Annotated in this window: 46 protein-coding genes (2 of these 46 running past the window's edge); 22 read left to right on the forward strand and 24 right to left on the reverse strand. The window is 70.5% G+C overall.

What is annotated here, in order from left to right; translation table 11 throughout:
- The 6 genes from ACZ7L9_RS05005 to ACZ7L9_RS05030 form a co-directional block, all read right to left on the reverse strand.
- Positions 1 to 551: the start of a type I restriction-modification system subunit M gene (locus ACZ7L9_RS05005; RefSeq protein ID WP_471412553.1), read on the reverse strand. Its footprint begins 1,039 nt before the window's first position; only the first 551 of its 1,590 coding nucleotides appear in the window; its start codon is at positions 549 to 551; its stop codon lies off the left edge, out of view.
- Positions 548 to 1,981 (reverse strand): restriction endonuclease subunit S, encoded by a 1,434-nt coding sequence (locus ACZ7L9_RS05010; RefSeq protein ID WP_471412555.1) that lies wholly within the window; start codon positions 1,979 to 1,981, stop codon positions 548 to 550. Before ACZ7L9_RS05010 ends, ACZ7L9_RS05005 begins: the two co-directional genes overlap by 4 nt.
- A complete protein-coding gene (locus ACZ7L9_RS05015) occupies positions 1,978 to 5,568 on the reverse strand; it encodes a DEAD/DEAH box helicase family protein (RefSeq protein ID WP_471412556.1) in 3,591 nt (1,196 codons plus the stop codon). Before ACZ7L9_RS05015 ends, ACZ7L9_RS05010 begins: the two co-directional genes overlap by 4 nt.
- Positions 5,569 to 5,878: 310 nt before the next feature.
- Positions 5,879 to 6,706, reverse strand: a complete 828-nt coding sequence (locus ACZ7L9_RS05020) for a sugar phosphate isomerase/epimerase family protein (RefSeq protein WP_471412558.1) — start codon at positions 6,704 to 6,706, stop codon at positions 5,879 to 5,881.
- Positions 6,703 to 7,848, reverse strand: coding sequence for a dihydrodipicolinate synthase family protein (locus ACZ7L9_RS05025; protein WP_471412559.1), 1,146 nt, complete (start codon positions 7,846 to 7,848; stop codon positions 6,703 to 6,705). Before ACZ7L9_RS05025 ends, ACZ7L9_RS05020 begins: the two co-directional genes overlap by 4 nt.
- A gap of 38 nt (positions 7,849 to 7,886) precedes the next feature.
- Positions 7,887 to 9,038: a Gfo/Idh/MocA family protein gene (locus tag ACZ7L9_RS05030; RefSeq protein WP_471412561.1), complete on the reverse strand. Its 1,152-nt coding sequence runs from the start codon at positions 9,036 to 9,038 to the stop codon at positions 7,887 to 7,889.
- A gap of 129 nt (positions 9,039 to 9,167) precedes the next feature.
- On the opposite strand from ACZ7L9_RS05030, the gene ACZ7L9_RS05035 reads away from it, so the two are divergent.
- Entirely contained in the window at positions 9,168 to 10,247 is a 1,080-nt protein-coding gene (locus ACZ7L9_RS05035; protein ID WP_471412562.1) for a LacI family DNA-binding transcriptional regulator, read from the forward strand.
- A 121-nt stretch (positions 10,248 to 10,368) separates the two neighbouring features.
- Positions 10,369 to 11,157: a sugar phosphate isomerase/epimerase family protein gene (locus ACZ7L9_RS05040; RefSeq protein ID WP_471412564.1), complete on the forward strand. Its 789-nt coding sequence runs from the start codon at positions 10,369 to 10,371 to the stop codon at positions 11,155 to 11,157.
- 57 nt (positions 11,158 to 11,214) lie between these two features.
- On the opposite strand, the gene ACZ7L9_RS05045 is transcribed toward ACZ7L9_RS05040, so the two are convergent.
- Positions 11,215 to 12,126: an EamA family transporter gene (locus ACZ7L9_RS05045; protein WP_471412565.1), complete on the reverse strand. Its 912-nt coding sequence runs from the start codon at positions 12,124 to 12,126 to the stop codon at positions 11,215 to 11,217.
- A gap of 100 nt (positions 12,127 to 12,226) precedes the next feature.
- Here ACZ7L9_RS05045 and ACZ7L9_RS05050 point away from each other — a divergent pair, with 100 nt between their 5' ends.
- Positions 12,227 to 13,138 (forward strand): LysR family transcriptional regulator, encoded by a 912-nt coding sequence (locus tag ACZ7L9_RS05050; RefSeq protein ID WP_471412566.1) that lies wholly within the window; start codon positions 12,227 to 12,229, stop codon positions 13,136 to 13,138.
- A 159-nt stretch (positions 13,139 to 13,297) separates the two neighbouring features.
- Positions 13,298 to 15,166 carry a glycoside hydrolase family 3 protein gene (locus tag ACZ7L9_RS05055; protein WP_471412568.1) on the forward strand — a complete coding sequence of 623 codons (1,869 nt, stop codon included), beginning with the start codon at positions 13,298 to 13,300 and terminating at the stop codon, positions 15,164 to 15,166.
- Positions 15,167 to 15,230: 64 nt separating this feature from the next.
- Here ACZ7L9_RS05055 and ACZ7L9_RS05060 read toward each other — a convergent pair whose 3' ends face one another.
- Positions 15,231 to 16,700, reverse strand: coding sequence for a S28 family serine protease (locus ACZ7L9_RS05060; RefSeq protein ID WP_471412570.1), 1,470 nt, complete (start codon positions 16,698 to 16,700; stop codon positions 15,231 to 15,233).
- Between the two features lie 99 nt (positions 16,701 to 16,799).
- A complete protein-coding gene (locus ACZ7L9_RS05065) occupies positions 16,800 to 17,225 on the reverse strand; it encodes a hypothetical protein (RefSeq protein ID WP_471412571.1) in 426 nt (141 codons plus the stop codon).
- Positions 17,226 to 17,400: 175 nt separating this feature from the next.
- Here ACZ7L9_RS05065 and ACZ7L9_RS05070 point away from each other — a divergent pair, with 175 nt between their 5' ends.
- Positions 17,401 to 17,907, forward strand: a complete 507-nt coding sequence (locus ACZ7L9_RS05070) for a hypothetical protein (protein WP_471412572.1) — start codon at positions 17,401 to 17,403, stop codon at positions 17,905 to 17,907.
- Positions 17,908 to 17,928: 21 nt separating this feature from the next.
- On the opposite strand, the gene ACZ7L9_RS05075 is transcribed toward ACZ7L9_RS05070, so the two are convergent.
- The 5 genes from ACZ7L9_RS05075 to ACZ7L9_RS05095 all read right to left on the reverse strand — a co-directional run bounded on the left by ACZ7L9_RS05075 (position 17,929) and on the right by ACZ7L9_RS05095 (position 27,534).
- Positions 17,929 to 21,723 (reverse strand): ABC transporter ATP-binding protein, encoded by a 3,795-nt coding sequence (locus tag ACZ7L9_RS05075; RefSeq protein ID WP_471412574.1) that lies wholly within the window; start codon positions 21,721 to 21,723, stop codon positions 17,929 to 17,931.
- Positions 21,724 to 21,877: 154 nt separating this feature from the next.
- Entirely contained in the window at positions 21,878 to 22,840 is a 963-nt protein-coding gene (locus ACZ7L9_RS05080) for a serine hydrolase (protein WP_471412575.1), read from the reverse strand.
- Between the two features lie 442 nt (positions 22,841 to 23,282).
- Positions 23,283 to 24,968 carry a thiamine pyrophosphate-binding protein gene (locus ACZ7L9_RS05085; protein ID WP_471412576.1) on the reverse strand — a complete coding sequence of 562 codons (1,686 nt, stop codon included), beginning with the start codon at positions 24,966 to 24,968 and terminating at the stop codon, positions 23,283 to 23,285.
- Positions 24,965 to 25,933, reverse strand: a complete 969-nt coding sequence (speB, locus tag ACZ7L9_RS05090; RefSeq protein ID WP_406381580.1) for an agmatinase — start codon at positions 25,931 to 25,933, stop codon at positions 24,965 to 24,967. The genes ACZ7L9_RS05085 and speB overlap by 4 nt, the downstream gene beginning before the upstream one ends.
- Positions 25,934 to 26,064: 131 nt before the next feature.
- On the reverse strand, positions 26,065 to 27,534 hold the full coding sequence (locus tag ACZ7L9_RS05095) for a sodium:solute symporter family protein (protein WP_471412577.1): 1,470 nt from the start codon (positions 27,532 to 27,534) through the stop codon (positions 26,065 to 26,067).
- Positions 27,535 to 27,661: 127 nt separating this feature from the next.
- On the opposite strand from ACZ7L9_RS05095, the gene ACZ7L9_RS05100 reads away from it, so the two are divergent.
- The 4 genes from ACZ7L9_RS05100 to ACZ7L9_RS05115 all read left to right on the forward strand — a co-directional run bounded on the left by ACZ7L9_RS05100 (position 27,662) and on the right by ACZ7L9_RS05115 (position 30,579).
- Complete coding sequence (locus tag ACZ7L9_RS05100; protein WP_471412578.1) at positions 27,662 to 29,122, forward strand: PucR family transcriptional regulator ligand-binding domain-containing protein; 1,461 nt, start codon at positions 27,662 to 27,664, stop codon at positions 29,120 to 29,122.
- Between the two features lie 152 nt (positions 29,123 to 29,274).
- Complete coding sequence (locus ACZ7L9_RS05105) at positions 29,275 to 29,940, forward strand: class I SAM-dependent methyltransferase (RefSeq protein ID WP_471412580.1); 666 nt, start codon at positions 29,275 to 29,277, stop codon at positions 29,938 to 29,940.
- A gap of 11 nt (positions 29,941 to 29,951) precedes the next feature.
- Positions 29,952 to 30,233 carry a sulfurtransferase TusA family protein gene (locus ACZ7L9_RS05110; RefSeq protein ID WP_471412793.1) on the forward strand — a complete coding sequence of 94 codons (282 nt, stop codon included), beginning with the start codon at positions 29,952 to 29,954 and terminating at the stop codon, positions 30,231 to 30,233.
- 169 nt (positions 30,234 to 30,402) lie between these two features.
- Positions 30,403 to 30,579 carry a hypothetical protein gene (locus ACZ7L9_RS05115; RefSeq protein ID WP_471412582.1) on the forward strand — a complete coding sequence of 59 codons (177 nt, stop codon included), beginning with the start codon at positions 30,403 to 30,405 and terminating at the stop codon, positions 30,577 to 30,579.
- Positions 30,580 to 30,627: 48 nt separating this feature from the next.
- Here ACZ7L9_RS05115 and ACZ7L9_RS05120 read toward each other — a convergent pair whose 3' ends face one another.
- On the reverse strand, positions 30,628 to 31,179 hold the full coding sequence (locus ACZ7L9_RS05120; protein ID WP_471412583.1) for a GNAT family N-acetyltransferase: 552 nt from the start codon (positions 31,177 to 31,179) through the stop codon (positions 30,628 to 30,630).
- Positions 31,180 to 31,229: 50 nt separating this feature from the next.
- Here ACZ7L9_RS05120 and ACZ7L9_RS05125 point away from each other — a divergent pair, with 50 nt between their 5' ends.
- Positions 31,230 to 31,841 carry a TetR/AcrR family transcriptional regulator gene (locus ACZ7L9_RS05125; protein ID WP_471412585.1) on the forward strand — a complete coding sequence of 204 codons (612 nt, stop codon included), beginning with the start codon at positions 31,230 to 31,232 and terminating at the stop codon, positions 31,839 to 31,841.
- Between the two features lie 206 nt (positions 31,842 to 32,047).
- On the opposite strand, the gene ACZ7L9_RS05130 is transcribed toward ACZ7L9_RS05125, so the two are convergent.
- Together ACZ7L9_RS05130 and ACZ7L9_RS05135 are read right to left on the reverse strand one after the other, a co-directional pair.
- A complete protein-coding gene (locus ACZ7L9_RS05130) occupies positions 32,048 to 33,142 on the reverse strand; it encodes a CU044_5270 family protein (RefSeq protein WP_471412586.1) in 1,095 nt (364 codons plus the stop codon).
- On the reverse strand, positions 33,139 to 33,810 hold the full coding sequence (locus tag ACZ7L9_RS05135) for an RNA polymerase sigma factor (RefSeq protein WP_471412588.1): 672 nt from the start codon (positions 33,808 to 33,810) through the stop codon (positions 33,139 to 33,141). The genes ACZ7L9_RS05130 and ACZ7L9_RS05135 overlap by 4 nt, the downstream gene beginning before the upstream one ends.
- A 144-nt stretch (positions 33,811 to 33,954) precedes the next feature.
- On the opposite strand from ACZ7L9_RS05135, the gene ACZ7L9_RS05140 reads away from it, so the two are divergent.
- From ACZ7L9_RS05140 to tesB, 4 genes are all read left to right on the forward strand, one after another.
- Positions 33,955 to 35,520, forward strand: a complete 1,566-nt coding sequence (locus tag ACZ7L9_RS05140) for a serine protease (protein ID WP_471412590.1) — start codon at positions 33,955 to 33,957, stop codon at positions 35,518 to 35,520.
- Positions 35,521 to 35,728: 208 nt separating this feature from the next.
- On the forward strand, positions 35,729 to 36,133 hold the full coding sequence (locus tag ACZ7L9_RS05145; RefSeq protein ID WP_471412592.1) for a peptidase inhibitor family I36 protein: 405 nt from the start codon (positions 35,729 to 35,731) through the stop codon (positions 36,131 to 36,133).
- A gap of 205 nt (positions 36,134 to 36,338) precedes the next feature.
- Positions 36,339 to 37,496, forward strand: a complete 1,158-nt coding sequence (locus ACZ7L9_RS05150) for an acyl-CoA dehydrogenase family protein (RefSeq protein ID WP_471412593.1) — start codon at positions 36,339 to 36,341, stop codon at positions 37,494 to 37,496.
- A gap of 18 nt (positions 37,497 to 37,514) precedes the next feature.
- Positions 37,515 to 38,390, forward strand: coding sequence for an acyl-CoA thioesterase II (gene tesB / locus ACZ7L9_RS05155; RefSeq protein ID WP_471412594.1), 876 nt, complete (start codon positions 37,515 to 37,517; stop codon positions 38,388 to 38,390).
- Between the two features lie 29 nt (positions 38,391 to 38,419).
- On the opposite strand, the gene ACZ7L9_RS05160 is transcribed toward tesB, so the two are convergent.
- From ACZ7L9_RS05160 to ACZ7L9_RS05180, 5 genes are all read right to left on the reverse strand, one after another.
- The gene (locus ACZ7L9_RS05160; RefSeq protein ID WP_189274199.1) at positions 38,420 to 39,199 is read right to left on the reverse strand and encodes a phosphatase; all 780 of its coding nucleotides are present in this window, start codon (positions 39,197 to 39,199) and stop codon (positions 38,420 to 38,422) included.
- 66 nt (positions 39,200 to 39,265) lie between these two features.
- A complete protein-coding gene (locus ACZ7L9_RS05165) occupies positions 39,266 to 40,819 on the reverse strand; it encodes a DUF6056 family protein (protein ID WP_471412596.1) in 1,554 nt (517 codons plus the stop codon).
- Positions 40,820 to 40,884: 65 nt separating this feature from the next.
- A complete protein-coding gene (locus ACZ7L9_RS05170) occupies positions 40,885 to 42,354 on the reverse strand; it encodes a glycosyltransferase (RefSeq protein WP_471412597.1) in 1,470 nt (489 codons plus the stop codon).
- 209 nt (positions 42,355 to 42,563) lie between these two features.
- Entirely contained in the window at positions 42,564 to 43,223 is a 660-nt protein-coding gene (locus ACZ7L9_RS05175) for a response regulator transcription factor (RefSeq protein ID WP_471412599.1), read from the reverse strand.
- Positions 43,196 to 44,485, reverse strand: a complete 1,290-nt coding sequence (locus ACZ7L9_RS05180) for a sensor histidine kinase (protein ID WP_471412600.1) — start codon at positions 44,483 to 44,485, stop codon at positions 43,196 to 43,198. The genes ACZ7L9_RS05175 and ACZ7L9_RS05180 overlap by 28 nt, the downstream gene beginning before the upstream one ends.
- Before the next feature lie 179 nt (positions 44,486 to 44,664).
- On the opposite strand from ACZ7L9_RS05180, the gene ACZ7L9_RS05185 reads away from it, so the two are divergent.
- Together ACZ7L9_RS05185 and ACZ7L9_RS05190 are read left to right on the forward strand one after the other, a co-directional pair.
- Positions 44,665 to 45,426: an ABC transporter ATP-binding protein gene (locus tag ACZ7L9_RS05185; RefSeq protein WP_471412602.1), complete on the forward strand. Its 762-nt coding sequence runs from the start codon at positions 44,665 to 44,667 to the stop codon at positions 45,424 to 45,426.
- Positions 45,420 to 47,873: an ABC transporter permease gene (locus ACZ7L9_RS05190; protein ID WP_471412603.1), complete on the forward strand. Its 2,454-nt coding sequence runs from the start codon at positions 45,420 to 45,422 to the stop codon at positions 47,871 to 47,873. Before ACZ7L9_RS05185 ends, ACZ7L9_RS05190 begins: the two co-directional genes overlap by 7 nt.
- Before the next feature lie 103 nt (positions 47,874 to 47,976).
- On the opposite strand, the gene ACZ7L9_RS05195 is transcribed toward ACZ7L9_RS05190, so the two are convergent.
- Positions 47,977 to 48,582 (reverse strand): SACE_7040 family transcriptional regulator, encoded by a 606-nt coding sequence (locus ACZ7L9_RS05195; RefSeq protein ID WP_471412604.1) that lies wholly within the window; start codon positions 48,580 to 48,582, stop codon positions 47,977 to 47,979.
- 260 nt (positions 48,583 to 48,842) lie between these two features.
- Between ACZ7L9_RS05195 and ACZ7L9_RS05200 the strand changes: the two genes are divergently transcribed.
- The 4 genes from ACZ7L9_RS05200 to ACZ7L9_RS05215 are packed head-to-tail and all read left to right on the forward strand — an operon-like array spanning position 48,843 to position 54,700.
- Positions 48,843 to 50,465 (forward strand): carboxyl transferase domain-containing protein, encoded by a 1,623-nt coding sequence (locus tag ACZ7L9_RS05200; protein ID WP_471412605.1) that lies wholly within the window; start codon positions 48,843 to 48,845, stop codon positions 50,463 to 50,465.
- Between the two features lie 13 nt (positions 50,466 to 50,478).
- Positions 50,479 to 52,566 carry an acetyl/propionyl/methylcrotonyl-CoA carboxylase subunit alpha gene (locus ACZ7L9_RS05205; RefSeq protein ID WP_471412795.1) on the forward strand — a complete coding sequence of 696 codons (2,088 nt, stop codon included), beginning with the start codon at positions 50,479 to 50,481 and terminating at the stop codon, positions 52,564 to 52,566.
- On the forward strand, positions 52,563 to 53,504 hold the full coding sequence (locus tag ACZ7L9_RS05210; protein WP_471412606.1) for a hydroxymethylglutaryl-CoA lyase: 942 nt from the start codon (positions 52,563 to 52,565) through the stop codon (positions 53,502 to 53,504). The genes ACZ7L9_RS05205 and ACZ7L9_RS05210 overlap by 4 nt, the downstream gene beginning before the upstream one ends.
- A gap of 29 nt (positions 53,505 to 53,533) precedes the next feature.
- Positions 53,534 to 54,700: an acyl-CoA dehydrogenase family protein gene (locus ACZ7L9_RS05215; protein WP_471412607.1), complete on the forward strand. Its 1,167-nt coding sequence runs from the start codon at positions 53,534 to 53,536 to the stop codon at positions 54,698 to 54,700.
- A 29-nt stretch (positions 54,701 to 54,729) separates the two neighbouring features.
- Here ACZ7L9_RS05215 and ACZ7L9_RS05220 read toward each other — a convergent pair whose 3' ends face one another.
- Positions 54,730 to 55,281, reverse strand: a complete 552-nt coding sequence (locus ACZ7L9_RS05220; RefSeq protein ID WP_471412608.1) for a GNAT family N-acetyltransferase — start codon at positions 55,279 to 55,281, stop codon at positions 54,730 to 54,732.
- Between the two features lie 153 nt (positions 55,282 to 55,434).
- Between ACZ7L9_RS05220 and ACZ7L9_RS05225 the strand changes: the two genes are divergently transcribed.
- A complete protein-coding gene (locus tag ACZ7L9_RS05225) occupies positions 55,435 to 56,883 on the forward strand; it encodes a pyridoxal phosphate-dependent decarboxylase family protein (protein WP_471412610.1) in 1,449 nt (482 codons plus the stop codon).
- On the forward strand, positions 56,867 to 57,671 hold the 5' portion of the coding sequence (locus tag ACZ7L9_RS05230; RefSeq protein ID WP_471412612.1) for a lysine N(6)-hydroxylase/L-ornithine N(5)-oxygenase family protein. It continues 491 nt past the right edge of the window; the window shows 805 of its 1,296 coding nt (coding positions 1-805); the start codon lies at positions 56,867 to 56,869; its stop codon lies beyond the right edge, outside the window. The genes ACZ7L9_RS05225 and ACZ7L9_RS05230 overlap by 17 nt, the downstream gene beginning before the upstream one ends.

Raw genomic sequence — 57,671 nt, forward strand, 5'->3', positions numbered from 1 at the left:
GCGTCAATGAGGGGTCGGGGCGTGAAGTACTGGCCGGCGCCCGTCTTGGTGTCCTCGGCGCCCTTGGCCAGAAGACCCTCGTACGCGTCGCCCTTGAGGTCCGCGTCTCCGACGGTCCAGTCCTGCTTGCCGATGAGGTCGACGACGAGCTTTTCGAGGAGGGCGGGCTCGGTGATGCGGTTCTGGGCCTTGGTGAAGATCGTGCCGAGCGTGGTGCCGGGGCGGGTGCCGAGGGCGTCGAGCACGTTGCGGTAGTGGAGTTCGAGCGCCTTGCCCTTCTTGTTGGCGAGGGACTTCCAGTCGTACGCCTTCGGCACGATCTCGGCGGCGTCCTCGTCCGAGAAGGGGTCCTCAGCGATCTCGTCCACCATCTTGAGGAAGAGGAGATACGAGAGCTGCTCGACGTACTCGATGGTGGAGAGGCCGTTGTCGCGGAGGACGTTGCAGTAGTTCCAGAGCTTGGCGACCAGGGTGTTGGTCTGGGCTGCGGCCTGCGGGGCGAGCACGATGTTGTCTTCGACGGGGGCGGTGCCGGGGGTGGTCGCGGTCACAGATCGAACTCCTGCTGTACAGCGTGAGCGGGGGTGGGGGTGGGGGCGGGCGCGGCGGTGGCGGCTGCGAGGGCCGTCGCCTTACGGGGTGCGGGGGCGCGGCGGGCTCGCTGTGCCTTGGGCTGAGCGGCGCGCTCGGCCTGGATGCGAGCGAGGAGGGCTGTGGCCGGTTCGTCGGTGGGGTCCTGGGGGACGAGGGCGCCGGTGAAGGCGTGTCGCAGGAGAGCATTCCGCAGCGAGGCCGCGCGCACGTCCTGCTGACTCAATTGACTACCGATGCGTGCAGTCGCATCGATTTTCGCGGCAACCTCGGCTACCAGGCGCTTCTGCACTTCGATCGGTGGAACTGGCATCTGGAAGTTGGCGATGACAGCCTGGTCGATTTTGGGCATGGAGCCTGCCAGTCCCTTCGCCTTGCTCTTGAAGTAGGTCCGCGCGGACTTGCTCCGCAGCACCATGACCGCGAATTCGGGGTCCAAGCGAGTGTCAGTACGCACTCTGATCAACAAGTCTGGATAAATGGCCCAGTCTTTTGGCCCGTTGAAAATTGCCGCTGTGCCCACCAAGTCGGGTGTATTGGACCGCTGGATCAAGATATCTCCCGGTTCCAGCCAAAGCCCCTTGACTTTAGAGGGGTCCGCTGACGTGATCTTCGTGTTCTCATCCCGGAAATCATTCAACGTAACCGCGGTGAGATTGAGCGTGCGGACCCCGTCAGCATCGGCCGTCACCCGGGCGGAGTGCCCGTTGCGCAAGGGTTCACGCAGAAGGCCTTCGAGTGGCTCGACGGGGAATCCGCTCCCGTCGTTCAGCATGGCGCTGACCACTGAGTCTGCGAGGAGCGATAGGCGGCGGGTGGAGTACTTGAGGAGTCGGACCGCCGCATCCAGACGGGAGAGGTGGTCTTCGAGGGTTTCGACGATGCGGTCCTGCTCTTCGCGAGGCGGTAGAAGGAAGGGGGCATCAAGGAGAACCTGTTGTGAGATATTACGCATCGAATCCTTGGTACCGGTCGCCTTGTCCGAGATCCACTGTCGCATTTCCGGGGACCCCAACAGATGGACAAGCCACTTCTTGCTCACCAGGTCACTGGGCACGAGACGCAGGCTCTTGTCCGACAGAAGCAGCTTCGAACGGGACTGACCAACCAGCACCGGAGCACCGACATATGCCCTAGTGTTGGCGCGACTCACAAGGATGTCGCCAGGGCGAATTTCGTAGGCAGGGTTAATCAGGCGACCATCCGGCACTGCCTTATTCTCACGCTCGTCGAACCGCCCCCAGGTCATGGCACTTACCTTGATGATCCCCCACTCATCCATGCCGGCCCGGCGAGGTTCGCACGTGAAAGATTTTCCAGCCTCGATGGCCAGCAGGACATCCCCAAGCCGGGAAGGCACCCACCCCGCCGGAAGTTCCTTCTCGCTCAAGCCAGTTCCCGATTCAGCTCAGTCAACAGATCCAGCGCAGGCTCTTTCCCGCCGAACGCCATCGTGAAGCCACGTCCCTTGCCGCGCTCCGTGAACGGCTCGTAGGCAAGATCTGCCGACGCTATGCCGACATCGCTGGCGACGACGTCCCGGATCTTCTCCAGCCACCACAGCTGCTCGTCCGTGAATTCGACGCCCGCCTGTCGCTGCCGAAGCAGCCAGCCCTCGAAGCGCTCCTCGACAACCGTACGGTACGGACGGAGCTCACTGTCCGCGCCCAGCTCGTAACGGATCAGACTGATCAAGTCCGGGATACCGGCCTCACGTCCCGGGCGGGCCACCGCCTGGTTCAGGTCCTCGTGGAAGCCCCAGAGAACATGGGGTGTCCAGGCCCTCCTGGAGGCCCGGATCGTCGCCGCGAGTTCCTTGAGGGCGTCCCGGGCCTCGGCCGGGGAGACCGGGTTTCCGCTCCCCAGGGCGACCTGAATCGCCGCGTTGCGGTCGCGCTGGTTCTTCAGAAGGTCGCCCCACTCGTCCAGGTTCTCGCGGGCGCGCTTCTCGCGCGGGACCTCTTCGACCTCCGTCACCGTGACGGCCGTCGTCTCGTCGTACGTCAGGTCCTTGTCCCGGCGGATCTCCAGGATCTGGCGGCGCAGCTCCGGGTTACTGGTGAGGATGGCCACGGCGTCCTCCACCAGCCTGCGGGCCGCTCGCGGGCCGCCCTGCCGCCTCGCCGTGTCCTGCGCGTCGACGTCCACCGCGTCGACGATCCCGCGGGCGATCTCGGAGAGTGTGGTGCCGCCCGCCGTGTTGGCGAGGAGGTCCCGCTCCTCGGGCTTGAGCTGCTGGCTCAGCCGCGCCAGGCGCCGCTGGAGGATCTCCGCCTCCTCCACGCTGATCGCCCTCGTTCCCGTCTTGTCGAGCAGCCTGGCGAGCGAGACCTGCTTGCCCGTCGCCGGAATCATGGGCCGCGCGTCCACCAGCGGGGATGTCGTAACGCCCGCCGCGTCGATCAGAACGAAACGGTCCTTGGTCACGTCGTCGTCGGCGTCCGGGGTGACCTCGCGCAGCTCCGTTGCGTCGATGGTGCGTGCCCCGCGTCCCTTCATCTGCTCGAAGAGAACCGCGCTGCGTACCGACCGCAGGAAGATCACGCACTCCAGGGCCCGTACGTCCGTACCCGTGGCGATCATGTCGACCGTGACGGCGACCCTCATCCGGGGCGAGTTACGGAGATCGTTGATCAGGTCGTCGGGATTGTCGCCATTCTGACGGCTCTTGTACGTGATCTTCTTTGCGAAGTCGTCGCCGCGCCCGAAGACCTCCTTGACCTGCTTGAGCACGTCCTCGGCATGGTCTTCACCGACCGCGAAGACGAGAGTCTTGGGGAGGTCCTTGCGGCCCGGGAACCAGCGCTGCCAGTTGTTCTTGTAAATCGTGAGCACGGCTCGGATCTCATCGATGTTGATCACCGAGCGGCCGATCTGGCCTGTGGTGTAGGTGAGGTCGTCGTCGAGTTCCACGTACCGCTGGGCCCGGGTCTTGCGGTCCTTGATCCGGACCGTCGTCCCGGCCTCGATCCTCGCGCCACCCTGCTCGCGCAGGTCGGTCGCGATGCGGACGACGTCGAAGTCGACGTTGACCCCGTCGGCCACGGCCTGCTCGTAGGTGTACTCGGAGACCGTGTTCTGGTCGAAGAAGCCCCGGGTCTGCGCGGTCGGAGTCGCGGTGAGGCCGACGAGGTGGGCGTCGAAGTACTCCAGGACGCCCCGCCACAGTCCGTAGATGGAACGGTGGCACTCGTCCACGACGATCAGGTCGAAGGACTCCGGCGGTACGTCCGGCTCGTAATCGACCTCGACGGGGCGGTCGATGGCGTAGTTCATCTCGGGGTCGTCCGCCGTGTTGTCGGCGGACACCGCGCCCGCGGGCTGCTGCCCCGCGTCCGTCGCGTCGTCGCGGGCGTCGTCGTCCGTCAGCTGCTCGCCCTTGAGCAGGGCGTACATCTTCTGGATCGTGCAGATGACGACGGACGAGGTGTCCTGGAGCCCGGCCGAGCCCAGACGGTCGACGTTGTAGAGGTCGGCGAACTTCCTGCCGTCGTCGGGAGTGGTGTAGTTGCGGAACTCCGAGAGCGCCTGACGGCCGAGGTTGTTGCGGTCGACCAGGAAGAGGACACGGCGGGCGCCCGTGTGGCGGAGCAGCCGGTAGGTCTCGGTGACGGCCGTGAAGGTCTTGCCCGCGCCGGTCGCCATGTGGATCAGAGCACGGGGCTTGTCCTGGGCGAGGGACTGCTCCAGGCCGCTGATCGCATCGATCTGCGCGAGACGCAGGCCGTACGGCTCCAGCTTCGGCATGCGCCGCAGACCGGCCCGGAAGGTCGGGGCCCGGTGGTCCTCCGCGTGCTCCATCCAAGCGGCAACGGTCTCGGGGCGGTGGAAGGAAAACACCTCGCGGGACCGGGGATCGGGGTCCAGGCGGTTGACGAAGTAGGTCTCGGTTCCGGTAGTGGCGTAGCGGTAGGCAAAGGGCTCGGACTGCCGCCAGACGGCGAGGCTGTGCTCCTTGAGTACACCCTTGGCATAGCGCTCGTTCTGGGCGAGGGCGCTGGAGAGGTGGTCTCCCTCGCGCTTGGCCTCGATGACACCCACGATCTTGCCGTCGACATACAGGACATAGTCTGCGCGTCCGGTCGCGAGGGTGAACTCCCGTACCGCGACGCCCTGTCCGGCGAGCGGGTTCAGGTCGACGCGGTCCTGGACGAGCCAGCCGGCCTCGGCGAGCATGATGTCGATCTTCTGCCGGGCCTGGACCTCGTTGAGCGGGGCCGGGCGCTGGGCGCGGTGCACGATGGCGTCACGGGCGGCGGCATTCACCCGGCGCGGCTGCTTGCGGTCGGCCTCGTACTGCGCCTGCTGTGCGGACCGCAGGCTGACGATCTCGGCTTCCATGTCCGCGAGCCGCGCGGCGAGCGCTGCTTTGGCCTGCTGAGCACTGACCATCAGGGCTTCGGCCTCGGAGCGGGCTCGGCGCTCGGCTTCGAGACGGTCAGTGGACTCGCTCAGCTTGACCCGGGACTGGGCCAGTGCGTCGCGTTGCCCGTCGAGCGCCTGGCGCAGCTCGGCGACCTCGGCCGGGTCCGTGAGCGCGGGCATGGCGGGCGGCACGAACGCGGTGACCGTGCGCTTGCCGGTCAGGGCGCGGTGGTAGAAGACCCCGAGCTCGTAGCAGAGCCGTACGACCTCAAGGGCGCGGGTGGTGTCGAAGAGGTGGGCGTGGGCGGCCTCGTTGCGGTCGCGACGAAGCCGGTCGAAGGCGTCGTGTACAGCCGGGGCCAGCGCGCCGATGCCCGTGAGGGCCCGCAGCCGGTCGATCTGGCGGGTGCCCGCGACACGGATGCCGGTACGTGTGACCAGATCCTCGGCCAGGACCTCGCCGAACTGGCCCGCCTGGACCTGGGCGGCGTTCGGATTGCTGAAGACATTGAGCTCGGCCTGGGCGCCGTACAGAGCAAGGAGCGGCTGATGCTGATAAAGCACCCCGAAGTTCGGTGATGCCTTGGCCAGGTCCCGAAGCCGGTCGTCCACGCTGCTCCCACCCCACAGGTACAGATCGTCAAGATGATCGAGTTTACGAGGCGTGGGGCGATCGGACCTTTGGATTCGCCAGGTTCTTCATCCCTGCAAGGGCCGGTCCGCGCACCGGGAACAGCGGTCCCTGGAAACGAAACGGGGCCCGGTCAGAAGACCGGACCCCCCTCGCTATCCCCCTCCGTCAGGGCTTCACGATCCCCCCGAATCCCTCCCCGGAAGCGCCCGACGCAACATAAGACCCGGCAGGGTGTCGAACGGTTGCACGCCTTGACGATCTCTTTACCCCTGGTGGCAAAGAGCCTTCTCAGCAGGCGTGTTCGGTGTACCGCGACGCGACCTCGGCGAGGACTTCGGCACCGTCGCGGGCCCAGAGGTCCTCGTTGAAGATCTCCACCTCGATGGGGCCGTCGAAGCCGGCGGTCTCGACCTGTGAGCGGAACGCGCGGAAGTCCACGGCTCCGTCGCCGAGTTGGCCACGGCCGAGCAGGACTCCGGCCGGAAGTGGGGTGATCCAGTCCGCCAGTTGGAAGGAGTGGATGCGGCCGGCCGCACCCGCGCGGGCGATCTGGGCGGGCGCCTGGTCGTCCCACCAGATGTGGTAGGTGTCGACGACCACCCCGACCTGGTCGGCCGGGAAGCGTTCCGCGATGTCCAGGGCCTGGGAGAGCGTGGAGACGACGCAGCGGTCCGAGGCGAACATCGGGTGCAGCGGTTCGATCGCGAGGCGTACGCCGCGCTCGGCCGCGTACGGTGCAAGTTGCCCCAGGGCGTCCGCAATCCGTTCCCGCGCGCCGTACAGGTCCTTGCTGCCCGCCGGGAGGCCGCCGGAGACGAGGACCAGGGTGTCGGTGGACAGGGCCGCCGCCTCGTCGATCGCGGCGCGGTTGTCGTCCAGGGCGCGCGCCCGTTCCGCCGGGTCGAGTGCGGTGAAGAAGCCGCCCCGGCAGAGGCTGGTGACGGTCAGTCCGGAGTCGGCGAGCAGTCGGGCGGTGCGCTCGACGCCGTACTCCTGGACGGGGGCCCGCCACAGGCCGACCTTGTCGATGCCCGCCTTGACGCAGCCCTCGGCCAGTTCGGGCAGCGACCACTGCTTGATGGTCTCCTGGTTGATGGAGAGACGGCCGTCGCTCATCGAGTGCCTCCGTTGACCGTGAGCAGGGCGCGCATCCGGGATTCGGCCAGCTCCGGATCGGGGAACAGGCCCAGTCGGTCCGCGAGTTCGTACGCCTTCGCCAGGTGCGGCAGCGAGCGGGCGGACTGCAGGCCGCCGACCATGGTGAAGTGGTCCTGGTGGCCGGCCAGCCAGGCGAGGAACACCACGCCCGTCTTGTAGAAGCGGGTCGGGGCCTGGAAAAGGTGGCGGGACAGTTCGACCGTGGGGTCGAGGAGGTCCCGGAAGCCCTGCGTGTCCCCCGTGTCGAGCACGCGTACCGCGTGCGCGGCCAGCGGGCCGAGCGGGTCGAAGATGCCGAGCAGGGCATGGCTGAAGCCCCGGTCGTCGCCCGCGATCAGCTCGGGGTAGTTGAAGTCGTCGCCGGTGTAGCAGCGGACCCCGCCGGGCAGGCGGCGGCGTACGTCGATCTCGCGCTCCGCGTCCAGGAGCGAGATCTTGATCCCATCGACCTTGTCCGGGTGCTCGGCGATGACCTTCAGGAACGTGTCGGTGGCGGCGTCGAGGTCCGAGGAGCCCCAGTAGCCCTCCAGCGCGGGGTCGAACATCGGGCCGAGCCAGTGCAGGACAACGGGTTCCGAGGCCTGGCGCAGGAGGTGCGCGTACGTCTCCAGGTAGTCCTCGGGGCCGTTCGCCGCGGCGGCCAGCGCGCGGGAGGCCATCAGGATGGCCTGGGCGCCGCTCTCCTCGACGAGACTGAGCTGTTCCTCGTAGGCGGCCTTCACCTCGGCGAGCGAGGCCGGGCCCGCGGGCAGCTGGTCGGTGCCGACGCCGCACGCGATCCGGCCGCCGACGGCCTTCGCCTCGGCGGCGGAGCGGCGGATCAGTTCGGCCGCGCCGGCCCAGTCGAGGCCCATGCCGCGCTGGGCGGTGTCCATGGCCTCGGCGACGCCGAGTCCGTGCGACCAGAGGTGGCGGCGGAAGGCGAGGGTGGCGTCCCAGTCGACGGCCACGGGGTCGTCGGGGCTGATGTCGGCGTACGGGTCGGCGACCACATGGGCGGCGGAGAAGACCGTACGGGAGGCGAGCGGTGCCCCGCCGGGGGCGAGGTCGAGCGGGGTGGTGCGGGGTTCGTACGGGCCCTGCGGGAGCTGGATGGTCACTCAGATCAGCTCCGATGCGCCGTACGCGGGGTGGATCGTCACAGCGTCAGCTCCGGTACGTCGAAGCGGCGGCCCTCGGCGGAGGACTTCAGGCCCAGTTCGGCGAGCTGGACACCGCGGGCACCCGCCATCAGGTCCCAGGTGTACGGCTCGTCGAGCACGATGTGACGCAGGAAGAGCTCCCACTGGGCCTTGAAACCGTTGTCGAAGACGGCATTGTCCGGGACTTCCTGCCACTGGTCGCGGAACGGCTCGGTGACCGGGAGGTCGGGGTTCCAGACCGGCTTGGGGGTGGCCGAGCGGTGCTGGACGCGGCAGTTGCGAAGGCCCGCGACGGCGGAGCCGTGCGTGCCGTCGACCTGGAACTCGACGAGCTCGTCGCGGTTGACGCGGACCGTCCAGGAGGAGTTGATCTGGGCGACGGCGCCGCTCTCCAGCTGGAAGATGCCGTACGCGGCGTCGTCGGCGGTGGCGGCGTACGGCTTGCTCTGCTCGTCCCACCGCTGCGGGATGTGCGTCTGGACGTGCGCCTGGACGGTGGCGACCCGGCCGAACAGCTCGTGGAGCACGTACTCCCAGTGCGGGAACATGTCGACGACGATGCCGCCGCCGTCCTCGGCGCGGTAGTTCCAGGACGGGCGCTGGGCCTCCTGCCAGTCCCCCTCGAAGACCCAGTAGCCGAACTCGCCCCGTACGGAGAGGATCTCGCCGAAGAAGCCGCCGTCGATGAGGCGCTTCAGCTTCAGCAGACCCGGCAGGAAAATCTTGTCCTGGACGACACCGTGCTTGATCCCGGCGTCGCGGGCCAGCCGGGCCAGCTCCAGGGCGCCGTCGACGTCCGTGGCGGTGGGCTTCTCGGTGTAGACGTGCTTGCCCGCGGCGATCGCCTTCTTGATCGCCTCGACGCGGGCCGAGGTGACCTGGGCGTCGAAGTAGATGTCGATGGTCTCGTCCGCGAGGACCGCGTCGAGGTCGGTCGACCATTCGGTCAGGCCGTGCCGCGCGGCGAGCTCCTCCAGGGCGTGGGTGCGGCGGCCGACCAGGACCGGCTCGGGCCACAGCACGTCGCCGTCGCCGAGATCGAGGCCGCCCTGTTCCCGGATCGCGAGGATCGAGCGCACCAGGTGCTGCCGGTACCCCATGCGACCCGTGACGCCGTTCATGGCGATGCGCACTGTCCTGCGTGTCACGAAGTTCCCTCCATACAGCTTTAGCAAGCGCTTTCTATGCCGTATGACGCTAGCCTGCCGACAGCGGCCCGGACAAGAGGGGGCGCGCCGATAACTCCTCTCACTCCTCATCACCCTCGGAGGAAAGCGATGACAGTCACCCTGGCGGACGTGGCGGCTCGCGCCCGGGTGTCCCCGGCCACCGTCTCCCGCGTGCTGAACGGCAACTATCCGGTGGCCGCGTCCACCCGGGAGCGGGTCCTGCGCGCGGTGGACGACCTCGACTACGTGCTCAACGGACCGGCGAGCTCGCTCGCGGCAGCCACGTCCGATCTGGTCGGCATCCTGGTCAACGACATCGCCGACCCGTTCTTCGGGATCATGGCGGGCGCGGCACAGACGGAGATCGGCGGTCCGGGTGACGGCTCCGGGCGGGCCGGCGGCGAGAAGCTCGCCGTCATCTGCAACACCGGCGGCTCCCCCGAGCGCGAACTGACCTATCTCACCCTGCTCCAGCGCCAGCGCGCCGCCGCCGTCGTCCTCACCGGCGGCGCGTTGGAGGACCCTGCGTATCAGGCGGCGATCTCCGCCAAGCTGGCGAAGCTGGCGGACGCGGGCACCCGGGTGGTGCTGTGCGGGCGACCCCCGCTGCCGGACGGCGAGGCCGTCGTGGCCGCGCTCGCCTTCGACGACCGGGGCGGCGGGCGCCGGCTCACCGAGCATCTGCTGTCGCTGGGCCACCGGCGGATCGGCAATGTCGCGGGCCCGTTGGAGCGGACGACGACCCGCCACCGGCTCGAAGGCCACCGCGACGCGATGAGGGCGGCGGGACTCGGCGACGAGGCGGGTGCCGGGGAGCAGGAACGCCTCACCGTGCACGGCCCCTACGACCGGCAGTCCGGCTACGACGCCACCCTCGAACTCCTGCGCCGCGAACCGGAGGTGACGGCGATCGTCGCCGCCAACGACACCGTGGCTCTGGGAGCGGGCGCGGCGATCCGGGACCGCGGTCTCCGCATCCCCCAGGACATCTCGGTGGCGGGCTTCGACGATCTGCCGTTCTCGGTGGACGCGGTCCCGGCGCTGACAACCGTACGGCTGCCGCTGTTCGAGGCGGGCGCGCGGGCGGGCCGGCTGGCCATGGGCAAGGAGACACCGCCGCCGGGAGGCATCGCGACGATCGCGGCGGAGCTGATGGTGCGAGGGTCGACGGCACCGCCGCGGACGTGACACGGCCGGGTTCCGCATCCTGGTCCCGGGTACCCGTACCGCGTGCCAGGGGCCGATGATGTGCGGGCCGCTGTCCGGTCCGTCAGGCGCAGTGGCACGTACCGACGGAAGGAACACCCACGTGAAGCTCGCTTTCTCGACCCTCGGAGTACCGGGGATGCCGATCGCCGACGTCGTCCGGCTCGCCGTCGACCACGGCTACCAGGGGGTGGAACTCCGCGCCCACCCCGAAGAGCCGGTGCACCCGGGGCTCTCCTCGGCCGAACGTGCCGAGATGGTCGAGGAGTTCAAGAGGGGCGGCGTCGAGATCCTGACCGTCGCCGGGTACGTCCGGGTCGCCGCCGAGGGGGACGACCAGCCGGTGCTGGACGAGCTCGCCGGGCTGGTGGAGCTGGCGCGGGACCTGGGCGCCTCCAACGTCCGGGTCTTCCCCGGTGGCGGCGGGCTGGACCCGGAGGTGGCCGATGCGAACGCCGCCCGCCGACTGGGCGCCGCCGCCCCGCACGCGGCCGACCTGGGCGTACGGATCCTGCTGGAGACCCATGACTCGCACCGGGCCGGTGCCGACGTGGCCCGGATCGCCGGGACGGTCGGGCATCAGCAGGTCGGCGCGCTGTGGGACATCATGCACACCTGGCTGGCGGGCGAGGAGCCGGTCGCGAGCCATGCCGTGCTCGCCCCGCACCTGGGATACGTACAGGTGAAGGACATCGCGTCGGCCGAGGACACCACGCCGCTGGCGCTGGGCGCGGGGGTGCTGCCGCTGCGGGAGTGCCTGGACACCCTGGACGCGGACAGCTGGGTCTGCTGGGAGTACGAGAAGCGCTGGCACCCGGGGGCCGCCGAGCTGCCGGGGCTGCTGGCCGCCGGGCGGGAGTATCTGCTGGGGCCGGGTGCGCCCAAGCAGTAGGGCGGCCCGGCCTGTTCGGACCACCCGTGCCGCCCTCGGCAGTGCGGCCAGGACTGTTCAGCGCGCCCGCGCCATTCGCGGCTCCGGGGAATCCGGGGCCGCGGTACGCGGCCTGCGCGCCCCCGCCAGCGAGGTGAGGGCCACCCCGCCGACCAGGAGAGCCGCCGCGCACCACCGCAGCGGGCTCACCGACTCACCGAGGAACAGCGCGGCCGAGGACATCCCGAAGACCGGGACGAGCAGGGTGAACGGGGCCACCGACGAGGCCGGGTGGTGGCGCAGCAGGAAGCCCCAGGCCCCGAAGCCGAAGACGGTGGTGATCCAGGCGACGTAGACGATGATTCCGGCGCCGCTCCAGTCGAGCGCGGCCAGGGCATCGGCGTCTCGGTCCCAGCCCTCGAAGAGGAGGGAGAGGCCGAGCAGCGGGAGCACGGGCACGGTCGATACCCACACCATGAAGTTGAGGGAGTCGGGCGGGGCGGCCTTGCGGGTCAGCACGTTGGACACACCCCAGCAGGCCGCCGCCGCGATCACCAGGACGAAGGCGAGCACGGGCCCGCCCGCGCCCTCGTCGACCGCGGCCACCCCGATGCCCGCGAGAGCCACCCCCATTCCCAACACCCGTATTCTGCCCGGTCGTTCACCGAGGGCGAGCGCCGCGAAGAGAGCCGTGAAGACCGCCTGGACCTGGAGCACCAGCGAGGAGAGACCGGCGGGCATGCCGCGGTCCATGCCGATGAAGAGCAGCCCGAACTTCGCCACTCCGAGGACGAGCCCGACACCGGCGATCCACTTCCAGGCGACCTTGGGCCGGCCGACGAAGAAGACCGCGGGCAGCGCGGCGACCAGGAAGCGCAGGGCGGAGAAGAGCAGCGGCGGGAAGTGCCCGAGGCCGACCTCGATGACGACGAAATTGACACCCCAGACGGCGGCCACCAGGGCGGCCAGGGCGATGTGAAGGGGACGCATGGAGCGAGGATCGCCCGCCGGGACCATGTAGCACCAGCGCGGATTTCTTCATGATGGAATTGAGCATTGCTAATGAATCAGGAAGGTCCGGGAGGTTCCGGTGCTCGATCTGTCCCGGCTGCGCGCGCTGCACGCCGTCTCCGTCCATGGCTCCGTCGCGGGCGCCGCCGCCGCGCTCGGCTACACCCCGTCGGCGGTCTCGCAGCAGATCACCAAGCTGGAGCGGGAGACCCGTACGACCCTTCTCGAACGGCGCGGACGCGGCGTCGCACTGACCGAGGACGCGCTCCATCTCGCCACCACCGCCCAGCAGTTGCTGGCGATCGTGGAGCACGCGGAGACGACGCTGGAAGAGCGCAGGGGGCTGCCGACCGGGCGGCTGTCGATCGGTGCGTTCGCGTCCGCGGCGCGCGGGCTGCTGCCCGGTGTGCTGGCCGGGCTGGACCGGGACCATCCGGCGCTGGAGGTCCGGCTGACCGAGGTCGATCCGCATCTCTCGGTCGACCTGGTGGCCAAGGGTGTGATCGATCTGGCGGTCGCGCACGACTGGGACATCGCCCCGCTGCCCGCCCCGGAGGGCGTGGCGCAGGCGGTGATCGGTGACGACCCGTGCGATCTGCTGGTGCCGGAGGGCCATCGGCTCGCCGGTCGGGAGGCGGTGCGGCGCGAGGAGCTGGCGAAGGAGCGATGGATCTGCCAGCCGCCCGGGAGGGTCTGCCACGACTGGCTCGTACGGACGCTGCGCGCGGCGGGTTACGAGCCGGACATCCGGCACCAGGCGGAGGAGAACCACACGCAGCTGGCCCTGCTCGCCGCCGGTCTCGGGGTCGCGTTGATCCCGAGGCTGGGCCGGGGGCCGCTGCCGCCCGGGGTGGTCGCGGTGCCGCTCGATCCCGTACCGGTGCGTCGGCTGTACGCGCTGTGGCGTACGGAGGCGGCCCGGCGGCCCTCGATCACGGCGGCGGTGTCGGCGCTCCAGGCCCACGGGACCGCCGTGGGGCTGACGAGGTAACGGCCGCCCGGCGCCGCGCCCACGAGCACCGGACGGACTCAAAACGGTCCGAGCCCTTGACCGGAAGTTATTTTCTGGATATCCGTGCTCCTTGGAAGTTTCTTTCACCAACGTTTCTTTCACCACCCCTCGTCCCCGAGTACGGCCGAAGGAGCACACGTGCACCACCGCCCCTCCAGACGCACCCTCCTCACCGCCACCGCCACGACGGCCGCGGCGGCCGTCGTGGGCGGCGTCGTCGCCCCCGGCGCCGCCGTCGCCGCCCAGCGGTCCGCGAGCAGCGGCCCCGGCGCCGGGCACCACACCTCAGCCGCCACCACCAGTCGCCTCAAGGGGCTCATCTCCCGGATGACCCTGGAGGAGAAGGTCGGGCAGCTCTTCGTGATGCGGGTGTACGGGCACTCAGCCACCGAGCCCGACCAGGCCGACATCGACGCCAACCTGGCGGAGATCGGGGTCCGTACCGCCGCCGAGCTGATCGCCAAGTACCACGTCGGCGGGATCATCTACTTCGCCTGGGCGCACAACACCCGCGACCCGCATCAGATCGCCGACCTGTCCAACGGCATCCAGCGCGCCGGTCTCGCCGGCCCCACTCCCCTGCCGCTCCTCGTCTCCACCGATCAGGAGCACGGCATCGTCTGCCGCGTCGGCGAACCCGCCACCCTGATGCCGGGCGCGATGGCGCTGGGCGCGGGCGGCTCGCGCTCCGACGCCCGCAAGGCCGGGCAGATCGCGGGCGCCGAACTGGCCGCGATCGGCATCAACCAGAACTACGCCCCGGACGCCGACGTCAACGTCAACCCGGCCAACCCGGTGATCGGCGTACGCTCCTTCGGCTCCGACCCGCAGTCCGTGGCCGGGATGGTCGCGGCGCAGGTGAAGGGGTATCAGAGCAGCGGCATCGCCTCGACGGCCAAGCACTTCCCGGGCCACGGCGACACCAGCACCGACAGCCACACCGGTCTGCCGGTCATCAACCACACCCGGGAGCAGTGGGCGGAGCTGGACGAGCCGCCGTTCCGGGCCGCGATCGCCGCAGGCATCGACTCGATCATGACCGCGCACATCGTCGTCCCGGCTCTGGATCCGGCCGAGGACCCGGCGACGCTGTCCCGCCCGATCCTCACCGGCATCCTGCGCGAGGAACTCGGATACGACGGCGTCGTGGTGACCGACTCGCTCGGCATGGAGGGCGTGCGGACGAAGTACGGCGACGAGCGCGTGCCGGTCCTCGCGCTCCGGGCGGGCGTCGACCAGCTGCTCAACCCGCCCAACCTCGACGTCTCCTGGAACGCCGTCCTGGAAGCCGTGAAGAGCGGTGAGATCAGCGAGGCCAGGATCGAAGAATCGATCCTGCGGATCCTGCGGCTGAAGACGAAGCTCGGCCTGTTCGACGACCCGTTCGTCAGCCACGCGGGGGTGGACCGTACCGTCGGGACGCGGGCCCATCTCGCCGCCGCCGACCGGATCGCCGAGCGCACCACCACGCTGCTCGCCAACGACGGCGCCGTGCTGCCCCTCTCCCGCCGCTCCCACAAGAGCCTCCTCGTGGTCGGCGCCGATCCGGCCTCGCCGTCCGGTACCACCGGACCGCCCACCACGACCCTGGCCAACGCCTTCGGCGAACTGGGCCACGCGGCAACGGCGTTGTCCACCGGCACCGCCCCCACCAAGGCGAAGATCGACGAGGCGGTGGCGGCCGCACGGGGCAAGGACGCGGTGATCGTGGCCACGTACAACGTCTCGGCGACCAGTTCGCAGCGCACCCTGGTGAGCGCACTGGCGGCGACCGGCGTCCCGGTGATCACGGTCGCGATCCGCAATCCGTACGACATCGCGCAGCTGGCCGGGACCGGGTTCGCGGCGAACCTGGCCACGTACTCCTGGACCGACGTCGAACTGCGGGCCGCCGCCCGGGTGATCGCGGGCCGCGCCGAACCGGAGGGCACCCTGCCGGTGCCGGTGCAGCGCGCGGACGATCCGGCTCGGGTGCTGTACCCGGTCGGGTACGGACTGACGTACTGAGAACCGGGAAGGGGCTGTGCACCCGCACAGCCCCTTCCTTGGTACGGCTTCGCGCAAGGGCCGGTTACGGCCGCAGCCCGCGCTCGTTCATCACGTCCCGCTTGTCGAGCCGTGCGTCGAACTTCGCGAGCGGCTTCGCCTTCGCCGGGTCGTCCCGCACGGCAGCCGGGGCGACGCCCGCCCAGCGCAGGATGGCCGCCGTGGCCTTCGCCTTGTCGTCGGCGGCGAGGCCGGCCACGTTCGAGCCGTGGTTGCCGCCCGCCACGGTCATGACATAGCTGTCCCGGGCGCCCGCACCGAGCCGGAAGCGCTCCGCGCCCCACGGGTCGTTCTCTCCGTACACGTACAGCATGTGGTTGGCGTGTTGCTTCACCCAGCTGTCGATGTCGCGCATCACCGACGGCTGGAACTTCATCGGGATGGAGCGCGGCACGAAGTTGCGCGGCGGCTGGTACCCGTACCGGCTGAGGTTGCCGAGCCACGGTTGCTTGATGTTCGGCGAGCCGAGCTGGGTGCCCGCCTGGTAGTAGTACGGGGTGTACTTCTCCAGGCCCTGGTCGGCGTAGGCGGAGAAGCCGGAGATCGAGTCGATCGAGTCCCAGATCGCCTGGTCGGGGGCGTTCTTGGCGTCGGCCGGGATGGTGTCGCAGTCGGACAGCAGGCTGTACTGCCAGTACGCCCAGACGTAGTCCATGACGACGGCTTCGTACGCCCGGTCGAGCGAGCCGGTGGTGTCGAAGGTGTAGCCCTTCGCCGCGGCGTACTCCTGGTACTTCTTCTCCAGCGGCTCGCGGCGGACCAGCGCCTCGCGCTGCACCCCGTTCAGCCTGTCGCGGCACTCCTTGGTGCCGACGTTGTCGAAGAACCGGTCGTACGCCGAATCCTCCTTGTTGACCACGTCGTTGGGCGCGACGTACGCGACGACGCCGTCCATGTCCTCGGGATAGAAGCGCTCGAAGTACGTGGCGGTCATGCCGCCCTTGGAACCGCCGGTGGTCAGCCAGTTCTTGGTGTAGATCTGCTTCAGCGCGGTGAAGACGCGGTGCTGGTCGCTGGCGGCCTGCCAGATGTCGAGCTTGGACCAGTCGGCGGGCGCCGGCCGGGACGGGGTGAAGAACCGGTACTCCAGAGAGACCTGGTTGCCGTCGACGATCCGGGTCGGCTCGGAACGGCTCGGGTTCGTGGAGACGTTGTAGCCGCCGGTGTAGAAGACCGTCGGGCGGGACGTGTCCTTGTGCAGCAGGGTGATGCGCTGCTGGAAGGTGCCCTCGGACGGGTGCCGGTGATCGATCGGCTGGGTGTACTCGAGGACGAAGTAGCGGTAGCCGTCGTACGGCTTCTCCTCGATGAGACGCATTCCCGGGATGGCCAGGATGCGGTCCTTGATGTCCGTGCTCGTACCGCTGTCACTGCCGGCCGTGCTCCGGAACGCGGCCGGTTCCGCAGCGGTCGCCGCCCCGGCCGAGGCACCCGTCGCACTCACCGTGCCGATGAGCACCGCGAGCGACAGGAACCCTCTGAGCGCCTTACGCATACACCCTCCCCATGATTCACAACAGACGCCGTGAACCTAGCGGGGCGACACCTGCGCCGCCAGACCCCGTCGGCCCCGGAAAATCACGGGTCGGGGCCGTCAGCAGAGAATCCAGCCCGTGGAACCGGACTTTCCGGAGATCGTGGCCGAGGCCCGGACGCACCGGTTCAGCGCGTGGACGGTCACCGGGCCGGCCTGTCGGGTGTACCGGCCGCTGTCTACGACGGGGCTGCCGCCGCGCGGCTGGAGCGTCACGGACATCGTGCGGCGTGGGCCCGGCTTCTTGGCCACCGCGACGGCGCAGGCATAGGAGCGGCTCTTGAAGACGCGCAGCTCACCGGTCTTGAACGTGACCGTCTTCGCGGGGCGCCCGGCGCAGATGGTTGCGGCGTCGGCGCTGTTCGCCGCGGTACCGGTGAGCACCAGACCGACGACGGCCACCAGCGGCAGAACGAACAGCCGCGCAAGCGTCCGGCGTGGTCCGCCCTTTGCGCGTCTGTCGGCCTTTCCGGTCCCTGTGATCACCAGCAGCCCCATCGTCAGATCGAAAGCCCACGCCCACGTTCGACACATGTGCGTACGTGTGTACGACGCAGGAGGCCATCCGGAGGTTGCATCGGGCGCGCTCCGCCACCAGGACAACCAAATCCCCACAGCATGGGTCAAACAGGGCAGAAAAATACGAAAGGCAGGAACTGTCATGTTCCAACTCCCGGGCGCCCAGGCCCCCCGTGGCCGGCGCGTCATCGGCCGGAAGCTGTTCGCCACCGCCCTCCTCACCGCCGTCACCGCCGTCGCCGTGGTCCCCGCCGCCACGGCCGCCCCGCAGACCCGGGTTGCCGCGGCGCCGGTCCGCAGCGACGCCGGCAGCCCGGCTTTCCAGCAGGTTGCCCACTTCTACGCCGCCTACATCGATGCCGTCACGGCGAAGGACGGCGACAAGCTCGCCACCGCCCTGAGGACGTTCTATCTGACGCCCCACTTGCGCACCCAGCTGGAGACATGGGAGAAGCGCAACCACGCGGACGGTGTGCTCCGCGCCCAGAACACCCCGCTCGCCTTCCGGGTCACCTCCGGCGACAGCGGCGCGGGCCACACCTGGTCGAAGGTGCGGCTCGCCTGGAGCAACGGCAAGCACCCCAGGTACTCGTACCTGACCGTGCAGTCGGATCTGCGGACCGGCAAGATCTCCGGCATCGGCGAGTGACACCGGGGGCGGGCCCGGCGCTCACACCCCGGCGGGCTCGTCCTCCCCGATGAAGGTGCGCCACAGCACGGCGTAGTGCCCTTCCCTGGCGAGGAGTTCGTCGTGCGTGCCGTCCTCGACGACCTGGCCGTGGTCCATCACCACGACCCGGTCGGCGCGGGCGGCCGTGGTCAGCCGGTGGGCGACGATGAGGGTGGTGCGGCGGCCGGAAACGGGGCCTCCCCCGCTCGAACGGAGTTGAGAGCTCGGGGAACGGTCGGTCGCCTGGTTGACCACTGCCTCGCTGGCCAGGTCCAGGGAGGCGGTGGCCTCGTCGAGCAACAGGATGTCCGGGTCGACCAGTTCGGCGCGGGCGAGCGCGATCAGCTGGCGCTGGCCGGCCGAGAGGTTGCGGCCCCGCTCGGCCACCTCGTGCAGGTAGCCGCCGTTCAGCGTGGCGATCATGTCGTGGGCGCCGACCGCCCGCGCCGCCGCCTCCACCTCGGCGTCGGTGGCCTCGGGCCGCCCGTACGCGATGGCGTCACGGACCGTACCGGCGAAGAGGTACGCCTCCTGCGGTACGACCCCGAGCCGGTGCCGGTACGCGGTGAGGTCGAGGCGACGCAGATCGGTGCCGTCCGCCGTGACCCGGCCGCCCGTCGGATCGTAGAACCGGGCGACGAGCTTGACCAGGGTGGACTTCCCGGCACCCGTCTCACCCACGAACGCGACCGTCTGGCCGGCCGGGATCCGCAGGTCGACACCGCTGAGGGCCTCCTCGGCGCCGTCGCCGCTCCCGTACGCGAAGGACACGCCCTCGAAGGCGATCTCGCCGCGCAGCGACAGCACGTCCAGCGGTTCGTCCGGGGCGTCGGTGGACGTCGGCTCCCGCAGGAGTTCCTGGATGCGGCCGAGGGAGACGGTGGCCTGCTGGTAGCCGTCGAAGACCTGGGAGAGCTGCTGAACCGGGGCGAAGAACAGGTCGATGTACAGGAGGTACGCGACCAGCGCACCGGTGGTGAGCGTGCCGTTGTCGACCCGGCCCGCGCCGACGATCAGGACGGCCGCCGCGGCCACCGACGACAGCAGCTGCACGAACGGGAAGTAGACCGAGATCAGCCACTGACCGCGAACCCTGGCCTCGCGGTAGTGGTCGCTGCGCCCCGCGAACCGGTCCGCGCCGTCGCGCTCGCGGCCGAACGCCTGCACGATCCGCAACCCGGAGACGGACTCCTGGAGGTCGGCGTTGACGGCGCTGATGCGCTCCCGGGCCAGTTCGTACGCCTGGACGCTCTTGCGGCGGAAGAAGAACGTACCGATGACCAGCACCGGCAGCGTCGCGAAGACGACGAGGGCCAGCTGCACGTCGAGGACGAGCAGCGCGACCATGATGCCGAAGAAGGTGACGACGGAGACGAAGGCCGTGACCAGACCGGTCTGCAGGAACGTCGACAGCGCGTCCACGTCCGTCGTCATCCGGGTCATGATGCGGCCGGTCAGCTCGCGCTCGTAGTAGTCCAGGCCGAGGCGCTGGAGCTGCGCGAAGATCTTCAGCCGCAGTGAGTACAGCACCCGCTCGCCGGTGCGGCCCGTCATCCGGGTCTCGCCGATCTGGGCGGCCCACTGCACGAGTACGACCACCAGGGCCAGCGCGGACGCCGCCCAGACGGCGCCGAGGGCGAGCTGCGAGACACCCTTGTCGATGCCGTGCCGGATCAGTACGGGCAGCAGGAGCCCGGCGCCCGCGTCCACCGCCACCAGCGCCAGGCTCACCAGGAGCGGCAGTCCGAAGCCGCGCAGCAGCCTGCGCAGTCCGTAGGACTCCTCGGCGCGGACGGCCCGCGCCTCGTCGATGTCGGGTGTGTCGGTGGCCGGGGGCAGCGCCTCGACCTGGGCGAGCAGTTCGGGGGTGGCGGGCATGCCGGCCACCTCGGTGTCGCGCGGCTCCTCCTCGCGGACCCACAGGCGGGGGCTGATGCCGCGCTCGGCGTCGAATTCGGCGTCCAGCTCCTCCTGGAGCGCGCGGTCGTCCTCGGGGGTGATGTCGGCGGCGGTGGTCACCGGCTGGTGTCCGGGCGAGGTGCCGCCCAGCTCGTCCGGGTCGGTGAGCAGCCGCCGGTAGATCGCGCAGCGGCGCTCCAGCTCCTCGTGGGTGCCGATGTCGGCGAGCCTGCCGTGTTCCAGGACGGCGATCCGGTCGGCGAGGCCGAGGGTGGAGCGGCGGTGGGCGATCAGGAGGGTCGTCCGGCCGGCCATCACCTGGCGCAGCGCCTCGTGGATCTCGTGCTCGACGCGGGCGTCGACGGCGGAGGTGGCGTCGTCGAGGAGGAGGAGCCGGGGGTCGGTGAGGATGGCGCGGGCGAGCGCGACGCGCTGGCGCTGGCCGCCGGAGAGGGTGAGTCCGTGCTCGCCGACCTTGGTGTCGTAGCCCTCGGGCAGCTCCGCGATGAACCGGTCGGCCTGGGCGGCGCGGGCCGCTTCCTCGATCTGTTCCTGCGTGGCGTCGGGGAATCCGTAGGCGATGTTGGCGCGAACGGTGTCGGAGAACAGGAAGCTGTCCTCCGGTACGAGGCCGATGGCGGCGCGCAGGGACTGCTGGGTCAGCTCGCGGACGTCGTGGCCGCCGACCAGGACGGCGCCGTGGGTCACGTCGTAGAAGCGGGGCAGCAGCAGCGAGACGGTGGACTTGCCGCTGCCGGACGCGCCGACGACGGCGACGGTCTCACCGGGCTCGATGGTCAGCGAGAAGCCGTCGAGGACGGGCCGGTCGTCGGCGTAGCCGAACCGTACGTCGTCGAACTCGACACTCGCGGGGGCGTCGGCCGGGAGCTCCTTGGTGCCGTCCTTCATGGTCGGCTCGGTGTCGATCAGTTCCAGTACGCGTTCGACCCCGGCCCGGGCCTGCTGTCCGACGGTCAGGACCATGGCGAGCATCCGGACCGGGCCGACGAGCTGGGCGAGGTAGGCGGAGAACGCGACGAACGTGCCGAGGGTGATCTCACCGCGGGTGGCCAGCCAGCCGCCGAGGGCCAGCATCGCGACCTGGCCGAGCGCCGGGACGGCCTGGAGGGCGGGGGTGTAGCGGGCGTTCAGCCGGATCGTCCGCAGCCGCCCCGCGAAGAGCCTGCGCCCGACCTCGCGCAGCTTGCCGGTCTCCTGCTCCTCCTGCCCGAACCCCTTGACGACCCGGACCCCGGAGACGGCCCCGTCGACGACTCCGGCGACGGCGGCGGCCTGCCCCTGGGCGTACCAGGTGGCCGGGAAGAGCCGGGCGCGGGAACGGCGGGCGATGTACCAGAGGGCGGGGGCGACGGCGACCGCGACGAGGGTGAGCGGCAGCGAGAGCCACGCCATGATCACCAGCGAGACGAGGAAGAGCAGCACGTTCCCGATGGTCATCGGGAGCATGAACAGGAGCCCTTGGATCAGCTGGAGGTCGCTGGTGGCGCGCCCGACGACCTGCCCGGTGGACAGCTCGTCCTGCCGCTTGCCGTCGAGGCGGGTGATCGTCCCGTACATCTCGGTACGGAGGTCGTGCTGCACGTCGAGGGCGAGGCGGCCGCCGTAGTAGCGGCGGATGTACGTGGCCACGTACACCAGCAAGGCGGCGGCGATGAGGAGTCCGGTCCAGACGGCGAGGGACCGCGTGTGGTCGCCGACGACGTCGTCGATGATCACCTTGGTGATCAGCGGGACGAGGGCCATCACCGCCATGCCGACGAGCGACGAGCCGAGCGCCAGCAGCACATTGCGCCGGTAGCGCCACGCGTAGCCGCTCAGCCGCCGAGCCCAGCCCGGGGCCCGTGCCGCGCCCACTGCGTCCCCTGCGTCCGTCACCGGTGCCTCCCGTTCGACCTGCTCTACCGGAAGGCACCAACACGATGGGCAGCGGATTTCATCCCGCCGTTACAAAGACGGGTCTTTCGTCGTAGGCCGTCCGTCATCCACGACTGTCCGGGGCCGGGCCGATGACGGCCCCGGCCGCCGGACGCTACGGCTGCGGCGTCGCTGTGAGCATGCGGACCGCCGGAGCCTCCGGTACCGCGGGCACCGCTTCCTGCGGGGCGGCGGGCGGTGCGACGGTCGCCGAGGCGACGGCCGCCGGGTTGAGGTCCTTGTGCACGGCGCGGGCGACGGCCTGAATGGTGTTGATGCCGTCGTTCATCGTCTTGTTGTCCTGGGTGAGCACGGTGATCGCGTAGTCGTGCCCCTTGCCCGTGAAGGCGCCGATGCTGTGCACCCGCCAGCCGTGGGTGGCGCGCGGCAGCCAGCCGTTCTTGACCTGGACGGTCACCCCGGACGGCGCACCGGCGGGCGTGCCCCAGCGCTGGGAGGAGACGACCTTGCGCATCAGGCCCAGTTCGTACGCACGCGCGTTGTCGCTGAGTACGGAGTTCTTGGCGGTCAGCAGGGTCAGCAGGCGCTGCTCGTCCTGGGCGGTGATCTGAGTGAGCCCCCAGTAGCCACCGGAGCCAGGCACGGTGTGCGTCATCCCGGCGGCCTTCAGGAACGCCTTGACCTTGGTCACCCCGAGTTGCTTCCACAGGCTGGTGGTGGCGTTGTTGTCGGACTTGGTGATCATGGCGGTGGTGAGGTCTATCTCGCGCTGGGTGAGATAGCGGTTGTGCTTCTTGTTGTCCCAGAGGAGCGTGGCCAGCACGGTGGCCTTCACGACACTTGCGGAGTCGTACTTCGTCGTCGCCCGCAGGGAGCAGTTCGTCCTGGTGGTCCGGTCGTAGAGCGCGATGGCCGTCGTGGAGCTCCGCCCCTTGAGCGCGGCGGTGATGTCCTTCGACAGCTTGGCGGCCAGCCCCGTCTTGCCGGACGTGCAGCTCACGGTCGGCGTCGCAGCGGCGGCGGGCGCGGCGCCGAGCGCCACCGGTGCGAGCACGCCCGCGGCGAGCGCGACGGACAACGCGCCCCGCGCACGGCGGGTTATGTGGGATCCAGTCATGAGGTTTCCGTCCCTGAGTCATCTGTGCGGGCGCGCCCCCGGCACGCCCGACACACAAGACTCCCGGCGGACGGGAAAGTTGTACGAAACACGGGCCAATTGGCCAGGTTTTGACGGTCGGAGGCCCGGTGCCCCCGCACGACGTTCGCTGCGTCCGGGACCGGGGTAGTCAGTGCTGAAGCGGCCGGAGGAGCACCTCAGAGCCCCGCTGAGCAAGGCAGCCGACTACTTGATCGAGGCCCGCGGAAGGGTGCGGACCGCGGAAAGGCCGCCGCCGAACTGTTCCGTGCCATAGCGGACTTCATACCGCCCAACGGCAAACTCCCCGCCACTCTCGGGGAAGGAGAGAAGGGGGAGTTCACCAAGGGCTTCCATCAGCAGATGGCCGGGTACGCACCCGCACACGGCCGTCTGATGGCCTGACGCACGGGGACCGGCGCGGTCACAGGTGCGTCGGCTCGAACATCCTCAGCAGGGCCGGGAGCACGACCACCGAAGGGCCCGGCTCCGCCAGGGACTTCGCCAGGTCGTCGGCGAGCGTCTCGGGGGTCGTACGGACCGCCGGGACGCCGAAGGACTCGGCGAGGGCGACGAAGTCGGGGCGGGCGAGTTCGGTCGCCGTGGCCTCGCCGAAGGCGCCCGTCATGTACTCGCGCAGGATGCCGTAGCCGCCGTCGTCGACGATCAGCCAGGTGACCGGCAGGTCGTACTGGCGGGCCGTGGCCAGTTCCGCGATCGAGTACATCGCGCCGCCGTCGCCGGAGACCGCCAGGACCGGCTTCGTACGGTCGGCCGCCGCCGCGCCGAGGGCGGCCGGGAAGCCGTAGCCGAGGCCGCCCGCGCCCTGGGCCGAGTGCATCGTGTTCGGGCGGCGGGCGTCGAAGGCGGACCAGGCCCAGTAGGCGAGGATCGTCATGTCCCAGAAGCTGGGCGACGCGTCGGGCAGCGCCTCGCGGACCGCGGCGACGAGCTGCTGCTCCAGGGTGAGTTCCTGGCCGGCGATCCGTGTCCGTACCGCTTCGAGGACCGTACGGACCCGGTCCGGCGCCGACGGGTCCTCGCGGCGGTCGACCGCGTCGAGGAGGTCGGACAGGGCCTCGCGGGCGTCGGCGTGGATGCCGAGTGCGGGGTGGTTGGACTCCAGCTTGCCGGCGTCGGCCTCGATCTGGACGACCCGGCCGCGCGGGGCGAACGTGTGGTAGTTCGAGGAGAGTTCACCGAGCCCCGAGCCGACGACCAGCAGCACGTCGGCGGACTCCAGGAAGTCCGTCGTGTAGCGGTCCTCCAGCCAGGACTGGAGCGAGAGCGGGTGTTCCCACGGGAAGGCGCCCTTGCCGCCGAAGGTGGTGACGACCGGGGCGTCGATCTTCTCCGCGAGCGCGAGCAGTTTGCCGGACGCGTCGGACCGTACGACTCCGCCGCCCGCGATGATCGCCGGACGCTCGGCCCTGGACAGCAGATCGGCCGCGACGGCGGTCAGTTCGGGACGGGCGTGCAGGGCGCGAGGGGTGGCGTCCATCGCCGTGACGACGGGCAGGGTGGTCTCGGCGAGGAGTACGTCCTGCGGGATCTCGATCCAGACCGGGCCGTGCGGGGCGGTCAGCGCGGACTCCCAGGCGTCGGCGATCGCCGACGGGATCTGGGAAGCCGTACGGACGGTGTGGACCGACTTCACGACGTCGCGGAACGACGCCTTCTGGTCTCGGAGTTCATGCAGGTAGCCGTGGCGGCCACCGCCCAGGCCCGCGACCGGGATCTGGCTGGAGATGGCCAGCACGGGGGCGGAGGCGGCCGCCGCCTCCTGGAGTGCGGCGAGGGAGGTGAGCGCCCCGGGCCCGGTGGAGAGGAGCAGCGGTGCGACTTCGCCGGTGATGCGGCCGTACGCGTCGGCGGCGAAGCCCGCGTTGTTCTCGACGCGCAGGCCGATGTACGTCAGGGCCGAGCGGCGCAGCGCGTCGAACATGCCGAGCGCGTGCTGGCCGGGCAGGCCGAAGACGGTGGTCGCGCCGAGGCCCTGGAGGGTCTCGACGACGAGGTCGCCGCCGTTGCGCCCGGCAGGGGGGTTCAGAGCGGCCGTGATCTGCTCGGGGGTGAGCTGCGGCCGCTCGTCGTGGTGGTCGTGGCTCACTTCGTACGGGCCTCTGCGATCTGGCGGGACATGACCGTCGTCAGCTCGTACGCCGTGTGGGAGGCGGCGACGGAGGTGATCTCGGCGTGGTCGTACGCGGGGGCGACCTCGACCAGGTCGGCGGAGACCAGGTTGCAGGAGGACAGCCCGCGGACGATTTCGAGCAGCTCGCGGGAGGTCAGTCCGCCGGCCTCGGGGGTGCCGGTGCCGGGCGCGTGCGCCGGGTCCAGGACGTCGATGTCGATGGAGATGTAGAGCGGCCGGTCGCCGATGCGCTGACGGAGCTGGTCGGCGACCTCGTCGACACCTCGGCGCATGACGTCGGCGGAGGTGACGATGCCGAAGCCCATCTTCGCGTCGTCGTCCAGGTCCTGCTTGCCGTAGAGCGGGCCGCGGGTGCCGACGTGGGAGAGCGCGGAGGTGTCGAGGATGCCCTCCTCGACGGCGCGGCGGAACGGGGTGCCGTGGGTGTACTCGGCGCCGAAGTAGGTGTCCCAGGTGTCGAGGTGCGCGTCGAAGTGGAGCAGCGCGACCGGGCCGTGCTTCTTCGCGACGGAGCGCAGCAGCGGCAGCGCGATGGTGTGGTCGCCGCCGAGCGTCATCAGACGGGCGCCGGTGGAGAGGAGATCGTCGGCGGCGGCCTCGATCGTCTCCACGGCCTCGTTGATGTTGAACGGGTTCGCGGCGATGTCCCCGGCGTCGGCGACCTGTGCGAGGGCGAACGGGGAGGCGTCCTGCGCGGGGTTGTACGGGCGCAGCAGGCGCGACGCCTCACGGATCGCGTTGCCGCCGAAACGGGCGCCGGGCCGGTAGGAGACACCCGTATCGAAGGGCACGCCGACGACGGCGACATCGGCCGTGCCCACCTCGTCGAGGCGGGGCAGCCGGGCGAACGTCGCGGGTCCTGCGTACCGCGGGACGCGGGAGGAGTCGACGGGACCGCGCGGCGTTTCGTTGCTGCTCATGGGGGGCCTTTCTTTATGCGATGCGGGGTGACGCGGAGGTGGTACACGCTTTGTGAGCGTTCGTACGTTATTCGAGCGTGCGGGGGCGGAATCAAGCCCGTCCGGCGATTGAGGACAGGACTGAGCTCCTCTTACCCGGAGACCGGTTCCGGGGCGGCGGACTCCGCGGGCTCCGCGCCCCGGCCCGCCAACCGCTCGCGCCAGGTGGCCAGGATCGCCGCGTCGGTGGGCTTCGTCGCCAGGGAGACGATCACGTACGCCGCGAGCGAGGACAACAGCCCGTAGTAGACCGGTTCGTTGGCGAGAATTCCGTACCCCGCCATCAGGCCGATCACGGCGACGCCACCGACCGACACCGCGGCCAGCGCGCCCGTCGCGGTCCCGCGGCGCCACAGCAGACCGCCCAGGATCGGCACCAGCAGGCCACCGACGAGCAGGTTGTACGCGACGGTCAGGGCCTCGACCACATTGTTGAGCGCGATGGAGATGGCGATGACCGCGAGGCCCATGATGAGGATGAAGGCGCGGTTGCCCTTCACCTCGTCGTGTTCCTCGCCGCCGCCCCGCGACACGACGCCCCGCAGCCGGGACCAGATGTCGTTGTTGGCGACGGTGGCACAGGCGATCAGCGCCCCGGAGGACGTGGACATCACCGCGGCCAGTGCGGCAGCCAGCACCAGTCCCCTTACACCGACGGGCAGTTCGTCCTTGACGATGGTGGCGAACGCCGCGTCCGCACTGGACAGGTTCGGGTACATGACCTTGGCAGCGGTACCGATGACGGCGCCGGCGATGGCGTACACCAGACAGTACGTACCGGCGACCGTGCCGCCCCAGCGCGCCGTCCGGTCGCTCTTCGCGGTGAACACCCGCTGCCAGATGTCCTGGCCGATCAGCATGCCGAAGGTGTAGATCAGCACGTACGTGAAGATCGTCTCGCCGCCGATGCCCAGCGGGTCGAAGTACTCGGTGGGCAGCTTGGCCTTCATCTCGCTGAAGCCGCCCGCCTTGATCACCGCGATGGGCAGCAGGAGCAGCAGCACACCGATGGTCTTGACGACGAACTGCACCATGTCGGTGATGGTGATCGACCACATGCCGCCGAGGGTCGAGTACGCGACGACGATGGCGCCGCCGAGGATGATCGCGACGGTCCGGTTCATGTCGAAGAGGACGTCGAAGATGGTGGCGTACGCGATGGTCGAGGTGACCGCGAGCATCAGCGTGTACGCCCACATGACGACGCCGGAGATGAGCCCGGCCCTGCCGCCGTAGCGCAGGTCGAGCATCTCGGAGACGGTGTAGACCTTCAGCCGGGCGATGCGTGCCGAGAAGAAGACGGACAGGGCGAGCAGTCCGAGGCCGATGGTGAAGACCATCCAGGCGCCGGAGAGCCCGTACTGGTAGCCGAGGCCGACGCCGCCGATGGTGGAGGCACCGCCGAGAACGATGGCGGCCATCGTGCCGGAGTACATCCAGGGGCCGAGGCGGCGTCCGGCCACCAGGAATTCGCTCTTGGACTTGGCGCGGCGCATGCCCCACCAGCCCATGGCGAGCATGCCGGCCAGATAGACGATGATCACCGCGTAGTCGACAGCCATGGGCTTCCTCCGTTTCAGTCACGTGCGCACGTCGTTGTCGTATGTGGTGAAGACGGTAGGTGGCCCACAGGCGGCACTGAAGTGTAAGTTTCATCCATTCTTCGCATCTTCGATGGATGGACCGTCCATGCAGGACACCGCTACGGGGCTCACCCCGCCACCCACTCCCCCGATCCCTCTCACGGAGCTGCTCGCCCGCGAGGAGCTCGGGCTGCACCGGATCGCGGGTCCGGCCGAGGCGGAGCTGCTATGGGTGCACACCTCGGAGATGGCCGACCCGTACCCGTATCTGCTCGGCGGTGAGCTGCTGCTGAGCGCCGGGGTGCTGCTCAAGGATCCGGACGCCTATGTGGCCCGGCTGGTGGAGGCGGGGGCGGCGGCGCTCGGTTTCGGGGTGACGCCGGTGTTCGACACGGTGCCACGGGCCCTGATCGAGGCGTGCGACCGGCACGGTCTGCCCCTGGTGGAGGTGCCGCCCGAGACCCCGTTCACCGCGATCGCGCGGGCGGTGTGGCGGCTGATGGCCGAGGCCCGGCACCGCGAGCTGCGCCGGGTGAACCGCGCCCAGCAGGCTCTGGCCACGGCGGCGGCCCGGCCCGACCCGATCCCCACGGTGCTGCATCAGCTGGCGACCCAGCTGGAGGGCCGGGCGGTGCTGCTCTCCGCCGACGGCGAGGAGCTGCACGCGGCGGGCCGCCGCCCGGCCCCCGACGTCGGCGCGGCACTGGCGCGGCTCACCCGGGTGGTCTCCGCCGGACCGCGCCCCGCTCCGACGTCCGCGACCGACACGTTGCGGGAGGCGCACCTGTCCGCGTACGCACTGGGCGGCGGGCAGGGCCTCGTCCTGGCGCTGGCGACGGGCCGGCGCGAGGCGGGCGACCACACCGTCGCCGGTATCGCGGTCGTCCTGCTCTCCCTGCTGGCCGCTCCGCACCAGGGCGCCGACGCGGCGGGCCGGTCGGCCGCCCTCGTACGGCTGCTGCTGGGCGCGGACCCGCAGGACGTCGCCCCGCTGCTCGGCGGCGGCGATCAGTGGACGGTGGTGCACGCGCGCCGCAGCGGCGACGGCCCGGTCGACCCGCTCACCGCCGGTGCGCTGGGCGCATCCCTGGGCTCGGCCCTGGTCGACGCGGGCCGGGGTCGCGACGCCGTCCGGGTGCTGGTCCCCGGCGGCGACCGGATCACCCCGCAGCCCGGCTGGACACTCGGCGCCTCGGCCCCGGCGCCCATCACCGCGCTCGACCTCGCCGACGGCCAGGCGTCCCGCGCCCTGAGCCGCGCCGTGGCCACCCGCACCCCGCTGGCCCACCACCACACCGACGCAGGTCTCGGCCTGGCCGCCCTGATCCCCCCGGACCAGGCCGAGGCCCACGCCCGCGCCCTCCTCGCCCCGCTCGCCGAACCCCTGACCGAGACCCTGCGCTGCTGGCTGAGCCTGCACGGCAGCTGGGACCGCACGGCGACCGCCCTCCAGGTCCACCGCAACACGGTCCGCCAACGCATCGCCCGCTGCGCGACGCTCCTGGACGCGGACCTGGACGACATGGACGTACGGACGGAACTGTGGTTCGCGTTGCGGCAACGATGAGCCGTCGATACTCCTGACGCACCGGCACCACGACACCGGCCACCGCTTCGGAGGCCACCCCTGGCCGGCGTGCCGACGGCCGACCAGCTGCGCGGAGCCCTGACCAACGCCCTCCTGGGCTGTCGGGAATCCGGAAAGGGAAGAAAGTAGACATGAGCGACGGCGCCGAGGAGCTGGCCGAGACACAACGGCAGCACTGGCAGAACACCTACACCTCCCACCCGGGCATGTACGGCGAGGAGCCCTCCGCCCCCGCCGTCCACGCCGCCCGGGTCTTCCGGGCGGCCGGAGCGAAGGACGTGCTGGAGCTGGGCGCCGGGCACGGCCGCGACGCCCTCTGGCTCGCCCGCCAGGGATTCACCGTCCGGGCCACCGACTTCAGCCCCGTCGGCCTGGAACAGCTGCGCCGGGCCGCTCTGTCCCAGGACGTCGCCGAGCGGGTGACCACCACGGTCCACGATGTACGCGAGCCCTTGCCTCTGCCGGACGCGTGCGTGGACGCGGTCTTCGCGCACATGTTGCTGTGCATGGCCCTGTCCACCGAAGAGATCCACGGCCTCGTGCGCGAGGTCCGTCGCGTGCTGCGGCCCGGCGGAACCTTCGTCTATACCGTCCGGCACACCGGCGACGCCCATTACGGCGTCGGCACCGCCCACGGCGACGACATCCACGAACACGGAGGCTTCGCCGTGCATTTCTTCCCCCGCCATCTTGTCGACTCCCTCGCCGACGGCTGGACACTCGATGAGGTCCACGCCTTCGAGGAAGGCGACCTGCCCCGCCGCCTGTGGCGCATCACCCAGACCCTGCCCCGGTGAGCTCCGACCTGATGCCCCCGGCGGACATCACCGTTGACGGCACCGGACTGCTGTGCGTCACGCTTCTGCTGCGTCTTCGCAGGCAGATCGAGGGGGCGCCACCGGGCACCGTGGTGCACGTGATCGCGACGGATCCGGCCGCACCCCTCGACCTGCCGGCCTGGTGCCACATGGTCGGCCATGACTACCTGGGCCCGGTGCCCGGCGAGCGCCCCGTGTACGCGCTCCGGCTGACCGCAGACGCCCGGCCCACCCTCCCTGGCGCTCCCTGGCACCCGGTACCGACTCCATGAAGTGGTGTCTGCACGAAATACGAGGGCAACAACGCGCAGCTCGTGTCCGCACGCCGGACGGACCCAGCGTTTCGCCTGGCGTCAGCTCTACCGGGCATGCCTGGCGAGCATCACCGGCGGCCACGCCATCGTGTTCCACTGAGGTTTCCTCAGCGGTCATCATTTCCAGATGCTGTTGTGGACGAGGGCGGCGCGGGCGAGGTCGCCGATCCGGCTCGCGCCGCACCCGTCTGCCCACCACGACACCGGTACCGGAGGCGGCCTCGCCTACCTGATCCCTCCCTACCAGGCCGAGGCCCACGCCCGAGCCCTCCTCGCCCCGCTCACCGCGCTGCGGCAGCGGTGAGCGGTGGCGCGTCCGGAGGGAAAGGGGCGCAGCGACAGGGGCTTCTGTTCATTGACGACGGGTTCGCCATTCGGGGGCGAGGATCCCCCACATCTGCTTGTCGTGACGGGTGCCGCCGTAGGACCAGTACTCGCGCCGTACGCCTTCGAGCGTCATGCCGAGCCGCTTGGCCACTGCGGAGCTGCGCTCGTTGTCGGCTCGGCAGTGCCACTCGGCGCGATGCAGCCCCCGGGAGATGAAGGCCCAGTCCAGCAAAGCGCGGCACGCCTCTGTGACCAGGCCGTGGCCCTCGGCGGCCGGCTCCAGCCAGCAACCGATCTCGCACGATCCCGAGGCGGCGTCGAAGTCCACGAACATCACGCCGCCGACCAGCGTGCCGTCGAGCCGGATACCGAAGATCCGGGCACCGTCCCCGGCCTGACGCTCGGCGTAGCGGCGAAGCGTAGCCCGCGCCCCGTCGAGGTCGTCGGTGACGAACCCCGCCCCGACCCACGGCCGGATGTGCTCGCGGGCCCGGTCCAGGTGGGCGGCGAACTCCTCTGCATGCCATATCTCAAGCGGACCGAGGCGGGCGTTGTCCCGCAGCGGGAGGGAGAACATGATGACCTCACATTTACACAACAAGCGTTATGGTTATGTACCGTAGCAGCATGCCACGAACCAAGGGGGACCACGAGGCCCGTCGACGTGACGTCTCCGAGGCGGTCTGGCGGGTGTTGGCCGCGCACGGCTTCGGCGGACTGACCATGCGCGCCGTCGCCGCCCAGCTCGACGCGACCACCGGTCTGCTCACCCACTATTTCCCCACCAAACGCGACCTGGTTGCGTACGCACTCGACCTGCTCGAAGTGCGCAGCGCCTCCCGCCCCCGGCGCCCCGCCGGGAAAGGCCTGTCCGCCCTGAGGGCCGCGTTGCTGGACGTCCTGCCACTGACCGACGAGGCCACCGACAGCAACCGGATCTGGGTGTCCTCCTGGGACACCGCGCTCGCCGACCCCGAGGTGAGCGACGACTACGCCCGCAAGTACGCGCAGAGCCGCGACAAGCTGCGCGACCTCGTCGCCGCAGCCCAACAGCTCGGCGAACTGCCCCCCGGAGACCCGGCCCGCATCGCGGCCGGTGCCCAGTCCTTCGTGCTCGGCCTGGTGGTACAGGCTCTCTTCAACCCCCCGGCGTTCCCGCCCCACCGCCAGGCCGAGCTCCTTGACGACTACCTGGCCACGCTCTCCTCCCCACCCTCATCCGGTGGCGATCACGGGTGACTCCGGAGAGGTCCCGCCGCTCCGGACGTCCGGGGCGTCGCGTTCGCGGCCGGGGGCCTGAAGGCGAAGGCCACGACTTTCGGCGATCCTGTGCACGTCGCGCAGCGCCTCGCCCTGAGAGCCCCTGAACGCCCCGTCCCCGGCCCGCAGTACAAGCGGGCCGGGGACGGGGCTGTTCATGCCGCGCGGGCGTGCGGGCTGCCGTGTTACGCCGTCGTCGGCGCGGGAGTCTCGCCGGTACGGTCGACCGCTGCCTTGGTGAGGACCGCGGAGACGCCGACAACGGTTCCGGCCGGGCCGGCGTCGCCGGATTCGGTGAGGACCGTGCGCTCGCCGAGGAACGCGTACGTGGTCCGGTCGAAGACCCACTGCGTCTGCTGCCCGTGTGCCGTACGGGCGACGGCGACGCCCTCGCGTCCTGCGGCGTCGGTGGCCGCATCGATCACCGTGACTCCGGGGATCTTCGCGGCGGCCTTGTAGAGCGCGGCGCCGACCCTCGGGGGTGCCCAGGTCTCGGCCAGCAGGTCGCCGATCGCGGCGAATGCTCGCTGGTCCGGGTCCTGGCCTTGTCCGTGGGTCTCGTCCCGGATCAGCTTCAGCAGGGCGTCCGGGTCGGTGGGCAGCGACGCGACGTACGCGTGCGTCGGGTCGCTGATCGACGCGGCCTTCTTGTGCGGGGTGCGGAGCCGGGGTTCTGCCCCTCGGCTGTCGAGGTCGTAGACCGGTGCGTCGCCGCCGAGCGAGGAGTCGGGCTCGCCCTCCTCGCGCAGCAGGCCGGGCCGGCTGCCGTCGGCGGACAGCCACACCTGCCGCGTGTGCGCGGGAGGCATGGTCGCCTTGCCGCCCCCGGCGCTCTGCCCGACGTAGGCGACCTCGCTCTCGATGTACACGAACTGGTCGGCGCCGACCGTCGGTTGCTTCTTCCCGGCGGCCGCGAGTGCGATGCGGTCGAGGAGCTGTGCCGCTTCGGACGTGCCGGGAGCGCGACCACCCGTGACCGCGGTGGTGCCGTGCCCCGGCGTGTCCGCGAGGTTGACCGCCACGACACCGCCGACCGCCAGGGTGCAGGCGACGGCGGGCACCATGACCCGGACCAGACGCCGACGCGGGTGCGAGGCCCGGGAGTTGAGGCCGCCACGCGGTTCGGCGACGGCGGCCTCGCGCAGCAGGGTTTCCTTCAGCAGCAGTTCACGGTCGGGGTCCAGGCCGGGGACCGGCGGCGGGGGCAGCAGCGCGGTGAGCCCGGGGCGTTCGGCCTCTTCGGACCGGTGGTGCGTACGGCGCCGCGGGGTGATGTTCATCCGTGGTTCTCCTGGGTCAGCAACGGGGCCACGGGGCGGCCCGGCAGTGGCTTGGCGGGGGTGTTAGTGACGGGGGCTCTGTTTCCCGACGCGGGTGGCCGTTCGGTTCCGGCCCGTGTGTCGTGCGAGCGGGTGGCGCGGGCTTCGGCGTCGGTGAGCTCACGCAGTCGGGTACGGGCGCGGGACAGGCGCGACCGGACGGTGCCGACCGGCACGCCGAGCGCCTCGGCCGCTGCCGCGTAGTCCAGGCCGGCCCACACCACGAGGGTGAAGACCTCCCGGTCCCGGCGGCGCAGGCGGGTGAGAGCGGCGTGCGCGGCCCGCAATTGCTCGGTATCCGCGAGGTGCGTGACGAGATCGTCGGCGAAGTCCGGGATCGAGCCGCGTTCCGGGACACGGGCGAGCGCGACCTCGCGGCATCGGCGTGCGCGTGCGTTGCGGCGCATGATGTTGGTGGCGATGCCCAGCAGCCACGGCCGCAGACCGTCCCCGTCGGGGCGCAGCTTCTCCCGGCTGCGCCACGCCTCCAGGAAGGTCGACGAAACGACGTCCTCGGCCTCCGCCCAGTCGCCCGTCACCCGCAGGGCATAGCGGTACAGCACTTGGGCGTGCTCGTCGTACAGCTCTCCCAGGGAGTCGCGGTCTCCGCGGCGGAAACGATTCCTCATGAGTGGTTCCACACTCTGCCCTGCCGCGTCCGTTGCGCCGGTTCCGGTGACGTGCGCCACACGCCTGCCACTGCGGGGCCTCGTTCCCGTGTCCGTGTGACTCAGCTCACGGGAACGCCGACGCCCGGCAGCGCAGTGCAAGTCATGAACAGTTCTTCCGTACCCCGCCGGAGCGCGCTCCGGACACTCGCGCTCGCCGTCGCCCTGGTCGGCAGCACGATGCCCGCATGGAACGCCGCCGCCTTCGCCGCAGAGCCCGCGACGTACACCCTCACGATCACTCACCTCGACCGCACCGGGCACCGGACGGCGGACTACTCCACCCATGTCACCGGAATCTCCGGGCCGGGTGCCGACGAGGCCGTCCATCCGTACGACGCCTCCGGCACGACCACCGTGCGTCTGCCCAAGGGCCGCTACCTCCTGGACAGTGAGCTGGCCACCGGCAAGGAAGGGGACGGCACGGACTGGGTCGTCCAGCCACGCCTCGACCTCGACCGTGACACCACCATCACCGTCGACGCGCGGACCACCGCCCCCGTCGACGTACGGCCGCCCGACCGCTCCGCGGGTTTCCTGCACAGCGCGATGTTCGTCCAGGTCGAGCACGACGGCGCGGTCCGGAGCGCCAACCTGGTCAACGGCACACCGAACCTGCGCGTCGCGCACCTGGGCCCCGACAGCGAACCCGGATCGGTGAAGCAGTGGTTCGACTCCTACTGGACGACCGAGACCGCCGGCTACGCGCTCGGCCACACCTTCACCGGCAGCCGCGCCCTGACCGGGCTGGTCAGGCACCCCGCCGCGAAGGACCTGGCCACTGTGCAGATCCGCGGCACGGCCCGGCCGGGCACGGAGGGGAGGGCCACCGTCGACCTGCAACCCACTGCCGGACCGACCCTCGGTGTCACCCAGGCCCTGTCGACCCCCGCTACCGCCACCTACCTCGTGACGCCTGAACGCGGCACCTGGGACATCACCTACTGGGCCCCCACCGCGCCCGGCGCGGCATCGAACCGCTACAGCGCCAACGGCATCGCCGTGCGCGCCGGAAGCACGACCACCCACACCTTCGACAACGCCGTCTTCGGCCCCGATCTCACCGACCGCCCCGGCGTCGTGCGCAAGGGCAACCGGCTCGCCGTCGACGTTCCGCTGCTCGCCGACGGCGACGGCCACGTGCCGTCGTCACCGTCGTACGACACGGCGTCGACCACACTGCACCGCAACGGTGTGCTCGCCGGGACGAAGACCGGCACCCCCGGAAAGGCCGAGTTCGGCGTGGCGCCGGGGCGCGCGGCGTACCGGCTCACCAGCACGGTGAAGCGCGGGGGTGCACCCGGCGTCGCCACGCGGGTGACCACGTCGTGGACCTTCACCTCGGACACGACGAAGGGCCCGGTCCCCGTGCCGGTGAGTGCCGTGCGGTTCTCGCCCGAACTCAGCCCGACCGGCACCGCGGTGGCGAACGAGACGCTCCGTGTCCCGGTCACCGTGCTGGGCGCCGCCGCGAACGGACGCACACGCTCGGTGGCGGTCTCGGTATCCGTGGACGGCGGCACTTCGTGGACCCGGGTCCCGGTCGAGCGCGGCGCCGTCACGGTTCACAACCCGCGCGCGGGCACCGGCGTCTCTTTGCGCGCCGCACTGACCGACACCGATGGGAACACTCTCACCCAGACCGTCATCGACGCCTACCGCACCCAGTGACCCCGTGACGCCTGCCGCCATGGCCCCGTAGTCCGGGCAGGTGAACGGAGACCGTGTGCGCGCCGGGTGTACACAGGGGCGTCCCGAGCCGCGACGCACGCTTCGGGCGCCCCTCCCTCCGCCCTGGCTTCTGCGGTAACAGCCGTGCCAGGCTGACGATCACTAAGAGTATCCACCCCGTCACGCACAGGAAGGAAGGGGCTTCGCCATGAACCGCATCACCGCGCTCGCCGTCACCTCGATCGCCTTGGCCCTGGGGCTCGGCACCGGGCCCGCCGCGGCCGGAGCCGCCGAGAACGCCGGTACCGGGAACGCCGCCGTCGAGAGCGCCCGGGCTTCCTACAGCTGCAGCCCCGGCTACTTCTGTATCTACAGCGACTGGAACGGGGGTGGCACCCGCTGCCAGTGGTCGGACAAGAAGCGGGCGAATACCGCCGACGACTGCTCGTTCATCCAGCGGGGCAAGAACGTCCGCTCGGTCTGGAACGCGACCGGGCATCGCGTGCAGTACTACACCAAGACCAACTACAACTCGCGGGTCGGATCCACCGCCGCCGGACACGGCGGCAACCTCCAGGGGAACTACCAGATCCGGTCCTTCAAGCCCCAGTGAGGAGCGCGCGATGAGCCCTTCCCGGCCGGTGGCCGGGAAGGGCTCATCGGCGTCCGCGGCCGGACCGTCGCAGCGGGCGTGCTGAGCATCACCCTGGACAGCGCCGATGACTGCCGGGTAACTTTTGACCAGAACTGAGCAAGCGCTTAGCCAGCCTGGCCGAAGCTCGCCCGAAGCCGATCGAAGCTGACCAAGGAGGCACCCCGTGCGCCGTACGGTATTCAACGAGGACCACGAGGCGTTCCGGGAGACCATCCGCGCCTTCATCGAGGCCGAGGTCGCCCCCGTCTACGACGAGTGGTTCGCGGCCGGCCAGGTGCCCCGCGACTTCTACTACAAGCTCGCCGAGCTGGGCATATTCGGCATCGAGGTGCCGGAGGAGTACGGCGGCGCCGGGGTCGAGTCGTTCAAGTTCGAGGCGATCATCTCCGAGGAGTGCGCCCGCGCGGCCGTCAACTTCGGCGGCTCCGGCGTGCACGTCCTGCTCTGCCTGCCGTACATCAAGGCGTACGCCACCGAGGAGCAGAAGAAGCGCTGGCTGCCGGACTTCGTCAGCGGCAGGACGATGTACGCCATCGCCATGACCGAGCCGGGCACCGGTTCCGACCTGGCCGGCATGAAGACCACCGCCAAGCTCTCCGAGGACGGTACGCACTACATCCTCAACGGAGCCAAGACGTTCATCACCGGCGGCGTCCACGCCGACCGGGTCATCGTCTGCGCCCGCACGGACGCGCCCAAGGCTGACGACCGGCGGCACGGCATCTCCCTCCTCGTCGTCGACACCAAGGCCGAGGGCTACTCGGTCGGCCGCAAGCTCGACAAGCTGGGGCTGCGCACCTCCGACACCGCCGAGCTGGCGTTCGTCGACGTCAAGGTGCCGGTCGAGGACCTCCTCGGCGAGGAGAACAAGGGCTTCTCCTACCTCGGCCAGAATCTGCCGCAGGAGCGCCTCGGCATCGCCGTCGGCGCGTACGCCCAGGCCAAGGCCGCCGTCCGGTTCGCCCAGAGTTACGTGCAGGACCGCACCGTCTTCGGCAAGACCGTCGCGTCGTTCCAGAACACCAAGTTCGAACTGGCCGCCTGCCAGGCCGAGGTGGACGCCGCCGAGGCCGTCTGCGACCGCGCCATCGAGGCCCACGACGCCGGGGAGCTGACCGCCGCCGAGGCCGCCTCCGCGAAGCTGTTCTGCACCGAGGTCGCGCACCGCGTCATCGACCGCTGCCTCCAGCTGCACGGCGGCTACGGCTACATGAACGAGTACCCGATCGCCCGTCTGTACGCCGACAACCGGGTCAACCGCATCTACGGCGGCACCAGCGAGGTCATGAAGTCGATCATCGCCAAGTCCATGGGCCTGTAGAGCGGTTACGTTCTCCCCATGAGCTCAGCACTTGATTCCCTGCTCGATCTGCTCGACCTGGAGCAGATCGAGCAGGACATCTTCCGGGGCACGAGCCGTTCGGCGATCGTGCCCCGCGTCTTCGGCGGCCAGGTCGCCGCCCAGGCCCTGGTCGCCGCGGGCCGTACCGTCCCCGCCCACAGCACGGCCCACTCCCTGCACTCCTACTTCCTGCGGATGGGCGACCCCGGCGCGCCGATCGTCTACAGCGTCGACCGCATCCGCGACGGCCGCTCCTTCACCACCCGCCGGGTCGTCGCCGTCCAGCACGGCCAGCCGATCTTCCACCTCTCGGCGTCCTTCCAGACGCACGAGGAGGGCCTGGAGCACCAGGCGGCCATGCCGCCCGCCCCGGACCCCGAGACGCTGCCCACGGCCGCGCAGATGCTGCCGCGGTACGCGGACCGCTTCAGCGAGCCGGGCATCCTGGACCGGATGATCGAGGCACGGGCCGCGGTCGACCTGCGGTACGTCGACGCGCCGCCCTTCGGCACGGTGGGCGAGCCGCGCGAGCCCCGCTCCCAGGTGTGGTTCCGCACCAACGGCAAGCTCGCCGACGACCCGCTGCTGCACGTCTGCATGGCGACGTACGTCTCCGACATGACGCTGCTCGACTCGGTGCTCCTCGCCCACGGGCGCGGCGGCTGGACGGTCGGCGACGTGGTCGGGGCGAGCCTGGACCACGCGATGTGGTTCCACCGGCCGTTCCGGGCCGACGAATGGCTGCTGTACGACCAGGAGTCGCCGTCCGCGTCCGGCGGGCGGGGGCTCGGCCAGGCCCGCATCTACACGCAGGACGGACGGTTGGCGATCACCGTGATCCAGGAGGGCGTGGTCCGCGTCCCCCGGGACTGACCCGTCGCCCCCGACACGCCCCGTCGTCGTCAGATCAGCCCCGCCGCGTCCAGCAGATAGTCCGTCAGCGGGTCGTAGAACCGCGGGTCCAGCACGTGGTCGTCCAGCGGTACGGCCACCTGGAGCGTCCCCTCCGCCTCGCCGAGGAAGAGCGCCGGGTCGTTGCAGTCCGCGTACCCCACCGCGTCCAGCCCGCGCTGCGCCGCGCACCCGGCCCATCCGTGGTCGGCGACCACCAGGTCCGGCAGCGGCCGGCCCTCCCGCTCCAGACCGTCCAGGATCGCGGCCATCGGGGCGGGCGAGTGCGTGTGCCAGAGCGTCGCGCCGCGTTCCTGCACCGCCACGTCCGCGAACTGGAACACCATGCCCTCGTCGGCCACCAGCCCCGAGGGGATCCGTACGATCTCGCACCCGGCGGCCCGCAGCGCCTGCGCGGTCTGCCGGTGCACGTCGAGGAGCCCGCCCGGGTGCCCGGTCGCGAACAGCACGCGCTGCGCGCCCGCCGCCGCCTTGCGCAGCCGCGCCGCCATCCGCTCCAGGGCGTCGACCGTCAGCTCCGGGTCGATGGTGTCCTGCCCGAACCGGTGCTCCGGGTCGTCGCTCACACCGCACCGCTCGGCCATCACGGCCAGCACGTCCTGCTCGTCGCGCCACCGGTCCCCGAGCTCCAGACCCAGCCAGTAGTGGCGGTCGCCGTTGGCGAGCTTGCGGTAGTGGGAGAGGTTGTTGTCGCGGGGGGTGGCGACGTCTCCGGCGATGCGCGTACGGACGAGGTGTTCCACGAGGGCGGCACGGCTGGGTATCGGCATGAACCCATTGTGCCGTCAGGTGTGCGCAGTGTGCCGGGTGTCTTGTACGGCGGACCGGCCGGCCGATCAGGGAAGCCGGGTCGAGTAGGTGATCTTCTTGAGGTGGTAGTACTTGGCGACGCAACCTCCCGGCCACACCCTCTTGCCGTGGTCACCGAACGGCTCCCCCATCCCGCTGACCGACACCGGTGTGTACGGAAGCACCTGGGCGCCGCGCGCCGCCTGTTCCCTCAGCCACCGGTCCTGCCGGTCCCAGCGCTGGGCGCGCACGTCCATCTTCCGCTCCAGTTGGAGCAGCGGGACGGCAAGGCCGGCGCAGACCACGGCGCATACGGCTCCGGCGGCCACCGCCGCCGTCGCACGGATCCCCCACCGGACGGTGCGCAGCGCCCGTCCCAGCAGGGCGCCGATGCCGACCAGGAGCAGCACGTACAGCAGGAGGAAGTCGCCCCAGATGCGCGACGCGTAACGCACGCTCGACCCGAAGGCGGGGTAGGCGACGACGATGCAGAGGTAGCCGGAGACCAGGAAGGCGAAGAATCCGACAATGACCGGAAGGAAGGGCCTGCGGCGCAGGGACCCCGCCGGCGCGTCGCTTCCCTGCTCCCCGCCGCCGCGCACCAGCAGTCCCAGCAGTACGCCGACGGCGACCGCTCCCACGTACTGCCAGGTCGTGAAGATCGTCCCCAGGATGTGCGCGAACGCCCGCAGTGCCGTGGTCAGTGCCTCCGGCCCGAACATGGAGGCGCCGTCGGCGCCGAACCGTTCACGGCGGGCGCGTGCGCCGGGCGACAGGTACAGGATGGCCGTCCCGACCGCGACCCCGGCGAAGGCCACGGCGCACCAGATACGCGTGTGGGTCCGGCCGGGACCGGGAAGGGCCCAGCAGCTGATCAACAGGACGGCGGCGATCATGGTGAACACGACGACCGACGTCTCCTCCGACAGGGTGCCGATGAAGATCCCGGCCAGGTACGCGACACCCAGCGCGAGGGCGCGTCCCCACCAGGTCCGCGCGCGCAGCAGGGGGATCAGTGCGGCGCAGGCCAGCACCGGTGAGACGGTGTGCGAGACGGAGGAGGCGGGCCAGTAGAACGTCTTGTACGGGTTGGGCGTCGCGAGGAAGAAGATCGCCGCCGTCATCGCGCTCACCAGCAGCGCGAGCCCGCGCGGCCCGGTCAGCCCGGCCCTCTTGAGCACGGAGGCGATGAGCGCCCAGAGGATGCCCAGCATGAGCACCCCACTGACCAGGGCGAACCACTGATGGCCCGCGACGCCGAAGGCCCCGTACGCGACGACGAGCAGCGCGTTGGCGATACGTCCGTTGTCGTGGAGGAAGAACTTCGCGATCATCCCGGCGGCGCCCTCGTCCCGTACGACCGGGAGGAAGCACCAGTCGTCCCCTCCCGGACGGACCAGGCGGCCGATCCAGAAGGCCGCGCCGAGCAGGGCGAGCGGCAGCAGGGTGAGGGCCATCGTCCAGATCGTCGCCCACCGCCGCCCCCGGCCCGGGCGGGCTTCCGGCCGATGGGAGTCCGCGCTCTGCGGCTGTGTGCCGACGGCCTCCGAGGTATCGGCGGATTTCGACGTGTCAGCGGATTTCGACATGTCTGCGGTCATGTGCACTGGGTGTCCTTCGTACGGTGCTCGCGTCTTGCCCGCCGAGAGGTTCGGGCGGTGTGGTTTCACGGTGCGGTGTGTCCGGCACGGCTCTCGGCCGGGCCGGCGCTCTGCCGGGCCAGGGCGGTTCCCGAGTCGATGGCCCAGCGGGCGAGGAGGAACGAGAAGGGGGTGGCGAGGATTCCCGCGGCCACGGCGGCGATGTTCTTGTCCATGCCCAGCCTGCTCACACCGAGGTAGAGCAGAACGCCGGTGAGTACGAGATTGACGACGCTCGACAGGGGATACCGGACGAAGGCCTGCCAGGTCGGCTTCGTACGGCAGGTGATGTACGAGTTGAGCAGGAACGATCCCACGACGCTGACCACATATCCGATGACGTGCGCGGCCAGGTAGGGAATCCAGGGGTTCAGCGTGGCGTATACGGCCAGATATACCGCCGTATTGACGACTCCGATCAGCCCGAACTCGATGAACTGGCGCACGGTGCGGAACCTGGACGCCCCGAGCGCGGTCGACCCGGTACGCCCCGCCAACGGCGTCCTGCCGCCGGGGGCGGACGGGCCCGAACGCACTTCCGTCGGAATGTCGACCGGGAGAACATGCGGAGATTCATTCGTTTCCCGGACCACGTAGTGCGGGCGGCGTTTCGCCTCGTAGTAGATGCGTCCCACGTATTCACCGATGATGCCGAGCGTGGCGAGCTGGATTCCACCGAGCGCCACGATGGCGGTCAGCAGGGTGGTGTAGCCGGGTACGGCAACGCCGTGGAGCACCACGCCGACGATGGTCCACAGCGCGTATCCCAGCGCCGCAAGCGCGAGCGCGAGGCCACCGTGGATGGCCAGGCGCAGCGGACGGCTGTTGAAGGAGATCAGCCCGTCGATCCCGTAGTTGAACAGGCGTCTGCCGCCCCACTTCGAATGTCCCGCGGCGCGCTGGATGTTGCGGTAGGTGAAGCTGACGGTGTCGAAGCCGATCCAGGAGAAGATCCCCTTGGAGAACCGGTTGGTCTCGGGCAGCGCGAGCACGGCGTCCACGGCGGTTCGCGACAGCAGTCTGAAGTCGCCCTCGCCGTCGACGACCTCGACGTCCATGCACCGGCCCATGGCCCGGTAGTAGGCGGCGCTGAGAAAGGTACGCAGGGCACCCTCTCCGTCGCGGTCGCGCCGCGCGACGACCTGGTCGTAGCCCCGCTGCCGCAGCTCCAGCATGCGGGGCACCAGTTCGGGCGGGTGCTGGAGGTCGGCATCCATGAGGACGACGGCGTCGCCGCGGGACATGCGCAGCCCCGCGAGCATGGCGGCCTCCTTGCCGAAATTACGGCTGAAGGAGGTGTAGCGGACTCGCCGGTCGGCAGTGGCGAGTGAACCGATCCGGAGCCTGGTCCGGTCACTGCTGCCGTCATCGACGTAACAGATCTCGAAGGTCCGCCGAGTGGGTTCGAGGGCAGAGATCAGGGCACGGTGAAATGTCTCGATGACCTCGTCCTCATTGAAACAGGGGACAACGATCGAAACCTGACATGTTTTCATTTAAATTCCCCATCAGGCGTGGGTGAGACAGCTCAAACCATATGCCTGGGGGCGCTGCGACACTCCGACCGAAGGAGCCTCGCGGAGGAAAAGCAAGGGGAATTTAGGGAACCGCTCCTTCCCCGTTGCATCAATTCATATATTCGAATCATGTATTCGAAGGCCGGTCGGAATTACGATGCGTCTACCGGCATGCCCATGAACGCGCGTTACGCCCGCAGGTAGGCGAGAACCGCCAGTACCCTGCGATGGGATTCGACCGCCGGGGGCAGGTCCAGCTTGGTGAGGATGCTGCCGATGTGTTTGCCGACGGCTGCCTCGGACACCACCAGTTCGCGGGCGATCGCACTGTTCGACTTGCCTGCCGCGATCAGGGCCAGAACCTCCCGCTCGCGTGGGGTGAGCCGCTCCAGCGGATCGCGGCGGCGGCGCAGCAGTTGGCGCACGACTTCGGGATCGACGACCGTGCCGCCGTCCGCGACCTGGCACAGCGCGTCCACGAACTCCTCGACCTGCCCGACTCGGTCCTTGAGCAGATAGCCGACGCCCGATCCGTCACCGGAGTCCAGGAGTTCCGAGGCGTACGTCCGCTGCACGTACTGGCTGAGGACCAGGACGGGCAGCGTGGGCCGCTTCTCGCGCAGCCGCACTGCGGCGTGCAATCCCTCATCCTGGAAACCTGGAGGCATGCGCACATCCGTTACGACGATGTCGGGCGCGTGCTCCTCGACCGCGACGAACAGAGCTTCGGCATCCCCGACGGCCGCCAGGACCTCGTGCCCGCAGCGGCCGAGCAGGCCGATGAGCCCTTCCCGCAGCAGCACGCTGTCCTCGGCCAGCACTACGCGGAGCGATCGGTCGACTCGCAAGGGAACTCCACATCCAACAGGGTCGGTCCGCCCGGCGGACTGGACAGGGAGAGTCTTCCATCCAGAACCGATACCCGGTCCGCGAGTCCGGCCAGCCCGCTTCCGGCCGCGGCGTCCGCGCCGCCCCGGCCGTCGTCGCGCACCCGGAGGAACAGCCGCCCGTCGCGGTGCTCACCGCTCACCTCCGCACGGCTCGCCCCGCTGTGCCTGGCGACGTTGACAAGCGCCTCGCAGACCACGAAGTACGCGGCGGACTCGACCGCAGGGGGCAGCCGCCCCGGCAGTTCGAGGTCGACGTCCACGGCGACCGCGGAACGGTCGGCGGCATCATCGATCGCCGCCGGCAGGCCGTAGTCCGTCAGGACTTTGGGGTGGATTCCGTGAATGAGCTCGCGCAGCTCGGCAAGCGTCTTGCCGGCCTCCTCATGAGCCATGGCGAGCTGGTCGGCGAGCGGCCCGGGCGGTGCGTCGAGGCGGACCAGGCCGAGCGTCATCGTCAGTGCCACCAGCCGCTGCTGCGCCCCATCGTGCAGATCGCGCTCGATGCGCCTCCGTTCCGCCTCGAAGGCGTCCACCAGCCGAACGCGGGACTGCGCCACTTCGGCGAGCCGCTCTCCCAACTCGCTCTCTCGTGAGGCGATCAGAAGGCGGGTCAGTTGGGCCCGGGCACCGGCCGCGCCCCCCAGGACGTAGGCGCCCAGGCCCAGCAGGAAGAGCCCGAGCACGGCGATGCCGAAGGCCGTCGGCCAGGTGGTGACCGTCCACAGCTTGAGCACCTTGGTCTCCCGGCCCTCGCCCACCGTGGCCATCAGCAACGGAGCCACGGTCATGGCCAGCGGGAAAAGCAGGGCGACCGTGACCGCAAGGGCGTCGATCGGCCACAGCAGCCCCGCGAACAGCAGGGCGTACCCGAGCTCCCGCCAGGTTGCCCGCTCCTTCAGACGCGTCGTCAGCCATGACCGCAGGCCCACGGCGGAGGGCGCCCTGTGCTGGTCGGGTGCCGGATCGAGGTCGACCATGCGCAGCCTGCGCCGCTCCACCGCGGCCACCGGGATTCCGGCGAGGGCTGCGGCGACGAGCAGTGGCAGCCCCACCAGCACGATGGCCAGGGCTCCGCCGAGCACTGCCAGCACCACGATCGCGAGAAGAGCGGCGGCGCCGGTCGTAGCGCCGGTGAGCAGGTACCCGACCGAGCGCCAGGGCCACGGCGACAGCAGGAAGTCCGGCCGGGACATGGCCTGCCACACGTTCCGAGGGTGCATGGCGATCACCGTAGGAGACCGACCCCGTCCGGTGCCATGGGTCCAGGGGGAGGAACGGGCGTATGCCTGGCCCTACCCCAGGTCTCGGTTCTGCCGTAGTGCACCGCGATGCCCCCGCGCGGTTTCGTGGAGCGACCTACGACGGCGCCCTGAGGACGGGCCGGACCAATGGGGGACAAATGCACGAAGCCGGGAACAGCCGCAGAAACAGCGAGGCGATCCAGTTGCGCTCCGTCAGCAGACGGTACGGGTCGGGCCACAGCACCGTCACCGCGCTCGACCAGGTCTCACTGTCCTTCTCCGAGGGGACGTTCACCGCGATCATGGGGCCTTCCGGTTCGGGCAAGTCGACTCTGCTGCAGTGCGCCGCGGGGCTCGACCGGCCCACGTCGGGGTCGGTCACCGTGGGCGGGACCGAGTTGACGAGGCTGAACGAGACCAAGCTGACCCTGCTGCGGCGCGAGCGCATCGGATTCGTCTTCCAGGCGTTCAACCTGCTGCCGTCCCTGACCGCCGAGCAGAACGTGGCGCTGCCCCTGCGGCTTGCCGGCCGCCGCCCTACCAGGGCCCGGGTGCGCGAGGTGCTCGAACAGGTCGGGCTCGGCGGGCGGGCGCGGCACCGGCCGACGGAGATGTCCGGAGGCCAGCAGCAGCGCGTCGCCCTGGCCCGCGCCCTGATCACACGGCCCGAGGTGCTCTTCGGCGACGAGCCGACCGGTGCCCTGGACTCGCAGACCAGCCATGAGGTGCTGGCCCTGCTGCGCGGCATGGTCGACACAGAGGGCCAGACCATCGCCATGGTCACGCACGACCCGGTGGCCGCCTCGTACGCCGACCGCGTGGTCCTCCTTGTCGATGGTCGGGTCAACGGCGAGCTGGTCGGGGCGAGCGCCGACGACATTGCCGCGCGCATGACCAAGCTGGAGGCCGTGCCGTGCTGAACGTAGCCCTGCGCACCCTGCGCACCCGGTGGGTCACCTTTGTCGGCAGCTTCGTCGCGCTCTCGCTGGGCGTCGGGCTGATCACCGTGATGGGTCTGGCCCTCTCCTCGTCGCTGGACGCGCCCGATCGGAAGCCGGAACGATTCGCCGCCGCGCCGGTCGTGGTCAAGGAAGCGGGCACCCTGCGCGTGCCCACCCCGATCGGCGACAGGGTGCAGAAGCTCGCCCGACCGCGCGCCGTGCCCGCCGCCACCGTCGCGAAGCTGAAGAAACTCGGCGTCGTGGTCGAGGACCGGTCGTTCGCCGTACTGGCGCAGGGCGGGCCCGGTGACCTGGTGGGCCACCCCTGGTCCGTCGCCGCCTTCGCCCCGTACCGGATCGACGCGGGGCGCGCGCCCCGCGAGGCCGATGAGGTGGTCGTCAGCGGCACCTGGGCGAAGCCGGGCGAGCGCGTACGGACCGATCGTGGCACCGTACGCATCGTCGGCTCCGTTGCCGGGCACGGCTTCGAGAACGCCGTCTTCTACACCGACCAACGCGCCGCCGAACTGTCGCCGACCAGTGCCCAGTTGGTCATCAACGCAAAACCGGCGGCCGTGCGCGAGGTGGTGCGCGGCACGGGTGTCCAGGTCCTCACCGGTGACGCGCGCCGCTACGCCGACGCCGACCCGGGCCGGGACAGCGAGGCCCTCTCCGCGATGAACGCCATGTTCGGTACGGCAGGCGGCGTCGCCGCCTTCGTGTCGGTTTTCGTCGTCGCCTCCACCTTCGCGTTCGCCGTCGCCCAGCGGCGCCGGGAGTTCGGACTGCTGCGCACCGCCGGAGCCACTCCGGCACAGATTCGGCGCATGGTCCTCGCCGAGGCCCTTGCGGTCGGCGTGCCGGCCTCGGCCACCGGCTGCGCGCTCGGCGCGTACGGGGCTCCCCGGCTGGCCGCCCGGGTGGTCGACGGCGGCCTGGCCCCGGCCTGGTTCACCATCGGCGACTACACCTGGCCCTACCACATGGCCTTCTGGACGGGCCTGCTCGTCGCGCTGTGCGGCGCGGTGGCCGCGTCCTGGCGGGCCGGCCGCACCGGCCCGGCCCAGGCACTGCGCGAGGCCTCCGTGGACGCCCGGACGATGACGTGGGCCCGCCGGCTGTGCGGTACCGCCCTGCTGCTTGCCGCCGCCGTGACACTTGGCCTGGCCCTGGTCACCGACCCCGGTGACCTGCTGCACCGCAAGACCTATGTGAGCCGGCCGATGCTGCTGATCACCGCGGTCGCGCTGCTCGCGCCGGTCGTGGTGCGCCCGCTGACCCGGCTGCTCGCCTGGCTCCCGGCCCAACTGCCCGGCGCCGGCGGCATGCTCGTGCGCGAGAACGCCGCCGCCGACGTTCGGCGTACCGCCGCGATCGCGGCTCCCGTCCTGGTCACGGTCGCCCTCGCAGGTTCGCTCCTGGGCGCCACCGCCACGCTGAACGAGGCGAGGGCCACCGAGACGCGCGAGCAGACCGCCGCGGACTTCGTCGCCACCCCGGCGCACGGCGCGGGCTTCGACGCGGCGACGCTCCGGAAGCTGCGCGAAGTGCCCGGCGCCGAAGTGTCCGCGACCTCGTCGAGCGCCGTCTACGTCCTGGAGGACGGCGTGGCGCTCATCAGGTCCGGAGCCCGCGCCGCCGACCCCCGCGCGCTCACCGCCACCACCCGCCTGCCGATCGCCGCCGGGAGGGCGAGCGACCTCGACGACGACTCGATCATCGTCACCGAGGAGTGGCAGCGACACACCGTGGGGCAGCGCGTGCAGGTGTGGCTCGGCGACGGCACGAAGAAATCGCTGAGGATCGCCGCGGTGATGACCACCGGCACCGGCAACAACGGCGTCTACGTCACCCCGCGCAACGCCGCGGGCGCGACCGTCGACCGGGTCGACGTCGCCGTCGCGGACGGTGCCGACGCGGGTGCCGTGGTCGCTGGACTGCGTGCGGTGGTGCACGCTCCGGGCGGGCAGGTCTTCACCAAGGACCAGTGGGTGCAGGCGAGTTACCCCCGGACGAACCGGATGACCCGGATGGGTTTCCTTCTGGTCCTTGGCATCGCCCTCCTCTACACCGGCATCTCCCTGGCCAACACCATGGTCATGGCCACCTCTGACCGGGTTCGCGACCTGGCCGTACTGCGCCTGGCCGGAGCCACCCGGTGGCAGGTGCTGCGACTGGTGGGTGCCGAGGCGCTGATGGTGGTGGCGGTCGGCGGAGCGCTGGGACTCCTGGTCACCGGGCTCAACCTGGCGGGCCTGTGGAGCGCCCTGGGCCTGTTGTCGGTGTGGACCACGATCGAGATTCCCTGGCCGGCCATCGGCGCGACCGTGGGCGCCTGTGCGGTGCTCGCCGTGGTCTCGTCCGTCGTTCCCGCCTCACTCGCCCTGCGCCGCAGGGCGGTGGAGTCGGCGGGCGTTCGAGAGTGACCACCCGACCGCCGCACCTCTCGGCTTCGGGACACCCGCAGGCCGGGGCGCCCCGGGACTCACCCAGCAGGTGCAGGTGCAGGGCGAGCATTGAGTCCGGGGCCTATGCGCGGGCCGCCGCCTCGAACGCCCCGCGCGCCAGCCGGTGCAGCAGCGCCGCCGTGCCGACACGGTCGGGCTGCGCGCCGGGGCGGCCCAGGTGCGGGGTCGAGTTCAGCAGCCCGAAGACGGCGTGGACGGCGGCGCGGGCCTCGTGCTCGGGCAGGTCCGGATACACCTCGCGGACGACATCCACCCACACCTCGACGTACTGCCGCTGGAGCTGGCGGACCCGCTTGCGGTCGGCGTCCCGGAGGCGGTCCAGCTCGCGGTCGTGGAGGGTGATCAGGGGGCGGTCGTCGAGGGCGAAGTCGATGTGGCCCTCGATGAGCGCGTCGAGCAGGGCCTGCGGCGAGCTGTCGCCACAGGCCGCGTCCTCCGACACACGCAGCCGCCCGCCCGCCAGCAGCCGCTCACTGATGCCGACCAGCAGCTCGGCGAGCATCGCGTCCTTGCCGGGGAAGTGCCGGTAGAGACCGGGGCCGCTGATGCCGACCGCGGCACCTATCTCGTCGACGCCGACACCGTGGAAGCCGCGCTCGGCAAAGAGGCGGGCGGCCTCCTTGAGGATCTGCTCGCGGCGGGTGGGGGCGTCCGTCCTGATGGTCATGGATTCGATTCTAGACAGTCGGGTTAGCGGTCGTTAACCTGAACGTATACGTTAACGCTCACTAACGACCTCGCCCACGATTGGCAGTGGGAGAAGGAGCGGCGTCTGGGACCTTCGAATCCAAGGCGGAGGAGGGAGTCGACGCGGAGCGTCGGCGACCGACGACAACGCCGGAGGCGGAGGTCCCGGACACCGCGACGCCGCTGACAATCGTGGGCGAGGTCGTAACCACTGCGGTACGGGCAAGGGGGCTCGACAGGATGCAGCAGGCACCGGTTCTGGCGAGCGCGGCCGATCCCGCCTCCGAGGCCTGGCAGGCCAACGAGGCGGCGCATCACGCGCTCGCCGACGAGCTGCGCACGCGACTCGCCACGGCCAGGCTCGGCGGGGGTGAGAAGGCGCGCGCCCGGCATGTGGCGCGAGGCAAGCTGCTGCCCCGGGACCGGGTGGACACCCTGCTCGATCCAGGTTCCCCGTTCCTGGAGCTGGCCCCGCTGGCGGCCGAGGGGCTGTACGGGGGCGCCGCCCCGGCGGCCGGGGTGATCGCCGGGATCGGCCGGGTCAGCGGCCGGGAGTGCGTGGTCGTCGCCAATGACGCGACCGTCAAGGGCGGCACGTACTACCCGATGACCGTGAAGAAGCACCTGCGCGCCCAGGAGGTGGCGCTGGAGAACCGGCTCCCCTGTCTGTACCTGGTCGACTCGGGCGGCGCGTTCCTGCCGATGCAGGACGAGGTCTTCCCGGACCGGGAGCACTTCGGGCGGATCTTCTACAACCAGGCCCGGATGTCGGGCGCCGGCATCCCGCAGATCGCGGCCGTGCTGGGGTCGTGCACGGCGGGCGGGGCGTACGTCCCCGCGATGAGCGACGAGGCCGTGATCGTACGGAACCAGGGCACGATCTTCCTGGGCGGTCCGCCGCTGGTGAAGGCCGCGACCGGCGAGGTCGTGACGGCCGAGGAGCTCGGCGGCGGCGAGGTGCACTCCCGCACGTCGGGGGTCACCGACCACCTCGCCGAGGACGACGCGCACGCGCTGCGGATCGTGCGGAACATCGTCGCCACGCTGCCGGACCGCGCGGCGCTCCCGTGGTCCGTGCGGCCGGCCGAGGAGCCGAAGGTCGATCCCGCCGGGCTGTACGGGGCCGTCCCGGTCGATTCCCGCACGCCGTACGACGTCCGGGAGGTGATCGCCCGGGTGGTGGACGGCTCACGGTTCGCCGAATTCAAGGCGGAGTACGGCACCACGCTGAACACCGGCTTCGCCCGGATCCACGGCCACCCGGTCGGGATCGTCGCGAACAACGGCATCCTGTTCTCCGAGTCCGCCCAGAAGGGCGCCCACTTCATCGAGCTGTGCGACCAGCGCGGCATCCCGCTGGTCTTCCTGCAGAACATCTCGGGCTTCATGGTGGGGCGGGACTACGAGGCCGGCGGCATCGCCAAGCACGGCGCCAAGATGGTGACGGCGGTCGCCTGCACCCGCGTGCCGAAGCTGACGGTGGTCGTCGGCGGTTCGTACGGCGCGGGCAACTACTCCATGTGTGGCCGCGCCTACTCCCCCCGCTTCCTGTGGATGTGGCCCAACGCGAAGATCTCCGTCATGGGCGGCGAGCAGGCCGCGTCCGTCCTCGCGACGGTCAAGCGCGACCAGCTGGGCGACGACTGGAGCGCGGCGGACGAGGAGGCGTTCAAGGCCCCGATCCGCGAGCAGTACGAGACCCAGGGCAACGCGTACTACGCCACGGCCAGGCTCTGGGACGACGGCGTGATCGACCCGCTGGAGACCCGGCAGGTGCTGGGGCTCGCTCTGACCGCGTGTGCCAACGCCCCGCTGCCCCAGAAGGACCACGCAGCGCCCGGCTTCGGCGTCTTCCGGATGTGAGGAACAGATGACGATGTTCGACACCGTTCTTGTCGCCAACCGCGGCGAGATCGCGGTACGTGTCATCCGTACGCTGCGCGAGCTCGGCGTCCGCTCGGTCGCCGTGTTCAGCGACGCGGACGCGGACGCCCGGCACGTACGGGAGGCCGACACGGCGGTACGGATCGGGCCCGCGCCCGCAGCCATGAGCTATCTGAGCGTGCCCGCGCTGCTGGACGCGGCCCGTCGCACCGGCGCGCAGGCCGTCCACCCCGGCTACGGATTCCTCGCCGAGAACGCCGGCTTCGCGCGGGCGTGCGCGGAGGCGGGGCTGACCTTCATCGGCCCGCCCGCCGACGCCATCTCCCTGATGGGCGACAAGATCCGGGCCAAGGAGACGGTCGCGGAGGCCGGGGTTCCGGTAGTGCCCGGCTCCTCGGGGAGCGGGCTCACCGATACCCAACTGGGCGACGCGGCCCGCGAGATCGGCCCGCCGGTGCTGCTGAAGCCCTCGGCGGGCGGCGGCGGCAAGGGCATGCGGCTGGTACGCGACGAGATGCTGCTCGCGGACGAGATCGCCGCCGCCCGGCGCGAGGCGCGGGCCTCGTTCGGCGACGACACGCTGTTGGTGGAGCGGTGGATCGACCGGCCCCGGCACATCGAGATCCAGGTGCTGGCGGACACCCACGGCAACGTGATCCACCTCGGTGAGCGCGAATGCTCGCTCCAGCGCCGCCACCAGAAGATCATCGAGGAGGCGCCGTCCGTCCTGCTCGACGAGGAGACCCGGGCGGCGATGGGCGAGGCGGCCGTCCAGGCGGCCCGCTCCTGCGGATATGTCGGCGCGGGCACGGTGGAGTTCATCGTCCCGGGCAACGACCCCGCCTCGTACTACTTCATGGAGATGAACACCCGCCTCCAGGTCGAGCACCCGGTCACCGAACTGATCACCGGCCTGGACCTGGTGGAGTGGCAGCTGAGGATCGCGGCGGGCGAGCAACTCCCGTACGAGCAGCAGGAGATCCGGCTCACCGGCCATGCGGTCGAGGCCCGGATCTGCGCCGAGGACCCGTCCCGCGGCTTCCTGCCGTCCGGCGGCACGGTCCTCGCACTGCACGAGCCGCAGGGCAACGGCGTACGGACGGACTCCGGGCTCGCCGCGGGCGGCGAGGTCGGCAGCCTGTACGACCCGATGCTGTCGAAGGTCATCGCCTACGGGCCCGACCGCGCCGCCGCCCTGCGCGGGCTGCGCGCGGCCCTCGCGGACACGGTGATCCTCGGCGTCCCGACGAACGCCGGCTTCCTGCGTCGGCTGCTCGCCCACCCGGCGGTGGTGGCGGGCGATCTGGACACCGGGCTGGTGGAGCGTGAGGTGGCCGGGCTGGTGCCGGAGGGGGTGCCGGAGGAGGTGTACGCGGCGGCGGCGCTGCTGCGGCAGTCCGCCACACCGGCGGCCTCCCCCGCGGACGCCGCCGGCTGGGTGGACCCGTTCTCGGTGGCGAGCGGCTGGCGGCTGGGCGGCACCCCGGCCCGTACGGTGCGCCACTTCCGGCTGCCGGGCCGTGATCCGGTACAGGTCTCGCTGCGCTCCTGTCCGGCGGGCACCGAGCTGACGTTCGGCCATGTCGGGGAGGGCGCACAGCCGCCGGAGCCCGCGACGGGCCCCTGCGGCCCGCTGGCCCCGCTGCCCGGCGGCAAGGAGACGGCGCACACGGTCGAGCTGTCGGCGCATCGCATCGTCATCGAACTCGCCGGTGTCACCCACACGTTCACCCATGCCGCGTCCCCGGACGGGACCTGGCTGGGCCGCGACGGCGACACCTGGCACGTACAGGATCACGACCCCGTGGAGGCGTCGCTGGCCGGCGCCGCACGCTCCGGGGCGGACACGCTCGCCGCGCCCATGCCCGGCACCGTCACCGTCCTGAAGGTGGCGGTCGGGGACGAGGTCGTGGCCGGTCAGAGTCTGCTCGTCGTCGAGGCGATGAAGATGGAACACGTCATCTCCGCCCCGCACGCCGGGACCGTGACCGAGCTGGACGTCACCGCCGGTGCCACGGTCGCCATGGACCAGATCCTGGCCGTGGTGACCCCCGCCGAGGCCCCCGGGGAGCAGCCATGACGACACCCCGCGCCCTGCCCATGACCGTACCGGCCCAGGACCTGCCCCCACGGGTGCGCATCCACGAGGTCGGCGCCCGCGACGGGCTGCAGAACGAGAAGGCCGTCGTACCGACCGACGTGAAGGCGGAGTTCATCCACCGCCTCGCCGCCGCGGGCCTGACCACCATCGAGGCGACCAGCTTCGTGCACCCCAAGTGGGTTCCCCAACTGGCCGACGCGGAGGACCTGTTCCCCCGCCTCGTGGACATCGGGGGCGTGGCGCTGCCCGTCCTGGTACCGAACGAACGCGGCCTGGACCGGGCCCTGGCGCTCGGCGCCCGGCAGATCGCGGTGTTCGGTTCGGCGACCGAGACGTTCGCCGCCCGCAATCTCAACCGCACCGTCGACGAGTCGCTCGCCATGTTCGAGCCGGTCGTGGCCCGGGCCAAGGCCGACAAGGTGCACGTCCGCGGCTATCTGTCGATGTGCTTCGGCGACCCGTGGGAAGGGCCCGTCCCCGTCCATCAGGTCGTCCGCGTGGCCAAGGCGCTGATGGACCTCGGCTGCGACGAGCTCTCCCTCGGCGACACCATCGGCGTCGCCACGCCCGGCCATGTACAGGTCCTGCTCTCCGAGCTGAACGAGGAGGGTGTGCGCACCGACACCATCGGCGTGCACTTCCACGACACGTACGGCCAGGCCCTGTCCAACACCCTCGCCGCGCTCCAGCACGGTGTGGCCACCGTGGACGCCTCCGCGGGCGGCCTCGGCGGCTGCCCGTACGCGAAGAGCGCGACCGGAAACCTCGCCACCGAAGACCTCGTGTGGATGCTCCAGGGCCTCGGTATCGAAACCGGGGTCGACCTCGACGCGCTCACCGCCACCAGCGTGTGGCTCGCCGAACAGCTGGGCCGACCCAGCCCGTCCCGTACCGTCCGCGCGCTCTCGGTGCGATAACCACCGTCCCACAAGGAGTGACACCTGCCATGTCCCTGGACCACCGGCTGACCGCCGAGCACGAGGAACTGCGTCGCACCGTCGAGGAGTTCGCGCACGATGTGATCGCCCCGAAGATCGGCGACTTCTACGAGCGCCATGAGTTCCCGTACGAGATCGTGCGGGAGATGGGACGGATGGGCCTGTTCGGGCTGCCGTTCCCGGAGGAGTACGGCGGCATGGGCGGCGACTACCTCGCCCTCGGGATCGCCCTGGAGGAGCTGGCCCGGGTGGACTCGTCCGTGGCGATCACCCTGGAGGCCGGGGTCTCGCTCGGCGCGATGCCGGTCTACCGCTTCGGCACCGAGGAGCAGAAGCGGCAGTGGCTGCCGAAGCTCTGCTCGGGCGAGGCGCTCGGCGCGTTCGGCCTGACCGAGCCGGACGCCGGCTCGGACGCGGGTGGCACCCGCACGACGGCGGTGCGCGACGAGGCGGCGGGCGAGTGGGTGATCAACGGCTCCAAGTGCTTCATCACCAACTCCGGTACGGACATCACCGAACTGGTCACGGTCACGGCGGTGACCGGCCACAAGCCGAACGGCGCCCCGCTCATCTCCTGCATCATCGTGCCGTCCGGCACCCCCGGCTTCACCGTCGCCGCCCCGTACTCCAAGGTGGGCTGGAACGCCTCGGACACCCGCGAGCTGTCCTTCTCCGACGTCCGCGTCCCACTGACGAACCTGCTGGGCGAGGAGGGCCGCGGCTACGCCCAGTTCCTGCGCATCCTGGACGAGGGCCGCATCGCCATCGCCGCCCTGTCCACGGGCCTGGCGCAGGGCTGCGTCGACGAGTCGGTGAAGTACGCCAAGGAGCGCCACGCCTTCGGCAAGCCCATCGGCGTCAACCAGGCGATCCAGTTCAAGATCGCGGACATGGAGACGCGCGCCCACATGGCCCGCGTCGGCTGGCGTGACGCGGCGTCACGCCTGGTGGCGGGCGAGCCGTTCAAGAAGGAGGCTGCGATCGCGAAGCTGTACTCGTCGACGGTCGCGGTCGACAACGCCCGCGAGGCGACCCAGATCCACGGCGGTTACGGCTTCATGAACGAGTACCCGGTGGCCAGGATGTGGCGCGACTCCAAGATCCTGGAGATCGGCGAGGGCACCAGCGAGGTACAGCGCATGCTGATCGCACGGGAGTTGGGGCTGCCGGCCTGACGGTCACCGGGCGTGGGCCGGGCGGGCGATCAGTGCGTCGCGCCCGGCCACTCCTCGCGCAGCATCCCGAACAGCACGGTGTCGTACCGCTTGCCCGCGACCAGCACGGTGCCCCGGCGTCGTCCCTCCTCGCGGAAGCCCGCCTTGGTGAAGGCGCGGACGGCCCGCTCGTTGCCGCTCCAGGTGTCGAGCTCGATCCGGTGCAGCCCGAAGACCCCGAACAGGTGGCCCACCAGCAGGCGCAGTGCGTCGGAGCCGTGGCCGCTGCCCCAGCGGTCCCGCTCGCCGATGGTGATACCGACGGTGACCAGCCCGGCGAACGGGTCCAGGTCCCGGTAGTCCGCCATGCCGATCACCGTGCCGTCGGTCAGGTCCTCGACCGTGAAGACGGCTGATTCCCTCGGGTTCAGCCGCAGCATCGTCTCGAAGCCGAGCCCGACGGCCTCCGCCGTCACCGGCCCGAAGCACGGGTCGCCGCCGGTGGCCCAGTGAACCACCTCCGGGTCGTTGCGCCACCGGAGGTGATGCTCCGCATCCTCCGCGCGCAGTGCGCGGAGCCTTACCAATTCGCCTTCGATCATCCGAAGATCGTATGCCGCGCCGTGCGGGGCGGAACCCAGGGCATCGACGACCGCAATGAAGTTAGGTTAGGCTAACCTCACTTTGACGTCGGGCCCTCGCCCCTTCTGTCCTGAGGGCCGATGAAGTTTCCCCGCACCCGGGAGGACCCCTCCATGCGTTCACACCTGCTCAACGGCACGACCGCGGAGCGCTACCGGCGCTCCGTGACCGCAGGAGTCGAACGGATCGCAGCCAAACTCGCCACCATGGACCGGCCGTTCACCGGAGTCTCCGCCGACGAGCTCTCCCCCGTCGTCGACGCGATCGATCTGGACCGACCACTGGGCGACGCCTCCGCCGCCCTCGACGAACTCGACCGCGTGTATCTCCGTGACGCCGTCTACTTCCACCACCCCCGCTACCTGGGTCACCTCAACTGCCCGGTCGTCATCCCCGCCGTCCTCGGCGAAGCCGTGCTCTCGGCCGTCAACTCCTCCCTGGACACCTGGGACCAGAGCGCGGGCGCCACCCTGATCGAGCGCCGGCTGATCGACTGGACCGCCGCCCGGATCGGGCTCGGACCGGCCGCGGACGGCATCTTCACCAGCGGCGGTACGCAGTCCAACCTCCAGGCCCTGCTGCTGGCCCGGGAAGAGGCCAAGACGCCTCCGCACCACTTCACCCGGCTGCGTGTCCTCACCTCCGAATGCAGCCACTTCAGCGTGCAGAAATCGGCGAAACTCCTCGGCCTCGGGCCGGACTCGGTCGTCCCCGTCGCCGTCGACCACGACAAGCGCATGCGGACCGTGGCGCTGGCCCGCGCCCTGGAGCAGTGCGTCGCCGAGGGCGCCGTCCCGATGGCGGTCGTCGCCACAGCGGGCACCACCGACTTCGGCTCCATCGACCCGCTGCCCGAAATCGCCGCGATCTGCCAGCGGTTCTCCACCTGGCTGCACGTCGACGCCGCGTACGGCTGCGGACTGCTGGCCTCCCTCGACCGCCGGCACCTCCTCGACGGCATCGAACACGCCGACTCCGTCACCGTGGACTACCACAAGTCCTTCTTCCAGCCGGTGAGTTCGTCCGCCGTGCTGGTCCGCGACCGGGCCTCGCTGCGCCATGCCACGTACCACGCCGAGTACCTCAACCCGCAGCGGATGGCCGCCGAACGCATCCCCAACCAGGTGGACAAGTCGCTGCAGACCACCCGCAGATTCGACGCCCTGAAGCTGTGGATGACCCTGCGCGTCATGGGCGCGGACGGCGTCGGCCGGCTCTTCGACGAGGTCTGCGACCTGGCCGCCGAGGGCTGGCGGCTGCTCGCCGCCGATCCGCGCTTCGACGTCGTCGTGGAGCCGCAGATGTCCACGCTGGTGTTCCGCTGCATCCCGTCCGGCATCACCTCGCCCATCGAGATCGACCGGGCCAATCTCCACGCCCGCGAGGCACTCTTCGCCTCCGGCGAGGCCGTGGTCGCCGGTACGAAGGTCGGCGGCCGTCAGTACCTGAAATTCACCCTGCTCAACCCCGAGACGACCGCGCAGGACATCGCCGCGGTACTCGATCTGATCGCCGGCCACGCCGAGCAGTACCTGGGAGACTCCCTTGACCGCGCTTCCTGAACCCCGCGATCCGCGGGCCGCCCACGACTTCATCGGGATCGGACTCGGCCCGTTCAATCTCGGACTCGCCTGCCTGACCGAGCCGATAGACGAGCTGAACGGGGTGTTCCTGGAGTCGAAGCCGGACTTCGACTGGCACTCCGGGATGTTCCTCGAAGGGGCCCATCTCCAGACGCCGTTCATGTCGGACCTGGTCACGATGGCCGACCCGACCTCGCCGTACTCCTTCCTCAACTATCTGAAGGAACGCGGACGGTTGTACTCCTTCTACATCCGGGAGAACTTCTACCCGCTGCGGACCGAGTACAACGACTACTGCCGCTGGGCCGCCGCCAAGCTGAGCAGCGTCCGCTTCGACCAGACGGTCGAGTCGGTCACGTACGACGAGGGCTCCGCGCTCTACACCGTCCGCACGGCCGACGGCGGCGCCTTCCGGGCCCCGCGGCTCGTGCTGGGTACCGGCACTCCCCCGTACATCCCGGACGCCTGCCAGGGACTGGGCGGCGACCTGCTGCACAACTCCCGTTACCTGGACGAAAAGGCGGCCCTTCGGACGAAGAAGTCCATCACCCTTGTCGGCAGCGGGCAGAGCGCGGCCGAGATCTACTACGACCTGCTCTCCGAGATCGATGTGCACGGCTACCGGCTGAACTGGGTGACGCGCTCTCCGCGGTTCTTCCCGCTGGAGTACACCAAGCTGACGCTGGAGATGACCTCCCCGGAGTACGTCGACTACTTCCACGCCCTGCCCGAGGAGACCCGCTACCGGCTGGAGTCCGGACAACAGG

It is taken from the genome of Streptomyces sp. NPDC111516, assembly GCF_055635345.1.

Bases quoted from the DNA above. Each gene is read 5' to 3' on its own strand.
- ACZ7L9_RS05020 (WP_471412558.1), bottom strand. From the start codon at position 6,706: ATGAGCGACGGCCGTCTCTCCATCAACCAGGAGACCATCAAGCAGTGG.
- ACZ7L9_RS05035 (WP_471412562.1), top strand. From the start codon at position 9,168: ATGACAGTCACCCTGGCGGACGTGGCGGCTCGCGCCCGGGTGTCCCCG.
- ACZ7L9_RS05045 (WP_471412565.1), bottom strand. From the start codon at position 12,126: ATGCGTCCCCTTCACATCGCCCTGGCCGCCCTGGTGGCCGCCGTCTGG.
- ACZ7L9_RS05060 (WP_471412570.1), bottom strand. From the start codon at position 16,700: ATGCGTAAGGCGCTCAGAGGGTTCCTGTCGCTCGCGGTGCTCATCGGC.
- ACZ7L9_RS05070 (WP_471412572.1), top strand. From the start codon at position 17,401: ATGTTCCAACTCCCGGGCGCCCAGGCCCCCCGTGGCCGGCGCGTCATC.
- ACZ7L9_RS05080 (WP_471412575.1), bottom strand. From the start codon at position 22,840: ATGACTGGATCCCACATAACCCGCCGTGCGCGGGGCGCGTTGTCCGTC.
- speB (WP_406381580.1), bottom strand. From the start codon at position 25,933: ATGAGCAGCAACGAAACGCCGCGCGGTCCCGTCGACTCCTCCCGCGTC.
- ACZ7L9_RS05095 (WP_471412577.1), bottom strand. From the start codon at position 27,534: ATGGCTGTCGACTACGCGGTGATCATCGTCTATCTGGCCGGCATGCTC.
- ACZ7L9_RS05100 (WP_471412578.1), top strand. From the start codon at position 27,662: ATGCAGGACACCGCTACGGGGCTCACCCCGCCACCCACTCCCCCGATC.
- ACZ7L9_RS05105 (WP_471412580.1), top strand. From the start codon at position 29,275: ATGAGCGACGGCGCCGAGGAGCTGGCCGAGACACAACGGCAGCACTGG.
- ACZ7L9_RS05110 (WP_471412793.1), top strand. From the start codon at position 29,952: ATGCCCCCGGCGGACATCACCGTTGACGGCACCGGACTGCTGTGCGTC.
- ACZ7L9_RS05115 (WP_471412582.1), top strand. From the start codon at position 30,403: ATGCTGTTGTGGACGAGGGCGGCGCGGGCGAGGTCGCCGATCCGGCTC.
- ACZ7L9_RS05120 (WP_471412583.1), bottom strand. From the start codon at position 31,179: ATGTTCTCCCTCCCGCTGCGGGACAACGCCCGCCTCGGTCCGCTTGAG.
- ACZ7L9_RS05125 (WP_471412585.1), top strand. From the start codon at position 31,230: ATGCCACGAACCAAGGGGGACCACGAGGCCCGTCGACGTGACGTCTCC.
- ACZ7L9_RS05130 (WP_471412586.1), bottom strand. From the start codon at position 33,142: ATGAACATCACCCCGCGGCGCCGTACGCACCACCGGTCCGAAGAGGCC.
- ACZ7L9_RS05135 (WP_471412588.1), bottom strand. From the start codon at position 33,810: ATGAGGAATCGTTTCCGCCGCGGAGACCGCGACTCCCTGGGAGAGCTG.
- ACZ7L9_RS05140 (WP_471412590.1), top strand. From the start codon at position 33,955: ATGAACAGTTCTTCCGTACCCCGCCGGAGCGCGCTCCGGACACTCGCG.
- ACZ7L9_RS05145 (WP_471412592.1), top strand. From the start codon at position 35,729: ATGAACCGCATCACCGCGCTCGCCGTCACCTCGATCGCCTTGGCCCTG.
- tesB (WP_471412594.1), top strand. From the start codon at position 37,515: ATGAGCTCAGCACTTGATTCCCTGCTCGATCTGCTCGACCTGGAGCAG.
- ACZ7L9_RS05160 (WP_189274199.1), bottom strand. From the start codon at position 39,199: ATGCCGATACCCAGCCGTGCCGCCCTCGTGGAACACCTCGTCCGTACG.
- ACZ7L9_RS05165 (WP_471412596.1), bottom strand. From the start codon at position 40,819: ATGACCGCAGACATGTCGAAATCCGCTGACACGTCGAAATCCGCCGAT.
- ACZ7L9_RS05170 (WP_471412597.1), bottom strand. From the start codon at position 42,354: ATGAAAACATGTCAGGTTTCGATCGTTGTCCCCTGTTTCAATGAGGAC.
- ACZ7L9_RS05180 (WP_471412600.1), bottom strand. From the start codon at position 44,485: ATGCACCCTCGGAACGTGTGGCAGGCCATGTCCCGGCCGGACTTCCTG.
- ACZ7L9_RS05185 (WP_471412602.1), top strand. From the start codon at position 44,665: ATGCACGAAGCCGGGAACAGCCGCAGAAACAGCGAGGCGATCCAGTTG.
- ACZ7L9_RS05195 (WP_471412604.1), bottom strand. From the start codon at position 48,582: ATGACCATCAGGACGGACGCCCCCACCCGCCGCGAGCAGATCCTCAAG.
- ACZ7L9_RS05200 (WP_471412605.1), top strand. From the start codon at position 48,843: ATGCAGCAGGCACCGGTTCTGGCGAGCGCGGCCGATCCCGCCTCCGAG.
- ACZ7L9_RS05205 (WP_471412795.1), top strand. From the start codon at position 50,479: ATGTTCGACACCGTTCTTGTCGCCAACCGCGGCGAGATCGCGGTACGT.
- ACZ7L9_RS05210 (WP_471412606.1), top strand. From the start codon at position 52,563: ATGACGACACCCCGCGCCCTGCCCATGACCGTACCGGCCCAGGACCTG.
- ACZ7L9_RS05215 (WP_471412607.1), top strand. From the start codon at position 53,534: ATGTCCCTGGACCACCGGCTGACCGCCGAGCACGAGGAACTGCGTCGC.
- ACZ7L9_RS05220 (WP_471412608.1), bottom strand. From the start codon at position 55,281: ATGATCGAAGGCGAATTGGTAAGGCTCCGCGCACTGCGCGCGGAGGAT.
- ACZ7L9_RS05225 (WP_471412610.1), top strand. From the start codon at position 55,435: ATGCGTTCACACCTGCTCAACGGCACGACCGCGGAGCGCTACCGGCGC.